Source organism: Rhizobium oryzihabitans (genome assembly GCF_010669145.1).
GTDB lineage: Bacteria > Pseudomonadota > Alphaproteobacteria > Rhizobiales > Rhizobiaceae > Agrobacterium > Agrobacterium oryzihabitans.
This window is the reverse complement of sequence record NZ_CP048632.1, coordinates 2,352,129-2,409,799: the sequence shown is the minus strand read 5'-3', so window position 1 is coordinate 2,409,799 and position 57,671 is coordinate 2,352,129. Positions and strand designations below refer to the sequence as shown.

Annotated in this window: 39 protein-coding genes, 5 pseudogenes and 2 riboswitches (2 of these 46 cut by a window edge); of the genes and pseudogenes, 19 read left to right on the top strand and 25 right to left on the bottom strand. The window is 59.5% G+C overall.

Annotated elements, in window-relative coordinates:
- Positions 1-2,407, bottom strand: partial view of an aconitate hydratase AcnA gene (gene acnA, locus G3A56_RS12345; protein ID WP_035241209.1) — the 5' portion only. 287 nt of this gene lie to the left of the window's left edge; only the first 2,407 of its 2,694 coding nucleotides appear in the window; the start codon lies at positions 2,405-2,407; its stop codon lies beyond the left edge, outside the window.
- A 270-nt stretch (positions 2,408-2,677) separates the two neighbouring features.
- Here acnA and ccmA point away from each other — a divergent pair, with 270 nt between their 5' ends.
- From ccmA to G3A56_RS12320, 5 genes are all read left to right on the top strand, one after another.
- Positions 2,678-3,319: a heme ABC exporter ATP-binding protein CcmA gene (gene ccmA, locus G3A56_RS12340; protein WP_082183115.1), complete on the top strand. Its 642-nt coding sequence runs from the start codon at positions 2,678-2,680 to the stop codon at positions 3,317-3,319.
- Between the two features lie 200 nt (positions 3,320-3,519).
- Positions 3,520-4,179: a heme exporter protein CcmB gene (gene ccmB, locus G3A56_RS12335; RefSeq protein WP_003492473.1), complete on the top strand. Its 660-nt coding sequence runs from the start codon at positions 3,520-3,522 to the stop codon at positions 4,177-4,179.
- Between the two features lie 73 nt (positions 4,180-4,252).
- Entirely contained in the window at positions 4,253-5,014 is a 762-nt protein-coding gene (locus G3A56_RS12330) for a heme ABC transporter permease (RefSeq protein WP_082183119.1), read from the top strand.
- A gap of 4 nt (positions 5,015-5,018) precedes the next feature.
- Positions 5,019-5,192 carry a heme exporter protein CcmD gene (gene ccmD, locus G3A56_RS12325; protein WP_082183122.1) on the top strand — a complete coding sequence of 58 codons (174 nt, stop codon included), beginning with the start codon at positions 5,019-5,021 and terminating at the stop codon, positions 5,190-5,192.
- Positions 5,189-5,794, top strand: coding sequence for a DsbE family thiol:disulfide interchange protein (locus G3A56_RS12320; protein ID WP_137067560.1), 606 nt, complete (start codon positions 5,189-5,191; stop codon positions 5,792-5,794). Before ccmD ends, G3A56_RS12320 begins: the two co-directional genes overlap by 4 nt.
- An 18-nt stretch (positions 5,795-5,812) precedes the next feature.
- Here G3A56_RS12320 and G3A56_RS12315 read toward each other — a convergent pair whose 3' ends face one another.
- The 7 genes from G3A56_RS12315 to G3A56_RS12285 all read right to left on the bottom strand — a co-directional run bounded on the left by G3A56_RS12315 (position 5,813) and on the right by G3A56_RS12285 (position 13,237).
- The gene (locus tag G3A56_RS12315) at positions 5,813-7,000 is read right to left on the bottom strand and encodes a GGDEF domain-containing protein (protein ID WP_164056399.1); all 1,188 of its coding nucleotides are present in this window, start codon (positions 6,998-7,000) and stop codon (positions 5,813-5,815) included.
- A gap of 121 nt (positions 7,001-7,121) precedes the next feature.
- Positions 7,122-7,718, bottom strand: coding sequence for a DUF2585 domain-containing protein (locus G3A56_RS12310; RefSeq protein ID WP_082183124.1), 597 nt, complete (start codon positions 7,716-7,718; stop codon positions 7,122-7,124).
- Complete coding sequence (locus tag G3A56_RS12305) at positions 7,715-8,365, bottom strand: septation protein A (protein ID WP_082183127.1); 651 nt, start codon at positions 8,363-8,365, stop codon at positions 7,715-7,717. Before G3A56_RS12305 ends, G3A56_RS12310 begins: the two co-directional genes overlap by 4 nt.
- Before the next feature lie 2 nt (positions 8,366-8,367).
- Entirely contained in the window at positions 8,368-9,795 is a 1,428-nt protein-coding gene (gene ftsY / locus G3A56_RS12300; protein WP_082183129.1) for a signal recognition particle-docking protein FtsY, read from the bottom strand.
- 31 nt (positions 9,796-9,826) lie between these two features.
- Positions 9,827-11,101: a tRNA (N(6)-L-threonylcarbamoyladenosine(37)-C(2))-methylthiotransferase MtaB gene (gene mtaB, locus G3A56_RS12295; RefSeq protein ID WP_082183131.1), complete on the bottom strand. Its 1,275-nt coding sequence runs from the start codon at positions 11,099-11,101 to the stop codon at positions 9,827-9,829.
- A complete protein-coding gene (gene dapF, locus G3A56_RS12290) occupies positions 11,098-12,000 on the bottom strand; it encodes a diaminopimelate epimerase (protein WP_003492490.1) in 903 nt (300 codons plus the stop codon). The genes mtaB and dapF overlap by 4 nt, the downstream gene beginning before the upstream one ends.
- 121 nt (positions 12,001-12,121) lie before the next feature.
- The gene (locus tag G3A56_RS12285) at positions 12,122-13,237 is read right to left on the bottom strand and encodes an MBL fold metallo-hydrolase (RefSeq protein WP_035241219.1); all 1,116 of its coding nucleotides are present in this window, start codon (positions 13,235-13,237) and stop codon (positions 12,122-12,124) included.
- A 282-nt stretch (positions 13,238-13,519) separates the two neighbouring features.
- Here G3A56_RS12285 and ffh point away from each other — a divergent pair, with 282 nt between their 5' ends.
- The 5 genes from ffh (at position 13,520) to trmD (ending at position 17,218) form a co-directional block, all read left to right on the top strand.
- Positions 13,520-15,088, top strand: a complete 1,569-nt coding sequence (gene ffh / locus G3A56_RS12280) for a signal recognition particle protein (protein WP_003492495.1) — start codon at positions 13,520-13,522, stop codon at positions 15,086-15,088.
- Between the two features lie 11 nt (positions 15,089-15,099).
- Positions 15,100-15,417, top strand: coding sequence for a chorismate mutase (locus G3A56_RS12275; protein WP_082183136.1), 318 nt, complete (start codon positions 15,100-15,102; stop codon positions 15,415-15,417).
- Positions 15,418-15,450: 33 nt separating this feature from the next.
- Positions 15,451-15,828, top strand: a complete 378-nt coding sequence (gene rpsP, locus G3A56_RS12270) for a 30S ribosomal protein S16 (RefSeq protein ID WP_003492498.1) — start codon at positions 15,451-15,453, stop codon at positions 15,826-15,828.
- Between the two features lie 120 nt (positions 15,829-15,948).
- Positions 15,949-16,515: a ribosome maturation factor RimM gene (gene rimM / locus G3A56_RS12265; protein WP_003492500.1), complete on the top strand. Its 567-nt coding sequence runs from the start codon at positions 15,949-15,951 to the stop codon at positions 16,513-16,515.
- Between the two features lie 4 nt (positions 16,516-16,519).
- Positions 16,520-17,218 (top strand): tRNA (guanosine(37)-N1)-methyltransferase TrmD, encoded by a 699-nt coding sequence (gene trmD, locus G3A56_RS12260; protein ID WP_003492502.1) that lies wholly within the window; start codon positions 16,520-16,522, stop codon positions 17,216-17,218.
- Here trmD and G3A56_RS12255 read toward each other — a convergent pair.
- On the bottom strand, positions 17,200-17,946 hold the full coding sequence (locus G3A56_RS12255) for a sulfite exporter TauE/SafE family protein (RefSeq protein ID WP_035241222.1): 747 nt from the start codon (positions 17,944-17,946) through the stop codon (positions 17,200-17,202). The two genes, trmD and G3A56_RS12255, sit on opposite strands and share 19 nt — an antisense overlap.
- 267 nt (positions 17,947-18,213) lie before the next feature.
- On the opposite strand from G3A56_RS12255, the gene rplS reads away from it, so the two are divergent.
- From rplS to G3A56_RS12235, 4 genes and pseudogenes are all read left to right on the top strand, one after another.
- On the top strand, positions 18,214-18,753 hold the full coding sequence (gene rplS, locus G3A56_RS12250; protein ID WP_003492508.1) for a 50S ribosomal protein L19: 540 nt from the start codon (positions 18,214-18,216) through the stop codon (positions 18,751-18,753).
- A 234-nt stretch (positions 18,754-18,987) separates the two neighbouring features.
- Positions 18,988-20,724, top strand: a complete 1,737-nt coding sequence (locus tag G3A56_RS12245) for a type I secretion system permease/ATPase (RefSeq protein ID WP_082183139.1) — start codon at positions 18,988-18,990, stop codon at positions 20,722-20,724.
- A pseudogene (locus tag G3A56_RS12240) lies at positions 20,717-22,029 on the top strand (HlyD family type I secretion periplasmic adaptor subunit). The gene G3A56_RS12245 and the pseudogene G3A56_RS12240 overlap by 8 nt, the downstream one beginning before the upstream one ends.
- A 191-nt stretch (positions 22,030-22,220) precedes the next feature.
- Positions 22,221-23,183: a rhizobiocin gene (locus G3A56_RS12235; RefSeq protein ID WP_082183144.1), complete on the top strand. Its 963-nt coding sequence runs from the start codon at positions 22,221-22,223 to the stop codon at positions 23,181-23,183.
- Positions 23,184-23,337: 154 nt separating this feature from the next.
- On the opposite strand, the pseudogene G3A56_RS12230 reads toward G3A56_RS12235, so the two are convergent.
- Positions 23,338-24,614, bottom strand: a pseudogene (locus G3A56_RS12230) (MFS transporter).
- 430 nt (positions 24,615-25,044) lie between these two features.
- Between G3A56_RS12230 and leuC the strand changes: the two are divergent.
- Positions 25,045-26,466 carry a 3-isopropylmalate dehydratase large subunit gene (gene leuC / locus G3A56_RS12225; RefSeq protein WP_003492521.1) on the top strand — a complete coding sequence of 474 codons (1,422 nt, stop codon included), beginning with the start codon at positions 25,045-25,047 and terminating at the stop codon, positions 26,464-26,466.
- A gap of 58 nt (positions 26,467-26,524) precedes the next feature.
- Here leuC and G3A56_RS12220 read toward each other — a convergent pair whose 3' ends face one another.
- The 7 genes and pseudogenes from G3A56_RS12220 to G3A56_RS12190 form a co-directional block, all read right to left on the bottom strand.
- Positions 26,525-27,985, bottom strand: coding sequence for a M48 family metalloprotease (locus tag G3A56_RS12220; RefSeq protein WP_003492523.1), 1,461 nt, complete (start codon positions 27,983-27,985; stop codon positions 26,525-26,527).
- Positions 27,986-28,292: 307 nt separating this feature from the next.
- Positions 28,293-29,009, bottom strand: coding sequence for a thiamine ABC transporter ATP-binding protein (locus G3A56_RS12215; RefSeq protein ID WP_082183149.1), 717 nt, complete (start codon positions 29,007-29,009; stop codon positions 28,293-28,295).
- Positions 29,006-30,629, bottom strand: a pseudogene (thiP, locus tag G3A56_RS12210) (thiamine/thiamine pyrophosphate ABC transporter permease ThiP). The gene G3A56_RS12215 and the pseudogene thiP overlap by 4 nt, the downstream one beginning before the upstream one ends.
- A 19-nt stretch (positions 30,630-30,648) precedes the next feature.
- Positions 30,649-31,661, bottom strand: a pseudogene (thiB, locus tag G3A56_RS12205) (thiamine ABC transporter substrate binding subunit).
- Between the two features lie 37 nt (positions 31,662-31,698).
- A riboswitch (TPP riboswitch) is annotated at positions 31,699-31,809 on the bottom strand.
- 45 nt (positions 31,810-31,854) lie between these two features.
- Complete coding sequence (locus tag G3A56_RS12200) at positions 31,855-32,247, bottom strand: VOC family protein (protein WP_035221756.1); 393 nt, start codon at positions 32,245-32,247, stop codon at positions 31,855-31,857.
- 92 nt (positions 32,248-32,339) lie between these two features.
- A complete protein-coding gene (locus tag G3A56_RS12195; protein WP_082183155.1) occupies positions 32,340-34,166 on the bottom strand; it encodes an ABC-F family ATP-binding cassette domain-containing protein in 1,827 nt (608 codons plus the stop codon).
- 4 nt (positions 34,167-34,170) lie between these two features.
- The gene (locus G3A56_RS12190) at positions 34,171-34,824 is read right to left on the bottom strand and encodes a thiamine diphosphokinase (protein ID WP_082183158.1); all 654 of its coding nucleotides are present in this window, start codon (positions 34,822-34,824) and stop codon (positions 34,171-34,173) included.
- A 90-nt stretch (positions 34,825-34,914) separates the two neighbouring features.
- Positions 34,915-34,991, top strand: a riboswitch (SAM riboswitch).
- A gap of 81 nt (positions 34,992-35,072) precedes the next feature.
- On the opposite strand from G3A56_RS12190, the gene metA reads away from it, so the two are divergent.
- Together metA and G3A56_RS12180 are read left to right on the top strand one after the other, a co-directional pair.
- The gene (metA, locus tag G3A56_RS12185) at positions 35,073-35,999 is read left to right on the top strand and encodes a homoserine O-acetyltransferase MetA (protein ID WP_082183160.1); all 927 of its coding nucleotides are present in this window, start codon (positions 35,073-35,075) and stop codon (positions 35,997-35,999) included.
- Positions 36,000-36,073: 74 nt separating this feature from the next.
- A complete protein-coding gene (locus tag G3A56_RS12180) occupies positions 36,074-37,093 on the top strand; it encodes an aldose epimerase family protein (RefSeq protein WP_082183163.1) in 1,020 nt (339 codons plus the stop codon).
- Between the two features lie 15 nt (positions 37,094-37,108).
- On the opposite strand, the gene mtgA is transcribed toward G3A56_RS12180, so the two are convergent.
- Positions 37,109-37,819: a monofunctional biosynthetic peptidoglycan transglycosylase gene (gene mtgA, locus G3A56_RS12175; protein WP_003492542.1), complete on the bottom strand. Its 711-nt coding sequence runs from the start codon at positions 37,817-37,819 to the stop codon at positions 37,109-37,111.
- Positions 37,820-37,990: 171 nt separating this feature from the next.
- On the opposite strand from mtgA, the gene G3A56_RS12170 reads away from it, so the two are divergent.
- Positions 37,991-38,905, top strand: coding sequence for a polyprenyl synthetase family protein (locus tag G3A56_RS12170; RefSeq protein ID WP_082183165.1), 915 nt, complete (start codon positions 37,991-37,993; stop codon positions 38,903-38,905).
- Positions 38,906-39,059: 154 nt separating this feature from the next.
- Here G3A56_RS12170 and G3A56_RS12165 read toward each other — a convergent pair whose 3' ends face one another.
- The 6 genes and pseudogenes from G3A56_RS12165 to G3A56_RS12140 form a co-directional block, all read right to left on the bottom strand.
- Positions 39,060-39,722, bottom strand: a complete 663-nt coding sequence (locus tag G3A56_RS12165; RefSeq protein WP_003492547.1) for a YiaD family glycine zipper/OmpA-like lipoprotein — start codon at positions 39,720-39,722, stop codon at positions 39,060-39,062.
- A 63-nt stretch (positions 39,723-39,785) separates the two neighbouring features.
- A pseudogene (ispG, locus tag G3A56_RS12160) lies at positions 39,786-41,035 on the bottom strand (flavodoxin-dependent (E)-4-hydroxy-3-methylbut-2-enyl-diphosphate synthase).
- A gap of 120 nt (positions 41,036-41,155) precedes the next feature.
- Positions 41,156-42,346: an MFS transporter gene (locus tag G3A56_RS12155; RefSeq protein ID WP_082183167.1), complete on the bottom strand. Its 1,191-nt coding sequence runs from the start codon at positions 42,344-42,346 to the stop codon at positions 41,156-41,158.
- A gap of 12 nt (positions 42,347-42,358) precedes the next feature.
- The gene (locus G3A56_RS12150) at positions 42,359-43,159 is read right to left on the bottom strand and encodes a DeoR/GlpR family DNA-binding transcription regulator (RefSeq protein ID WP_082183170.1); all 801 of its coding nucleotides are present in this window, start codon (positions 43,157-43,159) and stop codon (positions 42,359-42,361) included.
- A 132-nt stretch (positions 43,160-43,291) separates the two neighbouring features.
- A complete protein-coding gene (pyc, locus tag G3A56_RS12145; RefSeq protein WP_137067561.1) occupies positions 43,292-46,753 on the bottom strand; it encodes a pyruvate carboxylase in 3,462 nt (1,153 codons plus the stop codon).
- Between the two features lie 106 nt (positions 46,754-46,859).
- Positions 46,860-47,414: a helix-turn-helix transcriptional regulator gene (locus G3A56_RS12140; RefSeq protein ID WP_246231315.1), complete on the bottom strand. Its 555-nt coding sequence runs from the start codon at positions 47,412-47,414 to the stop codon at positions 46,860-46,862.
- Positions 47,415-47,934: 520 nt separating this feature from the next.
- On the opposite strand from G3A56_RS12140, the gene G3A56_RS12135 reads away from it, so the two are divergent.
- Positions 47,935-49,698 (top strand): glucan ABC transporter ATP-binding protein/ permease, encoded by a 1,764-nt coding sequence (locus tag G3A56_RS12135; protein WP_082183174.1) that lies wholly within the window; start codon positions 47,935-47,937, stop codon positions 49,696-49,698.
- Positions 49,699-50,135: 437 nt separating this feature from the next.
- Here G3A56_RS12135 and G3A56_RS12130 read toward each other — a convergent pair whose 3' ends face one another.
- A protein-coding gene (locus tag G3A56_RS12130) for a glycoside hydrolase family 94 protein (protein ID WP_082183176.1) crosses the window boundary here: on the bottom strand, positions 50,136-57,671 show its 3' portion. Its footprint extends 948 nt past the window's final position; the window shows 7,536 of its 8,484 coding nt (coding positions 949-8,484); its start codon lies off the right edge, out of view — the gene reads right to left on this strand; the stop codon is at positions 50,136-50,138.

The window sequence follows — 57,671 nt, the reverse complement described above, 5'->3', positions numbered from 1 at the left end:
AGGACTGTGCGATCACGGCCTTGACGCCGAGCAGGTTGGTGCCCTTCGCCGCCCAGTCGCGGGAAGAACCGTTGCCATATTCGACACCGGCGAAGATGACGAGCGGAACGCCCTCCGCCTTGTACTTCATGGCAGCGTCGTAGATCGACATCTCTTCCTTGGACGGATAGTGGATGGTGTAGCCACCTTCCTTGCCGTTCGGGCCGAGCATGTGGTTGCGGATGCGGATATTGGCGAAGGTGCCGCGCATCATCACTTCATGGTTGCCACGACGTGTGCCGTACTGGTTGAAGTCGGCAACGGCCACGCCATTCTCCGTCAGATAGGCGCCGGCGGGCGATGCGGCCTTGATCGAACCGGCCGGAGAAATGTGGTCGGTGGTGATCTTGTCGCCAAAGAGACCAAGAACGCGCGCGCCCTTGATATTCTTGAGGCCGGAACCGGTCTTGCCCATGCCCACGAAATAAGGCGGGTTCTGAACATAGGTCGACTTGTCGTCCCAGGCATAGGTCTGGCCCGGGGGAACCTGAACGGCCTGCCAGTTCGCGTCACCCTTGAAGACATCAGCGTACTTCGATTCGTAAAGTTCGCGGGTGACGTACTTCAGGATGAATTCCTGGATTTCCTGCGAGGTCGGCCAGATATCCTTGAGATAGACCGGATTGCCGTTCTGATCGTCGCCGATTGGCTCCTTCGTCAGGTCCTTCTGGACCGTGCCGGCAAGCGCATAGGCCACGACGAGCGGGGGAGAGGCCAGATAGTTCGCCTGAACGTCCGGCGAAATACGGCCCTCGAAGTTGCGGTTGCCCGAAAGGACGCCAGCCGTGATCAGGCCCTTGTCGTTGATCGTCTTGGAGATCGGCGCCGGCAACGGGCCGGAGTTGCCGATGCAGGTCGTGCAGCCGAAACCGACGAGGTTGAAGCCGATGGTGTCGAGGTCCTTCTGCAGACCGGACTTGTCGAGATATTCGGCAACCACTTGGCTTCCCGGCGCCAGCGAGGTTTTCACCCACGGCTTGGACTTCAGCCCCTTGGCAACGGCGTTGCGGGCGAGAAGGCCGGCAGCGATAAGAACGGAGGGGTTGGAAGTGTTGGTGCAGGAGGTGATGGCGGCAATCGCCACATCGCCATGGCCGAGATCGAACTCCTCGCCCTCAACCGCATAGCGGCTGTGGAGCTGGCCGGGCTTCTTGTAGTCGTTTTCGAGAGCCGTCGCGAAATTCGGCGCAATGGTTTCGAGCGGCAGGCGGCCTTCCGGACGCTTCGGGCCGGCCATGGAGGGCACGACATCGCCGAGGTCGAGTTCCAGCGTATCAGTGAAAACGAGGTCGGAACCGTCGCCGGTGCGCCACATGTCCTGCGCCTTCGAATAGGCTTCGACGAGCGCAATACGGTCCTTGGTGCGACCGGACATGGTCAGATAGTTGATGGTCTCGCCGTCAACCGGGAAGAAGCCGCAGGTCGCGCCATATTCCGGACCCATGTTGCCGATGGTGGCGCGGTCGGCCAGCGTCATCGAATCAAGGCCGGGGCCGAAGAATTCGACGAATTTGGAAACCACGCCCTTCTTGCGCAGCATCTGCACGACGGTCAGCACGAGGTCGGTCGCGGTCACGCCTTCCTTCACCTTGCCGGTCAGCTTGAAGCCGATAACCTCAGGCAGAAGCATGGAGACCGGCTGACCGAGCATCGCAGCTTCAGCCTCGATACCGCCAACGCCCCAGCCGAGAACGCCGAGACCATTGATCATCGTGGTATGCGAATCCGTGCCGACGCAGGTATCCGGGTAAGCAATCGTTTCGCCATCCTCTTCCTTCGTCCAGACGGTCTGGCCGAGATATTCGAGGTTGACCTGGTGACAGATGCCAGTGCCGGGCGGTACTACGCGAAAATTCTTGAATGCCTGCTGGCCCCACTTCAGGAAGCGGTAACGTTCGCCATTGCGTTCATATTCGAGCTCTACGTTGCGGGCAAACGCAGTCGGTGTGCCGAATTCGTCAACGATGACCGAGTGGTCGATGACCAGATCGACGGGAACGAGCGGATTGATCTTTTCCGGGTCGCCGCCAAGCGACACCATGGCGTCGCGCATGGCTGCAAGATCGACTACGGCTGGAACACCGGTGAAGTCCTGCATCAGAACGCGGGCGGGGCGATAAGCGATTTCGGTTTCGGTCAGGCCCTTGTTGTTGAGCCATTCGGCAACGGCCAGAATATGCTGCTTGGTGACGGACTGGCCGTCCTCGAAACGAAGCAGATTTTCGAGCAGCACCTTCATGGAATAGGGCAGCCTGGATACGCCCTTGAGGCCGTTTGCCTCAGCCTTGGGAAGGCTGAAATAGACGTATTCCTTACCATCCACGGTAAGGACGGAACGACAATTGAAACTGTCGAGTGATTTGGGCATGGATAAAACCCCGCTTACTCTGATAGCCAACACGTGCGTGCGGACACCTATGCACTCATGCACATCAGGATGCGGGTACGACCATTTCCGCTGTCCGCACGTGAAAGTTACTCCTCGTAACATTCAGGTCCGGCGCAAGATGATGTTCACGCCGGCCGCTGGCGTGGTTGACACCCATATAGATAATTTCGGAGAAACGTGCCAGACCATTCAGGAAATCAAATCGATTTTTTTGTGCGACACGATGAAAATCTTACACGGAAACGCGGCATGGATTTGACGGCGGAAAATCTTGGCGTGCGGCGCGGTGAAGATTTCATATTCATGAATGTTTCCTTCAAGTTAAGCGACGGCGACGCATTGGTCCTGACGGGCCGAAACGGCTCGGGAAAATCGACGCTTCTGCGTACCGTGGCCGGTCTTTTGCGCCCCGAACAGGGATGCATAAAGATAGCCGGCAAATGGATAGAAATGGACATGCGGCCATCGGAGGCCTGTCACTATCTCGGCCATCGCAATGCGATGAAAACGGAGCTGACCGTTTGGGAAAATCTCAGATTCTGGAAAGACTTCCTTGGCGATTTTTCTGGCGGCACGGGTATGGAGATCGATGAGGCGGCGGAAATCGTCGGCCTTGCCGGCATCACCCATCTGCCCTTCGGTTATCTTTCCGCCGGCCAGCAACGGCGTTTTGCCATGGCGAAGCTTTTGATTGCATGGCGGCCGGTGTGGATTCTCGACGAGCCGACCGCGGCGCTCGACAAGGCGGCTGACGGGATGTTTACCGGTCTGGTCCAGAGCCACTTGGGGAGAGGCGGCATCGTCCTGGCTGCTACCCATCAGCCTTTGGGACTGGAGAATGCTCGTGAATTGCAGATGACGGGGTTTGCGGGTGTGGAGGCTTGGGCATGATGGGCAGGCGCGCGGGACATACCCCCTCTGCCCTGCCGGGCATCTCCCCCTCAAGGGGGGAGATCGATCTGCGGCGAGGTTTCGCCCATCTCGAAGTTTGCGGATGGAGTGGCGAAAGTGCCTCCTGCCGATCTCCCCCTTGAGGGGGAAATGCCCGGCAGGGCAGAGGGGGGTAACGCCGCGAACACGAGGGCACCCCGATGACCGCCCTTTTCCTCCGTGACATCAAACTCTCCATCCGTGCCGGCGGTGGCGCGCTGATCGGCGTATTGTTCTTCATGACCGTGGTTGCCGTCATCCCCTTCGGCGTCGGACCCGATCTCAATCTGCTTGCCCGCATCGGCCCTGCCATCGTCTGGATAGGCGCACTTCTGTCCGCCCTTCTCGGCCTCGACCGGCTGTTTCAGGCGGAACGGGATGACGGCTCCCTCGACCTCATTCTCATGCAGGAAAACCCGCTGGTCCTGACCGTACTCGTCAAATGCCTGGCGCATTGGGTCGCAACCGGCCTGCCGCTGGTGCTTGCTTCGCCGTTGCTCGGCCTTTTCATGAATATGGATGAAGTGGCGATCGGCGCGGTGATGCTGACCCTTCTCGTCGGCTCGCCCGCCATTACCTTCATCGGGGCTGTGGGCGCCGCCGTCGCCGTGGCACTGCCACGCGGAGGACTTTTGGTATCCATCCTCGTCCTGCCGCTTGCCATTCCGGTACTGATCTTCGGCGTCAGCGCCTCCTATGCGGCGGTGCAGGACCCGGCGCCCTTTATGCCGCCATTCCTCATTCTCTGCGCGATCACATTATTTTCAGCCGTAACCGGTCCTTTCTTTGCCGCTTTGGCGTTGCGCAATGTTATGGATTGATGAAACCGGCCAGACGATCCCCGATTGACAGGGATCAATTGCGGGATGGCCATTCTCGGGTTACACAAACGGCATGAACGAGCAGACTTTCGCCATCACCAAATTCAGCGATCTCGCCAATCCCACGCGGTTTCTGGCGCTGGCAGCACGCATTCTGCCCTGGCTCGCTGTTCTGACAGCGCTGGTGCTGGCCATAGGCCTCTATCTGTCCTTTACGACCGAGGGCGATTATCAGCAGGGTTACACCGTGCGCATCATGTATGTGCACGTCCCCTCGGCGTGGCTGGCCATGATGTGTTATACGGTCATGGCCGTCTCGGCCATTGGCACCCTCGTCTGGCGTCATCCGCTGGCGGATGTCAGCCACAAGGCCGCCGCCCCCATCGGGGCCGCCTTCACGCTGATTGCGCTGGTCACAGGCTCCCTCTGGGGCAAACCTATGTGGGGAACCTGGTGGGTGTGGGATGCGCGGCTGACCTCCGTTTTCGTCCTCTTCCTGATGTATCTGGGGCTGATCGCGCTCAATCGCGCCATGGACGATCCGTCCAGAGCCGCCCGCGTCAGCGCCGTGCTGATCCTTGTCGGTTTTGTGAATATTCCCATCATCAAGTTTTCGGTCGAGTGGTGGAACACGCTGCACCAGCCGGCAAGCGTCATCCGCATGGGCGGTTCTGCCATTGATGCGGAATTTCTCTGGCCGCTTCTGACCATGGCGATCGGCTTCACGCTGCTGTTCTTCACATTGCACATCGCTGCCATGCGCAATGAAATCTGGCGCCGGCGCGTGGCTGCGCAACGGCGCCTTGCCGCCCGCATGGCAAACCGGGAGGGCTGAGGTGATGACGCACGCCTTTTATATCGGCATGTCCTATGCGGCGACCGGCCTTGTCGTCCTCTGTCTCATTGCCTGGGTCGTTTTCGACGGTCAGGCGCGTAAAAGGGAACTGAAGGCATTGGAAGCATCCGGCGTGCGCCGCAGGACGAAAGCCGGTTCTGCAGGTGACGCGCCATGACGCAGGCCGGCCACGACCAGAATACAAAGGCCAAAACCACCGGCCGCGCACGATATGCGCTGGCGCTGCTGCCGCTTCTGCTTTTCGGCGGCTTTGCCCTCGTCGCCGGCAAGATGCTCTATGATCAGGACGTGAACGGGCTGGATATCAGCGCCATTCCCTCGGCTCTCATCGGCACCAAAGCGCCGAGTTTGTCGCTGCCGCCGCTGGAGGGCTCCAACCTGCCGGCGCTCACCGATGCCGCCATCAAGGGCAAGCTGACTCTGGTCAACGTCTTTGCTTCCTGGTGCATTCCCTGCCGTCAGGAGCACCCGCTGCTTCAGGAACTGGCCAAAGACAGCCGCATCACCGTTGTCGGCATCAATTACAAGGACAAGCAGGACAACGCGCTGCGCTTCCTCGGCGAACTCGGCAATCCCTTCGCTGCGATAGGCGTCGATCCAAACGGCAAGGCCGCGATCGACTGGGGTGTCTATGGCATTCCCGAAAGCTATCTGGTCGGCGCGGACGGCACGATCCTTTACAAAAAGGTCGGCCCATTCGATGCCCGCAGCGTCGAACGCGACCTGCTGCCGGCCATTACTGCCGCCGCCGGAAAATAACACCCGGGTCGAAAAACCTCACACTTTGGAAACTACCCTGAGCGACGGGACCTCAGCGGTCGCGGGAAGACGTATGCCCTCCAGCACGACCTGATCGCGACCGCCACGTTTTGCGGCATAGAGACTGTCATCGGCACGCTTGATGGCATCGTGAATGGAATGATCTCCTCTCGCGACGGCCGAGACGCCGAAGCTTGCGGTGATCTGTGTCGCCACGCCGCGGTTGCGCCAATCGAGCGACGAGAGGCCAAGTCGCATGCCATTGGCGAGCTGTCCGGCCAAGGCAGCGGTCTGGCCGGGCAGGAAGACCACGAATTCCTCGCCGCCGAAACGGGCCACCAGCGCATCTTCAGGCGCATTTCGCCTGAGAAGATCGGCAAGGCCGATGAGAACGATATCTCCCGCAGCATGACCGTAGACATCGTTGATGCGCTTGAAATGGTCTATGTCACAGGCAATGACCGCACCATCTGGCGTATCATTGCGAAAATCGGGCACACGCCGGTCGAAGCCGCGGCGGTTCAGCACATCCGTCAGCGGATCGTGCTCCGCCGCATGCAGGTGCCGGTCAACGGTAACGGAAATCTGGCTCGCAAGCACGGAAAGCGCAAGAAGGAAGCCGAATATGCTCGCGGCAAGCTGCATGTAGAAAGCATAATCGGATTCGAAGAATTCGCCGAGCTCGACCATCGAGCCGTTCGGCGTCATCACCAGCAGCATCCCGATGCGCACCAGGGTTTCCAGCACCACGAGCGACGCAATCGCCACCATCAGCCTGTCGGCAAGCGCCAGAGGCCGCCTCCGCACGATCCAGACCGGGATGGCGAGCAGCAGGGCGCAGACAAGATCGCCGATGACCAGCTCACGTTTCAGATCCGGTGTGACGAAGACATGGAACGAGACCAACAGAACCGCCGCAGCTACGATGGACAGTCGCGCCGTCGTATAAAGCGGCCGTCCGAAATGGGTGAGCAGCGCGTGGCCGTAGAGAAAAAACGCAGAAAAGAACAACAGGTTCGAGACGATCGCCTGAACTTCGAACGGCAAACCGCCAAGCACCAGGGGTGCGGCAAAACCAAAGGCCGCCGAAAGATATCCCAAACCCCAATATCGCGCCGAAGCGTGGCCGATCCTCTGCAGGAACAGGAACACCACACCAAACGTCAGCATGATGAAAGGGAGAAGATAGGCGAAATTATCTTGCACAGTGTTCTGCCGGACGGAAAGACGAGCCTTTGAGCCCGGACACTACCCCAATGCCATTAAGAAAACTTGCATATAGCGCGGGGTTTTCGTGCCTCTCCGGCGAAAATCCCGGCAGATATGTTCACATTTGCGGGAGCGCGTTCTGCCATTCCTTGATCGCCTCGACGGGCCAGACGAGCATGACCACGTTCAGCGTCAGATTATCGCGGATCAGCCATCCGGTGAAGATTTCGAAGAAGATGGCGATCACCACCGTCAGCCACACCGGCACGCGCGCAGCGAAAAGGAAACCCAGCGCCATGAAAACCGTATCCATCGCCGAGTTCAATATGCTGTCGCCGGTGTAGCCGAGCGCCATGGTCGCGGTGCGGTAACGATCAATGATGATAGGCGAGTTTTCGAGAATTTCCCACGCTGCCTCGACCAGGACCGCAAGCGAAAGCCGCATGGAAAGCGGCTTGTTTCGAAACAGCAGCCAGGCGAACCAGTAGAACAGGAAGCCATGGATGATATGCGACGGCGTATACCAGTCAGCCAGATGCTGGGAATTGCCCGGCGTGTTCACGCCCGGTTCGAACAGCTTCACGTAACCGCATTCGCAAATGGGAATGCGGCCCATGAAATAAAGGATGATGATCTGCAGGAGAAGTAGCCCGGCGGCCACGCCGAACCATTTGAGCGAACGCGAACGGGAAGCCGGCATCTCCGCAACTGTCATTTTTCGTCCTTGCGAAGAGGCTCGACAGAATGGCGCATGACGAGCGGCATCTGCGCCATGGTGAAGATGATGGTGATCGGCATCGTGCCCCACACCTTGAAGGCGACCCAGGTGTCGGTGGAGAACATGCGCCAGACCACCTCGTTCAACACCGCGAGGAAGAGGAAAAACACACCCCATCGCAGGGTCAGCTTGCGCCAGCCCTCATCGTTCAGCTTGAAGGCCGAATTGAATACATAACCCAGCAGCGACTGGCCGAAGAACAGGCCGCCAAGCAGGATGACACCGAACAGGGCGTTGACGATGGTCGGCTTCATCTTGATGAAAGTATCGTTCTGCAACCAGAGCGTCAGCGCACCGAACACGAAAACCACAATGCCTGATATCAGCGGCATGATCGGCAGTTTCCGCGTCAGCACCCATGAAACCGAAAGCGCGAGCGCCGTTGCGATCATGAACAGGCCGGTGGCGATGAAGATCGGCCCACCGAACTCCGTCAGCACGGGGAAAGTCGACGCCAACCACTCGCCGCGGGAGTTGGCGAAAAAGAACACCATAAGCGGGCCAAGCTCGAGCACGAATTTCAGGAGCGGGCTGATTTCCGCCACCATCTTTTCGCTTTCCTTGGAATTGCTTTCGATATCCATACTCAAACTCCCGCAATGGCCTTGGCGAAATCTTCCGCCTCGAAGGGCTCCAGATCGTCCACACCTTCACCCACACCGATGAAATAAACCGGCAGCTTGTGTTTGGCGGCAATGGCAACGAGGATACCGCCCCGCGCCGTGCCATCCAATTTTGTCATAATCAGGCCCGAAACACCCGCGACATTGCGGAATATTTCCACCTGGTTCAGGGCGTTCTGGCCGGTCGTCGCATCCAGCGTCTGAAGCACGGTGTGCGGCGCATCCGGATCGAGCTTGCCGAGTACGCGTACGATCTTTTCCAGCTCCGCCATCAGTTCCGTCTTGTTCTGCAGGCGACCGGCCGTGTCGATGATGAGTACATCGCTTTTCTGCGCCCGCGCCTGCTCATAGGCGTCGTAAGCCAGACCCGAGGCATCCGCACCCAGCTTGGTGCCGATGAACTGCGAGCCGGTACGGTCGGCCCAGATCTTGAGCTGCTCGATTGCAGCAGCTCGAAACGTGTCGCCAGCCGCGAGCATGACCTTGAGGCCGGAGCCGGAAAGCTTGGCGGCAAGCTTGCCGATCGTCGTCGTCTTGCCCGTGCCGTTCACGCCGACGACAAGAATGACATGCGGCTTGTGCGAAAGATCAAGTTCCAGCGGTTTGGCAACGGGCTTCAGGACCTTGGTGATCTCGCCGGCCATGATGCGCGCCACATCCTCGCCGCTCACATCCTTGCCGTAACGTTCGGACGACAGGGCGCCGGTGATGCGCATGGCGGTCTCGACACCCAGATCCGACTGGATCAGAAGGTCTTCCAGTTCATCAAGCGTATCCTCGTCCAGCTTGCGCTTGGTGAACAGCGCCGAAATCTGCGTGGTCAGTTGCGATGATGTGCGGGCAAGCCCGGCCCTCAGACGCTGAAACCAGCTAAGCTTCGGCTCCGGCGCAGCGATAACAGGCTCTTCACGCTCACTTGCCGATGAAAAGCCCTTCGGTAAAGCCTGCGGCACGGCAGATGGTTCGACGGCATCTGTGGACTCGGCCTCATCCAGCAGCGCATCCATCGCATCCGCATCAAGCACGGCATCGGCAGCGTCCGGCGAAGGTTCTACCTGTTCTTCGGCCGCGGCTTCCGCCTGCAACAGCGACAACGGCACGATACCCATATCTCCGGAAAGCTCGGCGCCGGGCAGCAGCGGCGCATCCTCCTCATCCTCTTCGGAAAGGACAACATCCGCCGTCTCGTCCGGAGCCGGTCCGCCGGCCGTCTCCATCTCCAGTTCGGAAACCGGATCCACATCGACAGGGTTATGCGCTTCGGCCTCGCTCAACGCTTCTTCGAAAGAGGCGTTTTCCTTGCCGTGTTCGGGCGCGGAATCCTCGTGCGGCCTGTCGTCGGCCTTATCCTTGCCGAACGAGAAGACTTTTTTGATGAAGCCGAGGGCCATGGTTGTTCCCGTGTCTTTATCTCGTGCCGCTTCAGGCCGCGTCAGCCGCCAGAAGCTTCATGTTCAGATGTTTGCCGTTGTGGCCGGTAATCGCAACCTGCGCAAGAGTGCGCGGGGCAAGATCAGGCGCCACGACCAGCGTGAAATTGACGGTATGAGCAAAACCGTTGTTTTCAACGAGGATCGTCTGCACCGAGCCAACCATGTTTTGCAGATGCGCGAGCCTCAGCGTCTCGCCGCGTTCGCGAAGCCTCGCCGCCCGCTCCTTCACCAAGGCGCGGTCAAGCTGCGGCATGCGTGCAGCAGGCGTGCCGGCGCGCGGGCTATAGGGAAACACATGCAGGCTGGAAATGCCGCATTCTTCCGCAAGCGTCGCAGAATTTTCGAACATCTCTTCCGTCTCGGTTGGAAAACCGGCGATCATATCAGCACCGAAGGCGATATCCGGCCGGAGCGACCGCACCTCGTGACAGAACCGAATGGCATCGGCCCTGGAATGACGGCGTTTCATGCGTTTCAGGATCATGTCGTCGCCATGCTGGAGGGACAGGTGCAGATGCGGCATGAGACGCGGCTCATCGGCAATAAGATCCATCAGATGGCTGTCCGCCTCTATGCTGTCGATGGAGGAAAGCCGAAGTCTCGAGATTTCCGGCACCTGCTTCAGCAATGTCTTGGCAAGATATCCAAGAGACGGTTCGCCCGGCAGGTCAGCGCCATAGCTGGTCGCATCCACCCCCGTCAGAACGATCTCGCAATAGCCGCTTTCCGTCAGCCTGCGCGCCTGATCCACCACGGCACCCATCGGCACGGAGCGCGAATTGCCGCGCCCATAAGGAATGATGCAGAAGGTGCAGCGATGGTCACAGCCGTTCTGCACCTGAATGAAGGCGCGCACATGCCCGTCTATGTGCTTGACCATCTGCGGCGCGGTCGCCTTGATGCTCATGATATCGTTGACGCGCAGCTTTTCTTCCGCCGAAACACCGAAATCCGGCAGCGCGCGATAGGAAGCACTTTTCAGCTTTTCCTCATTGCCCAGCACCGCATCCACCTCGGGCATCTCGGCAAAGGTCTGTTTTTCCGTCTGCGCGGCACAGCCGGTGACGATGATACGGGCATGCGGATTGTCGCGCCGCGCCCGGCGAATGGCCTGGCGGGCCTGTCGCACCGCCTCACCCGTCACCGCACAGGTATTGACCAGCACGGCATTGTTGAGCCCGGCCTTTTCGGCCTCCGCCCGCATCACTTCCGATTCATAGGTGTTGAGACGGCAGCCGAAGGTTATGACCTCGACGCCGCTCATATGGCCCCCTGTTCGGCCGCGACATCCCGCGACCAGACGCCGGTGACGGGATCGACAACGCCGGACCATTCCCATTCGGCCGGGCCGGTCATGATGACGTGGTTGTCCTCGCGCCAGTCGATGGTCAGCGGCACGCGCACGGGGCTGGAGGCGACATCGATGGTGACCTTCTTAGCTGTGCGGCCGGTGCGCGCGGCGGAAACGGCAGCGGCGCAGGCTGCGGAACCGCAGGCAAGCGTCAGCCCCGCGCCGCGCTCCCAGGTGCGCGTGCGAAGCGCGCTGTCGGAAATCACCTGCGCCAGCGTGATATTGGCCTTTTCCGGGAACATCGGGTGGTTTTCGAGAAGCGGTCCGAACCGTTCCAGATCAAAACTCATCGGGTCGCGATCCACCCAGAAAATCGCATGCGGGTTGCCCATCGACATGACGGCGGGCGAATGCAGGACAGGCGCATCGATCGGCCCGATCTGCAACTCGATGCGGCTCGTATCGTGGAATTCTTCGGAAAGCGGAATGTCGCTCCAGCGGAAACGCGGCAGGCCCATGTCGACGGAAATCATGCCGTCCTCATGCTCGACGGCGTTGAGGATGCCCGCCACCGTCTGGAAGGTAAAGCTGGTCTTGCCGGTTTCCGAGGAAAGCGCCTGCACCACGCAGCGCGTGCCGTTGCCGCAGGCCTGCGCCTTCGTGCCATCGCAATTGAGGATATCGATGAAGGCATCGGTGCCGCCGATACGGGGATCGTGGATTGCCATGATCTGGTCGAACTGGGTGGTGGGATCGGCGTTGAGCGCAATGGCTGCGGCGGGCGTCACCATGTCCTTGCGGCCGCGCATGTCGACAACGAGGATCTTGTTGCCAAGCCCGTTCATCTTCGCAAATTCGACCGTATCCGCCATCGCCTTGAACCTGAATTATCTGAAAACCGGATTATACACGGGCTTTGCCTCCCGCTTTCGCCCTATATGGCGGAAAGGACGGCAAATTACCAGACTGTTGCGGCGCAAACCGGTGAGCCGCTCAGGCGGCAGGCACGTCGAAAACCTCGCCGGGGCGCATCGGCCGGAAACGGCTCTCCTCTACCTCCTGCCCGACAAGTGCTGTCTTGAGCGCCGCAAGCGGTGCATCCACCGCTTCATCGGTAAGCTGCACCGTGCCCCAATGGTGGCCGCAGACATGTGCAGCACCGCAGATCTTCATGCCTTCCACGGCTTCCGCCGGGTTCTGGTGCTGGCCCTTCATGAACCAGCGCGGCTCATAGGCGCCGAAAGGCAGGTTGGCGAGACGGAATTCGCCGTGCTTCTTGCGCGCGGCGTGATAATTGAGGCCCTCGTGAAAACCCGTATCGCCGATATGGTAGATCTTGCCGCCAGGCGTTTCGATGACGAAGGCCGCCCAGAGCGCCATGCGCCGGTCGTTGAGACCCCGCGCGGACCAATGGTGGCAGGGTTCGAAATGAATTTTGACCGAACCGGTCTCCACGACATCGCCCCAGTCCCCCACCTTGATACGCGCCGCCTCGACGCCCGTACGGATGATTGCGTCATTGCCGAGCGGCGTGACGAAAAGCGGTTTGTGCGCCACATGCAGCCGCTTCAGCGTTTCCATATCCAGATGGTCGTAGTGATTATGCGTCACCAGCACCAGATCAATGGGCGGCAAATCCTCGAAGCGGATACCGGGCGCATTGACGCGTTTGGGACCGACAAAACTGAACGGGCTGGTACGCTGCGACCATACCGGATCGATGAGGATATTCAGCCCCGCCGTCTGGATGAGAAAGGAGGCGTGACCGACGAAGGTGACGCGGATATCTTTTCCGTCGATCCGCGGTTCCGGCTTCGCGAACGGAAAGGGGCTCGGATAATCTTCCGGCCATGTGGCGCGCTCGCCGTTGAAGCGCCATTTGAGCAGGCCCATGAAATTGCCGGGCGGCGAACCGCCGGGGTTGAAGAAGCGCACCCCGTCGAAATGATCGGAGATCGGGCCACTATAATAGGCGCTGGCGTTCGAACGGCGGGCAAACAGCGCACCGCCCGCCACAGCGAGCAATCCAAGAGTTGAAAAACGAAAGAAGTTTCGACGGTTCATGCTAAAGGTATAGGGAGCGGAATGGTGCCGTTCAAGCGGCGCCATTCGCGGCTTGCAGCCGATCACGCAAAGATGAAATGCGTAGCCGCGCGGCTGAAAACCGGCACCGCCTTGACTTTTCCCGCACTTTCCTGTTTATCCCCGCCAATCAGCTGGCAGTTTCACGACTCCAAGCCGCCGACCGGGACCCGCAAAGGTATAAAGAGATCCCGGAGGTCAACACCCGACAGCGCGATGCGCCCTCGGGTGCTTTTTGGCTTTGCGTCTTGTTTTTGCCAGCGAAAGCACCGACGTTTCGGAGACCCCGGAACGAAGAAGGAAGAAACGATGTTTGAAAACCTCCAGGACCGCCTTGGTTCCATTCTGAATGGACTGACCGGCCGTGGCGCGCTGACGGAAGCCGACGTTGCCGCCGCCCTGCGCGAGGTTCGCCGTGCGCTTCTGGAAGCGGACGTTGCGCTGGAAGTCGTGCGTTCCTTCACCGACAGAGTGCGTGAAAAGGCTGTTGGTGCCGCCGTCCTGAAGTCCATCAAGCCTGGCCAGATGGTCGTCAAGATCGTGCATGACGAACTTGTCGAGATGCTCGGCACCGAAGGCGTCTCGATCGACCTGCATGCGGCCGCCCCGGTCGTCATCATGATGGTCGGTCTGCAGGGTTCGGGCAAGACCACCACCACCGGCAAGATCGCCAAGCGCCTGACGGACCGCGAGAAGAAGAAGGTGCTGATGGCATCTCTCGACACGCGCCGTCCCGCAGCCCAGGAACAGCTTCGCCAGCTCGGCGTGCAGACCGGCGTCGACACGCTGCCCATTATCGCCGGCCAGTCGCCGACCGATATCGCCGCGCGTGCCGTGCAGGCTGCAAAACTCGGCGGCCATGACGTCGTCATTCTCGACACCGCCGGCCGCACCCATATCGACGAACCCTTGATGCTGGAAATGGCCGACATCAAGAAGAAGTCCAACCCGCATGAAATCCTGCTGGTCGCGGATTCGCTGACCGGTCAGGACGCCGTCAATCTCGCGCGCAATTTCGATGAGCGCGTCGGCATCACCGGCCTCGTGCTCACCCGTATGGATGGCGATGGACGCGGCGGCGCGGCCCTCTCCATGCGCGCCGTTACCGGCAAGCCGATCAAGCTGATCGGTATCGGCGAGCGCATGAACGAACTCGACGAGTTCCATCCGCGCCGTATCGCCGACCGTATTCTCGGCATGGGTGACATCGTCTCGCTGGTCGAGAAGGCCGCCGAAAACATCGATGCGGAAAAAGCCCGCTCCATGGCCGAGAAAATGGCCAAGGGCAAGTTCGACCTCAACGATCTCGCCGACCAGCTTGGCCAGATGAAGAAGATGGGCGGCATGGGCGGCATCATGGGGCTGATGCCCGGCATGGCCGGCATGAAGGATAAGATGGCTTCGGCCGGCATGAACGACAAGATGTTCGACCGCCAGATCGCCATCATCTCCTCCATGACCAAGGCGGAACGCGCCAATCCCGATATTCTGAAGCACAGCCGCAAGAAGCGCATCGCCGCCGGTTCCGGCACGGATGCCGCTGAAATCAACAAGCTTCTGAAGATGCATCGCGGCATGGCCGACATGATGAAGGCCATGGGCGGCAAGGGCAAAGGCGGCATCATGAAGCAGATGATGGGCGGCCTTGCCGGCAAGATGGGCCTCGGTGGCCTTGGCGGCGGCATGCCTGATCTGTCGAATATCGATCCGAAGCAGCTTGAAGCGCTCCAGAAGCAGGCTGAAGCCGCCGGTCTCGGCAAGCCGGGCGCAATGCCCGGTCTTGGTGGTCTGCCGGGCGGATTGCCGGGTCTGGGTGGCGCCAAGCTGCCCGGTCTTGGCGGCATGCCGGGCCTGCCCGGCTTTCCGAAAAAGAAGTGAGGGGGACACCGGTGAACAATACAGAAGTGAAAACCCAGCTTTCCGAATACCGCCAGTCGATCGACAATATCGATGCCGCACTGGTCCATATTCTTGCCGAACGTTTCCGCTGTACCAAGGCGGTGGGCGTGCTGAAGGCAAAGTACAATTTGCCGCCGGCCGACCCGGCGCGCGAGGAATACCAGATCGAACGCCTTCGCCATCTGGCGAAGGATGCCAATCTGGACCCGGATTTCGCCGAGAAGTTCTTGAACTTCATCATCAAGGAAGTCATCCGGCATCATGAAGCAATCGCCGCCGAACATGGCGGCACCGAAAAGACCGCCTGAACGGCGGACAAGCCATCCTAAGGAGTAAATAAAATGGCACTTAAAATTCGTCTCGCACGCGGTGGTTCCAAGAAGCGCCCGTATTACCAGATCGTCGTTGCTGACGCCCGTTCGCCCCGCGACGGCCGTTTCCTCGAGAAGGTCGGTTCCTGGAACCCGATGCTCGCCAAGGACAACCCGCAGCGCGTTGAGCTGAAGGCTGACCTCATCAAGGAATGGATCGCCAAGGGCGCACAGCCGACCGACCGCGTTCTGCGCTTCCTCGCAGAGGCCGGCCTTGCCGAGCGCGCCGCTCGCAGCAACCCGGAAAAGGCACTGCCGGGCAAGCGCGCCCTGGAACGCGTCGCAGAAAAGAAGCAGAAGGCTGAAGATGCAGCCGCTGCTGCTGCGGAAGCCTCTGCCGCAGAATAATCTGCGCGGAATCTTTTGAAGAACGGGTGGCGTGGTTTTCCATGCCGCCCGTTTTTTGTTTATTTTGGCGTCAACAAACCTTAAAGCTGACGCAACCAACACCAGAAGACGGACGGCCCGATGGCAAAGCTGGAAAACCCGGTACTCATGGCAAAGATCGGCGGCGCGCAGGGTCTGCGCGGCGAAGTCCGTGTCAGCACCTATACGGCCGATCCGATGGCGCTCGGCGATTATGGCAATCTGGTCACCGCCGATGGCCGTATCTTCGAAATTCTGGAGGTTCGCGAGGGCAAGAATGTGGTCGTCGTCCGTTTCAGGGGCGTCAACGATCGCAATGCGGCGGAAAGCCTGAACGGTCTGGAACTGTTCATCGACCGCGACAATCTTCCTGACGACGAACTTGATGACGACGAGTTTTATTATGCCGATCTCGAAGGGTTGGAAGCCGTCGATGCCGAAGGCAAAAGTTATGGCGCCGTCAGCGCCGTTTACGATTTCGGCGCGGGTGACCTGCTGGAACTCAAAGGCGCTGGCCGCCGACCCGCGCTCATTCCGTTTTCCGAATCTGCCGTGCTTGAAATCGATCTGGAAGGCGGCCGTATTCTCATCGATCCCATGGCTGCCGGCCTGATCGACAATCCGGACGACAAAGACGAAACCGGCGGATCGCCGTTCGGCAAGAAATAAAACCATGACGTTCAAGGCTACCGTTCTGACGCTCTACCCGGAAATGTTTCCGGGGCACCTGGGATATTCGCTGGCGGGCAAGGCGCTGGAGCGCGAGCAATGGTCGCTTGAGGCCGTGCAGATCCGCGAATTCGCCACCGACAGGCACAGAAGCGTCGATGACACGCCGGCAGGCGGTGGCGCCGGCATGGTGCTGAAACCCGACATTCTCGCAGCCGCCATCGACCATGTTTCCAATGGCGATACGCGACCGCGCCTGCTGATGAGCCCGCGCGGCAAGCCACTGTCGCAGGATCGTGTGCGCGAACTGGCGGCGGGCGACGGCGCGATCATCGTGTGCGGACGCTTCGAAGGTGTCGACCAGCGGGTCATAGAGGCACGCGGGCTGGAGGAAGTGTCGATCGGCGACTACATCCTCTCCGGCGGTGAACCTGCGGCGTTGACGCTTCTGGACGCCATCGTCCGCATTCTGCCGGGCGTGATGGGCAACGATCTGTCCGGCGTTCATGAAAGCTTCGAAGGCGGGCTTCTGGAGCACCCGCATTATACCCGGCCACAGGTCTGGGAAGGCCGTGACATTCCTGCCGTTCTCACCTCCGGCAACCATGCCGTCATCGACAAGTGGCGGCACGAGCAGGCGCTGGCGCTGACGAAGGAAAGACGGCCAGATCTTCTCAAAAAAGCTCAGGTCGAAACGAAGTAATAGGCCGTCAATATCAGCCCGACCGCAATCACCAGCCAGCGGATGATCCATTGCGGCACCCGCCTTGCCGTGTGCACGCCCGCATATCCGCCAAGTGCAGCCGCCGGGAACATGATGAGAGCCGCCCACCAGGAAACGACGCCGCCACTGACGAAGATCGTAATCGCGATGACGGCGATCACCACCGACAGGAGGTTCTTCAGCGCGTTCAGATGATGGTAGCTGCCGCCCGAGGTCATTCCGAGGATGGCCAGCATCATGATGCCCATTCCTGCCCCGAAAAAACCGCCATAGATGGAGGCGAGCCCCTGAAAGACGAGGCTCGGCAGATTACCAGGTGACCGTTCCGCACTGGCCTTGGGCCGCAGCCATGGGCCGGCAGCGAAAACGACGGTCGCCGCCAGAAGCAGCCAAGGCACCAGCTGGCGGAAGGAGGGATTGTCAAGCGAGAGCAGAAGCAGCGACCCTGCCAGCCCGCCGACGACGGAAACCGCAGACAGGAGGATCGCTTCACGCCAATGCGCACGGATTTCCGGACCGTAGGCGATCACCGACGTGATGTAGCCCGGAAACTGCACGATCGCCGACGTGGCGTTGGCGACGATGGGCGGCAGGCCGGCAAGCGTCATCGCTCCGAAGGTCAGGAAAGTGCCGCCACCGGCAATCGCATTGACGACGCCCGACAGGAAACCGGTCGCAAACAGCATGAGAACGATGAAAACTGACATGGCCCCTCCCAAGGTATTCATGCCATAGCCGGAGGAATGCGCCTTCGCAACCACCCGAGCGCGACGCAGAATTGATAAAATATTGTCATGAAAGGGATGACAAATGGCGCTGCCTCGTGTATGTGCCCGCGTGGAATTGGGGTTTTCCCCTTTAACCGTAATCAAAGAATGGCGAACCCGCTCCTGCCGCAAGGCATGGTCCGAAGGCATTGACCAACGGACGAACGTTGAGCGCTCTGGCTGTTTCAGAAGAAATCAGAGGTTAACATGACCAATATCATTCAGCAGCTGGAAGCCGAACAGGCTGCCAAGATCGAAGCAAAGCGCACCCTGCCTGAGTTTTCTCCGGGCGATACGCTGCGCGTGAACGTGCGCGTTACCGAAGGTAACCGTACCCGCGTTCAGGCCTACGAAGGCGTTTGCATTGCCCGTTCCGGCGGTGGCCTTTCCGAAAGCTTCACCGTTCGCAAGATCTCCTACGGCGAAGGCGTCGAGCGCGTATTCCCGATCTACTCCCCGCTGGTCGAAGGCGTTGAGATCGTTCGCCGCGGTAAGGTTCGCCGCGCGAAGCTCTACTACCTGCGCGACCGTCGCGGCAAGGCTGCCCGTATCGTTGAAAACACCGGTACCCGCGCCCGCAAGCTGAACGAGTCCGAGCGTCAGGCCGTTGCCGAAGAAAAGGCACGTCTGGAAGCTGAAAAGGTAGCAGCAGCACAGGCTCTCGCCGCCGAGAAGGCAGCAGCCGAAGCAGCAGAAGCCAAGGCAGCGGAAGAAGCAGCGAAGGCTGCGGAAACTGCAGCGGAATAAGATTTCCATTTAGATGGATTGACGAAAAGGCGGTCTTCGGGCCGCCTTTTTTGTTGCGCAAAAATATCAGGGAGATCCGAAACGCGGCGCAGCGGGACCGGCCTTTTTCGCGCCCACGCCCTTCAAAATACATCGACCGGCCGAGTTCAAAAAGCATATTGCTTTAGGTCTTACTCGAACAGCATTGCCTAATTTCACTTATTGTGCAATTTTCATGCAGTTTTAGGTGTTGATATGCTTTTTTTTAATTCTTTTTTAACAAAAAATGAGAGCGCTTTTTTTGCTGTTGGCCTTGCCAGCGCATTGATGAATATACTTCATCTTTCAGGCTCTCTCTTCATGCTGGAGGTCTACGACCGCATTCTGCCAAGCAAGAGTATTCCATCTCTTGTGGCGCTGGTCGTTCTCCTCGTGGTCCTCTATGCGTTTCTGATGGGCTTTGATGTTTTGCGAGGCCGGATATTGGCACGCATCTCGGACAATATGGATGACGCGCTCAATCAGAAGCTTTTCAGGGCATCGATCAGTGCGCCGCTGGTTGCCTCCGCTAAAGTCGACGCGCTGCAGATCGTTGGCGATCTCGATCAGATGCGTCAGTTTCTTTCCGGCCCCGGCCCCGGCGCGTTTTTCGATATTCCGTGGCTGCCGATCTATCTGCTGATCTGTTTTGCCCTGCATCCCTGGATCGGTTTTGCCGTGCTTGGCGGCGCGGTCGTCCTGGTTATACTGACGCTTCTGACCAACTGGCTGACGGAAAGGGCAACCAAGCAGGCTTATGCCGTGCGTGGGCAGAGAAACGTCCTCGTCGGCAGCAGCCAGCGCAACATCGAATCCATCAAAACCATGGGCATGATGGGGGCGGTGACATCGATGTGGGACGGTCTGCATAACCAGTACCGCGCCGTCACCCTGTCGACGTCAGATACGGCAGGCATGCTCGGAGCAATTTCCAGAACATTCCGCCTGCTGCTGCAGTCCGGCGTCATGGCCATTGGCGCCGTGCTTGTTATTGACGGGAATGCCTCAGCGGGCAGCATCATCGCGGGCTCGATCCTTTCGGCAAAGGCGCTTGGCCCTGTTGAACATGCGATTGCAAACTGGCGCGGCTTCATGACCGCGCGGCAGGGCTGGAAGCGCGTCAACGAATTTCTCGAACTGGTGCCGGAACCCGTTCCGCCGCTTTCCCTGCCGCGTCCGCAATTTACCGTGGCCGTTGATCGCGTAACCGGTGGCCCACCCAATGGCGCGCGCGACACCGTTGCCGATATCTCGTTCACATTGAATGCGGGCGATGGTCTTGGGATCATTGGCCCCAGTGCCTCCGGCAAATCCACGCTGGCGCGTCTCATAACCGGTATCTGGCCTTATGAGCGCGGCTCCGTGCGCTTCGATGGGGCGGCATTGAACCAGTGGGATTTCGAAGTTCTCGGCAAATCCATCGGTTATATGCCCCAGCAGGTGGAACTGATGCCGGGGACTGTGGCGCAGAACATCGCCCGCTTCGACCGTGATGCGACGGCGGAATCCATTGTATCCGCCGCCAAGGCCGCACAGGTGCACGAGCTCATCCTCAACCTGCCCAATGGTTACGATACCTATATTGGCGACCGCGGAGAGGCATTGTCAGGCGGGCAGAAACAGCGCATCGGCCTTGCACGCGCACTTTTCGGCGAGCCCTTCTTCGTGCTTCTCGACGAACCGAACTCCAATCTGGACAGCGAAGGCGAGGCCGCTTTGCGCAACGCCATCGGTGACATCAGGGCGCGGGGCGGCATCGTCGTCGTCATTGCCCATCGCCCCAGCGCCATCGAAAGCATCAATCTCGTAATGGTAATGAGCAATGGCCGGATGTTCCGCTTCGGCACCAAGGAAGAGGTGCTTGCGCAGATCCTGCGGCAGAATATCCATCAGGTACCGGCAGCAGAGGAAGAAACACGCAAGATCGAAAACCGGGTGAGCGAAAATGGCTGAGACAAAGAAAGCCGGTTTGACGCATGCGTCTATCGCCAAACACTCGGCTGCGGTGATCGTTCTGGCTATCGGTCTTCTGGTTGGATTGGGAGGCTGGGCGGCTCTGGCAAAACTTGCCGGCGCGGTCGTCGCCACCGGTCGGGTTGTTGTGGAAGGCAATTCCAAGAAGATCCAGCATCTCTCCGGCGGTATCGTCAGCGAAATCGATGTTGCCGAAGGTGACAGGGTCGACGCCGGCCAGGTTTTGCTGCGCCTGAGCGATACGATCGTCCAGGCCAACCTGTCCATTGTCGAGAACACGCTGGCACAACTCTATTCGCGCCGGGCGCGTCTGGGGCTGAGCTTGCCGAGGCATCTTCCTTTTCCGTTCCAGAGGATCTGGAGGCCCTGACGAATTCCAAGGCTGCAAAGACGTTTATCGATAGCGAACAGAGCCTTTTCAGCAGCCGCCGCAACGCGCTGAGCGGCATGAAAAAGCAGTTGGCGACGCGTAAGGACCAGCTTGCCGATGAGGCCCGGGGCCTCGGTGTTCAGGTGGGAGCGACCGACAACGAGCTTGTCATCGTCAAGGAAGATGTTTCCAAGACGCAGGAGCTCTACAGCAAGGGGCTCGTGACGCTTCAGCGCCTTAATCTCCTGAAGCGCCAGCTTTCCAATCTCGAAGGCCAGCAGGGCCAGTACATGGCGGCCAGGGCCCAGACGGTGGGCAAGCTGAGCGAACTGGACCTGCAGTTGCTGCAGCTTGACGAAGACCGCAAGTCCGAGGTGACCAAAGATCTGACGTCGATCGAAGCGACGGTGGCGGAATATGAAGAACGGCTTGCGGCAACACGCGACCAGCTGGATCGCCTCGATATTCGCTCGCCCATTGCAGGACGCATCTATCAGCTCTCGGTGCACAACATAAATGGCGTGATCCAGCCGGGTGAAGTGCTGATGCTCGTGGTGCCGGAAAAGGAAGAGCTTGCAATCGAGGCCAACATAGTTCCGCGAGACATCGACCAGATTTACGTGGGACAGCCGGTAACCATTCGTTTCACGGCATTCAATCAAAGTACTACGCCGGATATCAGCGCGGAGGTCGCCGTCGTTGCTCCCGATCTGCAAACGGATTCCCGAACTGGAACATCCTATTATTCGCTGCGCATCAAACCAAGCAAAGCTGGAATGGAACATCTTCCCGGAGGAAAACTATATCCCGGCATGCCCGCAGAAGTATTCATACAGACAAGCGAAAGAAGCGTTCTTTCTTATTTTGTAAAACCATTCCAGGATAGACTGAGAGAAACGTTCATACAGGAATAAACTACTTTAAAAATTCCGTTTCATAGTAAAATCTTCACGAAAGGACACGAGAGAATCAAAAATCAATTTTTCTAAAAAAACAATTTAATATATATTGTACTGTCAATTTTTATGGATTAGATATCACAAGCATATTTATCCAAAAGTAAATTTCACATCATTTCATTCTCAAAAATTTATGGGAGAGTAACATGGCATTAACAGTAACCTTCGGTAATGGCGGTGCCTCCACGGTTTCATCGCTCACCAATCTGGTCGATCAGGAAGCTTATAAGCTCCTCACGGAATCCACGACGCAGACCAAGAACGGCTCCTCGCTCGATTCCGGCGTAGTCAACGTCGCGGCCGTCGCGGTTCCCGGCAGTGGTGCAGGCGGAAATGTCGATGTCGGATACGATGCCAGCAAGAACGGCTTCACCTTTGACGTAACGTCGGCATGGAACTCGGTGAAAAACGTTCTCGCCAAGTCCGAGACCTCTGAAAATCTTTCGTTCAAGGATTTCGTTCACGTTGACGTTTACCTTGGCGGCACAGGTTCTTCCAATGTCGAAGTTCTGAACGCCAAACGCGGCAATATCACCACCGGCGCTGGCAACGACACGGTCACCGTCTCCGTCGTTTCGAATGACAGTGGTTGGGTAAATGCCTTCAACATCGACACCGGTGCAGGCAACGACACCATCACCGTCAAGGCTGGCACGGCGTTCAACAGCGCCTCTGCTGCGGGCACGGGCGGTATTGCTGCCGGCACCAATGTTGTGAACGGTGGCGCTGGCGTCACCGACGGCAGCTTCACCTCCGTCACCATCAACGCTGGCGCCGGTAACGATACGATCGATCTCAGCGGCGTAAAGCTTGCTTCTTCGCTGGTAACGGGCGGCACGGGTATCGACCACATCATTGCAAGCGCTGGCGCCGATACCTTCGTCTTCAATCTCGGCGACATGGCCAAGAGCATTGTTACCGACACCATCACCGGCTTCAATGCGTCGATGGACAAGCTGAAGCTGGTCGGCACGACAATCAGCAACTGGACAGTGTCGACCTATGAGGCAGACACCATTGTAAGCTACAACGTCGATGGCGCGCACAAGGGCGAGAAAATCGTTCTTGAGGGTGTTCACCTGACAGGCAGCGACTGGTTCACTGCATAATTCTCTAAAAGAGAATTTCTGCACAATACCCCTTAAATAGTAGTGGCCCGGACACATGTCCGGGCCACAATTTTTTATGTTGATGCGGCAAGGGACGGCTTTGATCGAGAAGCCTCAACAGCTGGCGAGGTGCCCCCATTGTCGCCTTCCGAAATCAGGCCGCCTCCGCCTGATTGCCCATTTTGCGCGCCGCGATGATGACGAGCACACCTGCTAGCGCAAGGCAGAAGGCAAGGAAGAACATTGGCGCAATCGTGCTGCCGGTTTGATCCTTGATCCATGGCACCACGTTCTGCGCCACGAAACCACCCAGATTGCCGACGGAGTTGATGGCGGCGATGCCGGCAGCGGCACCTGCTCCCTCAGGAAGCGGCCGGGCAGGCTCCAGAACACCGGCTGGCCGGCGAAAATGCCCGCAGCGGCGATGCAGAGGAAGGCGAACTGCAGGACCGGGTCGCTGAGCAGCGCCGACATCAGCAGGCAAAACGCGCCGACGAAGGCAGGGCCGACGATATAAGGCGTCTTGTTCTTCGCCTTGTCGGCTGCCAGAGGCACGACGAAGAGGGCGACGGCCACGATCACCCAGGGGATGATGTTGATGAAGCCGTTGGCGGTGTTGGAAACGCCGAAGCTCTTCACGATCGTCGGCAGCCAGTAGCTGAGACCATAGGCCGCCAGCGGAAAGCCGACATAGCAAAGCGCCATGAACAGCACACGCGGATTGATCAGGGCCTTGAAGCCATCCTCCGCATGCTCTTCCATGCCCTTGTTTTCTTCGGCCAAGCGGTTCTTCAACCAGTCCTTCTCAGCCTGGGTCAGGAACTTCGCCTTTTCCGGTGTATCATCCAGATAGAAGAAGGTGGCTATACCGGCGATGACGGCGGGAATACCCGTTGCCAGGAACACCCACTCCCAGCCGGCATAACCAAGGAAACCATCGAGATCGAGCAGCATGCCGCCGAGCGGTGCGCCGATCGCATTGGCAAGCGCACTGAAGATCATGAACAGGCCGATCATGCGGCCGCGATAATCGCGCGGGAACCACAGCGTCATCAGGAACAGCACGCCCGGGAAGAAACCGGCCTCGCAAAGCCCCAGCAGGAAGCGCAGGATGTAGAACATCGTGGCATTCTGCGTATAGGCAAGCGCGATGGTGACGGCACCCCAGGAAACCAGAATGCGGGCGAACCATTTGCTGGCGCCAAAACGGTTGAGGAACAGATTGCTGGGCACTTCGAAAATGAAATACCCGATGAAGAACAGCGAAGCGCCAAGTCCATAGGCATATTCGCTGAGGCTCAGCGCATCGACCATCTGCAGCTTGGCATAGCTGACGTTTTGCCGGTCGATATAGGCGATGAGATAGAGAAGGCCAAGAAACGGCATCAGCCGCCAGGTGATCTTCGAGATAAGGGATTTTTCCGATACCATATGCTTTTCCCTCCCTTCGATTGCTCGTCGAAATGCAAATGATAAGGGGACCCATCTATATGTGCGGCGCAAAATACGCAAGTTGCATTGCATCATAACCAATGGTGAAAGGGCTGCAAAAAAGGCACTTCAAGGTCGCAAGCAGATGGTGCGGCGCACATTTAAGTCGCCGCGTCAGCGTTTTACGGTCGGCATGCATTCATATTGCCGCGAAACCGGCAATCTGCTATGAAGACCGCCATGGGATCTAAATTCGGATGTCTCGCGCAGAATGTATATGTGCTGCAGGACCACAAGCGTCTGCCGGCACGATTTTTCGCGCGCATTTCCGGGGCGCTCAACAGCCGACTTAGGCTCGCCTGACAGCACCACGCTGTCCACCGCCGTACTGAACCCTGATTTACCTTTTCCATGACAAGGCAATTGAGCCATGAGCGCATCCAGCACCCTGCCCCGCACCCTCTATGACAAGATCTGGGACGACCACGTCGTCAATCGTGATCCGGACGGTACCTGTCTTCTCTACATCGACCGTCACCTCGTCCATGAGGTGACGAGCCCGCAGGCCTTCGAAGGCCTGCGCATCGCCGGTCGACCGGTCCATTCGCCCACCCGCACACTCGCTGTCGTTGATCATAACGTGCCCACCACAGCCGACCGGCTGGAAGGCATCAAGAATGAGGAAAGCCGCATCCAGGTGGAAGCGCTTGCGCAGAACGCCAGGGATTTCGGTGTCGAATATTATTCCGAGCGTGACAAGCGCCAGGGCATCGTCCACATCGTCGGCCCTGAACAGGGCTTTACCCTGCCGGGCATGACGATCGTCTGCGGCGACAGCCACACCTCCACCCACGGCGCTTTCGGCGCGCTGGCGCATGGTATCGGCACGTCTGAAGTGGAGCATGTTCTGGCGACCCAGACACTGATCCAGAAGAAGGCCAAGAACATGCTGGTGCGTGTCGATGGCAAGGTTCCGGATGGCGTTACCGCCAAGGACATCATCCTCGCTATCATCGGTGAGATCGGCACGGCGGGTGGAACCGGCCATGTGATCGAATTTGCAGGCGAGGCGATCCGGTCACTCTCCATGGAAGGCCGCATGACGGTTTGCAACATGACCATCGAGGGCGGAGCCCGCGCCGGTCTGATCGCACCGGATGAGACCACCTTCGATTACATCAAGGGCAAGCCGCGCGCACCGCAGGGCGAAACGCTGGAACAGGCCATCGCCTATTGGAAAACGCTGAAATCCGACGAAGGCGCCCACTATGACAAGGTCGTGGTGCTCGACGCGGCCAACCTGCCGCCGATCGTCTCCTGGGGTTCTTCGCCTGAGGACGTGACTTCCGTAGAGGGCATCGTTCCCAATCCGGATGATATCGAGGAAGAAAACAAGCGTACTTCCAAGTGGCGTGCGCTGGATTATATGGGCCTGAAACCCGGCACACGCATCACCGATATTGCCATCGATCGCGTCTTCATCGGTTCCTGCACCAATGGTCGTATCGAGGATTTGCGTGCAGCCGCGAAGATCGTCGATGGCCGCAAGGTGGCTCCCACCGTTTCGGCCATGATTGTGCCCGGCTCCGGTCTCGTGAAGGAACAGGCGGAGAAGGAAGGTCTGGACAAGATCTTCCTCGAAGCCGGTTTTGAATGGCGCGAACCGGGATGCTCCATGTGCCTTGCCATGAATGACGACCGCCTGAAGCCCGGCGAACGCTGTGCCTCCACCTCGAACCGCAACTTCGAAGGCCGTCAGGGTTACAAGAGCCGCACCCACCTCGTCTCTCCCGCCATGGCGGCGGCAGCAGCCATCGCAGGTCATTTTGTCGATGTGCGTGAGTGGCAATAATTGCCGGACGACGGCTTGAACAGCAAACCCGGAGCGATCCGGGGTTTTTCTTTGAGCTTTATTCCGAAATGATCTTCACCCGCTGGCCGGGCTGAAGCGTAGCGGTGGCGCTCATCGCATTGATCATGCGGAACATGTCGAGCTTCCGGTCGGTCCCCATCATCCGCGCGGCGATCGTTGCCACGGTTTCACCGGACTTCACCGTCACCACCCGCACCCGCAGCGGCTTCAGTGAAGCGATCTCCGACGGAGTCATCTTGCGGAAGCTTGTGCGCAGCACGTTGGCGATGGAATCAAGCTGCGCATTGCCCTTCGGCACCGCCGTCAGGAAACGGAATATCTGTTGCCCGACACGAATGACGGTCACGTCGAAATCCCATTTGTCGGCGGTCGCCCGGGCTGTGGCGGCTTCCAGGCCGTTGATCTGCGTTTCCTTCACGGTTTCCGGTATCAGGCCGGCAACCCAGCCGCTGGTCAGATAATTGGCAAGGGTGGTCTGCTTCGGGTCGGCCACGCCGTCGAAACGGATCGCCATATCGCCCGGCCCCGTTGCAAGCACCGCCTCCACCTTGTTATCGATGACGAAACCTTCCGGCACGTCGAAGCGGATTCCGAGCGTTCCGTGGAGGAACGTCTGGCCCCTGACGTAACCTTCCTGCGGGCTGTCGCCATAAAGCAGGCCGTCTATGCCATCCAGAAACCAGTCGCGCCCACGGTCCCCGACCTGCCCCTCCTGGCCAAAGGCACGGGCGTGCCGGCGCGCAAGCTCGATGCGCTGCGGCGTGTTGGGGTGGCTCGAAAGGAAGTCGAGGCTCTGGTCGTTTTCCGGATCGGCCGAGGAAAAACGCGCATAGGCGGCCATGGAATCCAGAAAACGCGGCGATGCAAAGGGGTCATAACCGGCCTCACCCAACATGCGCACGCCAATCACATCCGCCTGCAATTCCTGCTGGCGCGAAAAGGCCGCGAGCCGCAGCTTGCCACGTGCAAGCGCCTGCTTGCCGGCAAGATCGCTCGACAGAACCTCGGCAACCACGCGGCTCGCAATCACCTCCGCCTCTTCCCGGCGCTGGCGCTCGATACCGTGGTTTGCGGTGACATGGCCCATCTCATGCGACAGCACGGCTGCGACTTCCGAGGCATCGTTGGCGAGCGCGAGAAGCCCGCGCGTCACGTAGAGATAACCGCCCGGCAGCGCAAAGGCGTTGATGGCAGGCGAATTGAGGATGGTGATGCGGTAGGACTGCTGCGGGTTTTCCGAAACGGCTGTCAGAGCACCGGCGATGCGCGCGACGAGCCGCTCCGTCTTCGCGTCACGATATTCGCCGCCATAACTCGCCACGATACGCGGATGTTCACGCGCGCCCATCTGGGCACGGGGATCGTTCTTCTGCACCTCTTCCACGGTCTGCGGATTGTCCGAGGGGCGCAAGGTGGACTGGTAGGCCGGGCTGAAGAGAGACTGGCACGACGACAGGAGCACAGCGGACGCCGTCAGCAAAGACCACGCGGCAGCCATCCTGCCCGAACGGCTAAGGCCTGAACGGGAGAAGAGCCTCCCCTGTGCAGTCATGCTATTTCTCATTCTCTATGCCTGCCCCTAACGTTCCTGATCATCCGTTAATTGCAGACCAGAATAACAGATTCGCCCCAACGAGCCATGAATGTCGAAACGGTAAAAACGATCCATCAAGTCCGGAATATTCCTGAAGAACGCAATAATTCTCGTCTTTTCTCGGGCAACAACTTGAAACTGGCAAGTGCAAATTAGCGCCATTGAAGTCATCTAAAGCGATTGCCAGCGAGGCGCGTCGAAAATAAGGCGATCAGCCGTTCAGAAAACTCTCCACCGCCTTCACATTTTGTGTGGCGAAGAAATCTGCGGTCGCGCCAGTGTAGACGACCCGGCCACGATCAAGAAAAACCACCCGCTGCGCCAGCTTTTTTATGTCTTCGGGATGGTGGGTGACAATAATCACCGTGTTTTTTGTTTCAGCATGCAAGTCCAGAAGCAGGGAGGCCATGCCCGCCCGCAACCCCGGATCGAGGGCCGCGAAAGGTTCGTCGAGCAGCATGACAGGTCTTTTCCGGACCAGCGCACGCGCCAGCGCCGCCCTCTGCCTTTCCCCGCCGGAAAGCGTTCCGGGCAAACGTTTGTCAAAACCGGCAAGTCCCACGCGTGTAAGCGCCACGTCGATCCTCTGCCGGTCTTCCGCCCGCAGTTTCAGCCCGGGGCTGATGCCGAGCGCGACATTGGTGAAGATATCGAGATGGGCGAAAAGATTATTGTCCTGGAAGATCGATGAAACCGGCCTTTCGGAAGGATCGAGCGCCTTCATGTCCTGCCCGCCGATCAGGACGCGCCCGGAATCGGGAACCTCGAAACCAGCGATGAGATTGAGGAGCGTCGACTTTCCCGAACCGGAGGCCCCGACCACGGCCGTCGTCTGGCCTTGCGGGAAGGTGCAATCAAGATCGAAATCCTGCGTTCCAAGCCTCAGCGTGACCTTGTCCAGCCCCACGGCAAATTCATCGCCCGTCATATGTTCGCCCTTGCTGATTGGGATTGCCGTGAAACACCGCCGGCGGCAAGCAGCAGGCAGACGATGCCAAGAATGAATGCGTATCCGGCGGCATCATTGGTGCGGTAGCTGCCCATATTGCTATAGACCAGCCATGGCAAGGTCACGAAACTTTCCGAACCGAACAGGGCAACCGCCCGAGATCGCCGAGCGAGAGGGCCATGGCAAAGGAAAACGCCATGAGTAAAGGCCGCCGCAGAACCGGCAGATCGGCAAACCGCAGCCGCGTCAGTCCCTGAAGCCCAAGGCTGGCGGAGAGCCGAGACGTGCGTAAAAAATGGCTGGTGAAGGCTGGCTCCAGCACCCGCATGGCAAGCGGCAGCGCCATCAGCATGTTGATCAGCGCCACAAGAACGGGAGCATAAACGCTGACATCTCCAAAGGGCCGCAACAGCAGGAACCACCCGCTTCCCAGCACGACGGGCGGCACCAGGAGCACAAGCGAAGACCCCGCCCGAGCGTGGTGGACAGAAATCGCAGCGGTCGGGCGGCATGCCGTCCGGAAGCCACAGCCTGGCGCGCACGGATGATCGCGAAGCAGCAGAGCACGACAAGGGCTGCGGATAGCAGGGCGATGGCAAGGCTGGTCGCAGCAGCGCGTAGGAAGATCGGCGCCGACAGCAGGCGCAGCAGGTCGGCATTCAGACCTGAGACTGTTATGGCGACAAGCGGAAGACCAATCAGCAGAACAGCAAAAGCGATGGCCATCCCGTCCCAAAGACGGGCACCAGAGCCCTTGCCGTCGAAACGGCGAATGGGACGGCCAAGCGAGGCAATTTCCGCCTCGGGCGATGGCAAAAAGGCGAGAAGGCCAAGCAGTATCGCCGTGAGGGCGATCTGCAGAACCGAAAGTGCAATCGCCCGCTGCGGATCGAAATCGAACCGGAGCGCCTGATAGATCGCCACTTCCAGTGTCGTTGCCGCCGGCCCGCCGCCCAGCAGAAGCACGAGCGTGAAGCTTGTGGCGCACAGCATGAAGACAAGCCCGGCAATGCCGGGAACCAGTCGCGAGACCGTCGGCCATTCGATGAAACGGAAAACCGCAACCGGCCCCATGCCGAGGCTCGCGGCCATGCGCCAATATTCGCCCGGAATGCGCTCCAGCCCGGCCAGCATCAGCCTCACCGCGACCGGCAGATTAAAAAACACATGCGCGATGAGGATGCCGGAAAGGCCATAAATACTGAAGGGCTCATCCGCACCTGCAAAAACAAGGGCCGTATTCAAAACACCCTGCCTGCCCCAGATGGCGATGATGCCGAAGGCGCCGACAATGACCGGCAGCCCCATCGGCACCGCCATTAGCCGGATGATCCATATCCGCCCCGGAAAATCTTGTCGGCGGGAGAGCGCCAGTGCCACCGGCAGGCCTAGAAGGATCGATAGGACGGTCGACAGCGTTGCCTGATAAAGCGTGAAACGCAGGATGCGCAGCGTATAGGCATCCATGATGCCGGCGGCGGGTGCACCGGCATCGAAAGACAGAAGGGCCGCGACAGCGAGCGCCATGAACAGGAAAACGGCGGCAAAGGCCGCCGTTCCGGCAATGATCGACCACCTGTAGTCGCGACGCAGCATCATGCGCGGGCGTGCCTCTTCCTCAATTCATGCTCATGGCTGCAAGCCATTCGTCGATCCAGGCCTTGCGGTTCTTCGCCACCTCTTCCGGGTCCATCAGGAATGTCTTCTGCGGCACGACGAGTTTGGAGAACGCCTCGGGCAGGGGCTTGGACGTTTCAGCGACCGGCATCATCCAGTTGTTTTCCGGAATGGCATCCTGAAATCCTGATGTCAGCGTGAAAGCGAGGAACTGCTTCGCCAGTTCCTTATGCGGCGCGTTTTTGAGAAGGCCGGAAACCTCGATCTGGATGTAGTGCCCCTCGGAAAAAGCCGCGGCCTGATAGCGATCCGTCTTTTCCGAGACCATGTGATAGGCAGGCGACGTGGTGTAGGAGAGCACCATCGGAACCTCACCCTTGGTGAAGAGGCCATAGGATTCCGACCAGCCCGGCGTGACGGTGAGGATGCGCTTTCTGAGCTTCGCCCAGGCTTCCGGGCCTTGTCGCCATAAACCGACTTTACCCAGAGCAGCAGGCCAAGCCCCGGCGTGGAAGTGCGCGGGTCCTGAATGGCGATCTTCTGCGAGGGGTCGCCTTCCACGAGGTCCTTGAGACTCGTCGGCGGGTTTTTCACCGTCTGCGTGTCATAGATGACGGCGAAATGCCCGTAGTCGTAGGGCACGAAAACATCGTCCTTGTAACCGCCCGGCACCTTGGCCGCCGATGCATCGATGCCGCTGACATCAAAGAGACCGGTCTGTTTCGCTTCCGCGACCAGATTGGTGTCGAGACCAACGACGACGTCCGCCTTGGACCCTGCGCCTTCAAGCTTCAGACGGTTGAGAAGCGCAACACCATCCGCCACGCCAACGAAATTGAGCGTGCATCCGCAGACCTTCTCGAAGGCTTCCTTCACCTTGGGGCCGGGACCCCATTCGGAAACGAAGCTTTCATAGGTGTAGACGGTCAGTTCCTGTTTATCTTGCGCAGCGGCAAGACCGGGCAGAAACAGCGAAGCGGCAACGAGAAAACTCGGGAAAAGACGACGGCGCACGGGTACCTCCTCATAACAAAAAGGGAAATAGCCGCTTGCCTTGAAGCCGTCTAATCCCTCCGCCGGTATGAACCGGATCAGGTTCTTCGGGTTGGCAAGCCTCTCAGCCTTTTGCACGCAAGCACAAAAGACACCCCGTTAGATCATGATGATGATGTAGTCCCGCCGTCTCTGATTGGCAAGATGGCTGCCGTCAGCCCTGCGCCGTCATATGGACCAGTTCCCAGACGTGACCGTCCGGATCCTGAAAGCTGCCGGCATACATGAAGCCATGGTCCTGAACAGGTTTCCAGCCGCTTCCGCCGGAAGCAAGCGCCGTTTCGATCATCCGGTCGATTTCTTCGCGGCTTCCCGCCGTAAGACAGGTCAACACCTCTGTGCTGCGCGTCGCATCGGCGATATCGCCATTGATGAAATCGCGAAAACGCTCTTCCTGGAGAAGCATCACGAAGATGTTCTCCTCAACGATCATGCAGAGCGTGCGGTCATCCGAATATTCCGGATTGAAGCTGAAACCGAGAGCCGTGAAGAAGCTTCTGGATGTCTCGATATTCTTGACCGGCAGATTGACGAAGATCATGCGCATTTTCTGAACTCCTCCGAACCCGCACAGGAAACGGCAATTCCGCCTCCCTGTCAAAGGCGGATGAGGCCTCAGTCAAGAAATCGCGACCGCAGTCACCCCTCAATTTCCTCGCGCAGCATCTCCAGCTCCAGCCATTCCTCTTCCATGGCTTCAAGCTTTTCGCGCAGCTTTGTCATTTCCTGCGCCAGCGTGTTGAAGGCAGCGGGATCCTTGGTGAAGAGATTGGGATCGGCCATGCGCTGCTCGCGCTTTGCGATTTCGCCCTGCGCCTTTTCCATCTCCTTGGGAAGATTTTCGAGCGCGAACTTCTGCTTGAAGGAAAGCTTGGCCTTGGCCTTTGAAGGGTCCTGCGACGCGGAAGCGGAAGGTGCGGCCTTCGCCCTTTCCTGCTTCTCCGCCTTGCGTTTTTCTTCCGCCGCACCCTTTCGCTGCGCCATCATGTCCGAATAGCCACCGGCATATTCGATCCAGCGTCCATCCGGCTGGTCCGGATTGGCGGGCGCAATGGTGGAAGTAACGGTGCGGTCGAGGAAATCGCGGTCGTGGCTGACGAGGATGACCGTGCCGGAAAAACCCGCAACGATTTCCTGCAACAGATCGAGCGTTTCAATATCGAGATCGTTGGTCGGCTCGTCGAGGATGAGCAGATTGGTCGGCTTTGCCAGAATGCGCGCCAGAATAAGACGGGCGCGCTCACCACCGGAGAGGTTGCGGATCGGCGTGCGGGCCTGTTCCGGCTGGAACAGGAAGTCCTTCATGTAACCCGTCACATGTTTCAGTTCGCCGTTGACCAGCAGATTATCGCCTCGCCCGTCGGTGAGGTAATGGGCAAGCGTATCGTTCGGATTGAGATCTTCGCGCTTCTGGTCGAGCGTCGCTATCTCGAGATTGGTGCCGAGCTTCACCGTGCCGCTGTCCGGCTCAAGCTGTCCGGTCAGCATCTTCAGAAGCGTGGTCTTGCCCGCACCATTCGGGCCGACGAGACCGATGCAATCGCCACGATGCACCCGCAGCGAAAACGGTGCGATTATCACGCGCTCGCCATAAGACTTGGTGATGGCCTCGGCCTCGATGACCAGCTTGCCGGATTCCCGCACGTCAGCGGCCGTCGCCTGCACCGCGCCCTGCGGTCCCTTGTGACCGCGATATTCCGCGCGCATGGCCTGAAGCTCGCCCACGCGGCGCATGTTGCGCTTGCGTCTGGCAGTCACGCCATAACGCATCCAGTGTTCTTCGCGCTCGATGGCCTTGCCGAGCTTGTGCTGCTCCAGTTCTTCCTCTTCCAGCACCTTGTCACGCCATTCCTCGAAATGCGCAAAGCCGCGATTGAGACGGCGCGACTGGCCGCGATCGAGCCACACGGTCGAGGTGGAGACCTTCTCCAGAAAACGCCTATCGTGCGAAATCAGCACCAACGCGCTGCGCGTCTGCTGCAATTCGCCTTCAAGCCATTCGATGGTGGGCAGGTCCAGATGGTTGGTCGGCTCGTCCAGCATCAGAATATCGGGCTCGGGCGCCATGACGCGGGCAAGGGCCGCGCGCCGCGCTTCGCCGCCGGAAAGGCTTTCCGGATGTTCCTGTCCCGTCAGCCCGAGATGCTCGAGAAGATAAGTGACACGATAGGCATCGTCTCCCGGCCCGAGCCCCGCCTCGGCATAGGCCTGCACGGTGTCGTAACCTGCAAAATCCGGCGCTTGTTCCAGATAACGGATGGTGGCGGAGGGGTGGCGGAAAACCTCGCCCGACTGCGCTTCGACCAGACCTGCGGCGATCTTCATCAGGGTCGACTTGCCGGAACCGTTGCGCCCGACAAGGCAGATGCGATCGCCCGGCTCCACCTGAAGATTGGCGCCATCGAGCAGCGGGGTCACGCCGAAAGTCAGCTTGATGTCATCGAGTTTCAAAATTGGGGGTGCCAAGGCGTCAGGCTCCGGTCAGATCATAAGGGCGGGCGAGCACGATGGCTTTGCCGCTTTTCAGCGAGAAATGCACGAGCCCGCCATTCGCGACATTGGAAATAGTGCGGGAGGAGCCGAAAGCAAGCGAGAAATCCTTGAGCGGATAACGCACATTGCCGATATCAAGCCCCGTAAGAGCGGTGAGCCCGGCAACGGAAAACAGCGAAGCGGGTGGCAGATCGATATCCAGGGAACCGGCAAGAAGCGGGCGAGCCTCCTCTTCGCCGGAGGTCAGCGTAACGTCGAGACCACGCTCAGCAAGCGCCACCGCGTAAAGAAGATGCTGAAGCGCATGGTCGCTTCTCGCCCCACCCAGTGCACCAACGAGCACCAGCGAACCCGCGCCGCGGGCAAGAGCCTCCGAGACTGCGATCTCGCCATCGGTCACGGCCTTTGCGGCCGGGTAAGGTTGGCGCTCCACATCGGGCCAGGAGCTGATCAGCTCCGCGCTGGCGGAATCGAAATCTCCCACCCAGAGCTCTGGTGTAAGATCAAGCGGTGCAGCATGGCGCATGCCGCCATCGGCCGCGATCACACGGCTGTTCGCAACCGCCAGCTTCAGGCGGTCGGTAACCGTCACATCGCCGCCAAGCAGAATGGTGAAGCGTTCTCTATCCATGCCCTGCCTTATCGCACCTCAGGCAAAAATGGAAAGGCAGAAACCCGACGAAATCAGCCGATATTGATTTTCGTCGGCTTCGGGATTATGAAACGCCTCAGTGGTGATTTGCCGACCGGCTTGCAGCCACTTTAAAGAAGTCGCTAAAGGGTCGAGGAAAAGGCAATTTCCTGGGACCGGCTGCGATTTCGCTGCCGGTTTTTTTGTTTTCGCAACGTTCTTTACGTCATCCGAAAAGAGAGTTCGACATGCCGATCAAGATTCCCGATACGCTTCCCGCCTTCGACACCCTCGTTCATGAGGGTGTGCGGGTCATGACTGAAACGGCGGCCATCCGGCAGGATATCCGCCCGCTCCAAATCGGGCTTCTCAATCTCATGCCGAACAAGATCAAGACGGAAGTGCAGATGGCGCGCCTCGTCGGTGCTTCGCCGCTGCAGGTGGAGTTTTCTCTGATACGCATCGGCGGCCACCGCGCCAAGAATACGCCGGAAGAGCACCTTCTGTCCTTCTACGAGACCTGGGAGGAAGTGCGCCACCGCAAGTTCGACGGCTTCATCATCACCGGCGCGCCCATCGAAATGCTGGACTATGAAGATGTGACCTACTGGGACGAGATGCAAAAGATTTTCGACTGGACGCAAACCAATGTCCATTCGACGCTGAACGTCTGCTGGGGCGCGATGGCCGCCATCTACCATTTCCACGGTGTGCCGAAATACGAACTGAAGGAAAAGGCTTTCGGTGTTTATCGTCACCGCAATCTCTGCCCTTCATCGATCTATCTGAACGGCTTTTCGGACGATTTCCAGGTTCCGGTCTCACGCTGGACGGAAGTGCGCCGCACTGACATCGAAAAACATCCCGAGCTCGAAATCCTGATGGAGTCAGAGGAAATGGGCGTGTGTCTGGTGCATGAGAAAGCCGGCAACCGCCTCTACATGTTCAACCACGTCGAATATGATTCCACCTCGCTTTCGGATGAATATTTCCGCGATGCGAATGCCGGCGTGCCTATCAAGCTGCCGCATGATTATTTTCCGCACAATGATCCGGAACTAGCCCCGCTCAACCGCTGGCGCAGCCACGCCCATCTATTTTTCGGCAACTGGATCAACGAGATATACCAGACGACGCCCTACGATCTCGAATCCATCGGGGAAATCGCCGCGTAAATTGCGGGATTGCGAATTGCCGGAAAATGACGCAACGTCCGCCGGCAATTCAAAGATATCGGGAGAAGGACGCCATGAGCGACGCGGCGGCACGGGAGAATTTCGGTTTCACGGCAACCGGCGAAAAGGTCGAGCGCGTCACCATCTCGAAGGGCGGCTTGACGGCCAAGGTTATCACCTGGGGAGCGGTCATTCAGGATCTGCGCCTTGAGGGCCACCAGCCGCCGCTCGTCCTCGGCTTCGATACATTCGAGGACTACAAATATTCGTCCTATTTCGGCGCCACCCCCGGCCGGAATGCCAACCGTATCGGTGATGGCAAATTCTCGATCGACGGGCATGAATACCAGCTGGAACTGAACGAAAAAGGCGTCAGCCACCTGCATGGCGGCAGCGACGGCATGGGCAAACGCAACTGGATGCTGATGGAACATGGCGAAAGCCATGCGGTTCTGCAGATCATCGATCCCGATGGCCGCGCCGGTTATCCCGGCAATTGCACTGTTACCGCCACCTATACGATCCGCGACGGCGGCGTGCTTTCGGTGGTCTATGAAACGGTGACTGACAAGCCGACCATCGCCAATGTCTGCCAGCACTCCTATTTCAATCTCGATGGCGCAGATACCGCATTGGGGCATGAGATCAGCATCGCCGCCGACTTTTACCTGCCGACCAACGACAAGCAGATACCGACCGGCGAAATCCGCTCCGTCGAGGGCACCGTCTTCGACCTGCGACACCCGACGCCGATGCGGCGCAAGGAGAATGGCGAGCAGGTTCTCTACGACCACAATTTTTGCCTTTCACCAGAGCGTCGCGCCAAGCGCAAGGTTGCCCGCGCCTATTCGCCCGCCTCCGATATCGCGCTTGAGGTTCACACCACCGAACCCGGCGTGCAATTCTATTCGGCCTTCAAGCTGAACGTTCCCGTTGCGGGTCTCGATGGCCGCCACTACGGCCCCTTTGCCGGTTTTTGTCTGGAAACGCAGATATGGCCGGACGCCGTTAATCACCCCGATTTTCCGCACGCGATCCTTCGGCCGGGCGAAACGCTGCGTCAGGAAACCGATTATATTTTCAAGAAGGGCTGAGGTGGCGGGCTGGCGTCAGTCCAGCACGCAGCCGACATAAGCCCCGGAGGCCCGGGCGCGTCGTTCTATAAGGCCGGCAAGTCTTTGCAGGCCACGACCCGGCTTGCCGGCGACACGGTCGATGGGATTGGGCAGGGAAACGGCGAGCAGCGCTGCCTGACGGGAACTGAGCTTTGCAGCCGGCACCTTGAAATGATGTTGCGCCGCCGCCTCAATGCCGTAAATGCCAGGCCCCCATTCGGCAACGTTGAGATAAATTTCCATCATCCGCTTTTTCGACCAGACGAAATCGGCCGCAATCGCCAGCGGCAGTTCCAGCCCCTTACGCAGGAAAGAACGGCCGTTCCATAAAAACAGGTTCTTGGCTGTCTGCATCGGAATAGTGCTGGCACCGCGGGTGGAGGCGCCGTCGAGCGCATTGCTGACGACGGACTGCATCTGGTTCCAGTCAACGCCGCCATGGAAACAGAATTGCCCGTCCTCGGACATCATCACGGATTGAACGAGGCGCGGTGAGATATCCTCAAGCGGCACCCAGCGCCGGTCATAACCCTGCAAGGTCACCAGATCGGCAAGCATCAGCGTCGAGACCGGCCGGATGAAAGGCAGCGCATAAACCGGGATCAGCAGATAGGGCAGGATCAGCAATGCCAGCAAGGTCAAGAAGATACGCTTTGCCAACGTGCGAAAATCCACCTTCGGACTGCTCCGGTCTTCCGCCAGCACGGCGTAATCTGCGTCGCTTTCAGGCGTACTGCTCAATATTCGTCAAAGCCCCGCACCAATCGAAGCCTTTCATATTCCATTGCCGGCTTCAAGGCGAGTCCGGTCAAACAGTTGACCTCAGGAATCACGAAAAGGTTGCCTGACCCCGCGCGGCATGCCAAAGAGCGCGACATGGACGCTCAGATGACGAATTTCGAAACACGGCTGCGCGATAACGCGGCAAAGACCGAATCCCTGCTTGGTCGCCTGCTGTCCGCAGAGGCGCGCGCGGATGAGATTACGCGCCCGCAAAACCTGCTCGACGCCATGCGTCATGGTGTGCTGAACGGCGGCAAACGTCTGCGGCCTTTCCTCGTCATTGAAAGCGCTGCCCTTTTGGGCGGAGATGCCGATGCTGCCCTTTATGTCGGCGCTGCACTTGAATGCCTCCATTGTTATTCGCTGGTGCATGACGATCTTCCAGCCATGGACGATGACGATCTGCGTCGCGGCCAGCCGACCGTGCATCGCAAATTCGATGAGGCGACTGCCATTCTCGCCGGCGACAGCCTGCTGACGCTCGCCTTCGACATCATCGCGTCGGACGAAAATCCGCTCTCGGCAGATCGCAAGGCCGCTCTCGTGCTGTCACTCGCCCGCGCAGCGGGTATCGGCGGGATGGCCGGCGGTCAGGCGCTCGATCTCGCTGCGGAAAAGAAGGCTCCGGACGAAGCAGGCATTGTTACATTGCAGGCTATGAAAACCGGTGCGCTGCTGCGTTTCGCCTGCGAAGCCGGCGCGATCATCGCCGGCAGCGATATTTCCGAAAGGCAAAGACTGCGCCTCTTCGGTGAAAAGATCGGCCTCGCCTTCCAGCTTGCCGACGATCTCCTCGACCTGACGGCCGATGCCGCCACCATGGGCAAGGCAACCGGCAAGGACGCCGCACGCGGCAAGGGAACGCTGGTGGCGCTGCGCGGTGAGGACTGGGCGCGCGGCAAACTTCAGGAACTGGTGGCGGAAGCCGGTGAACTCCTGGCCCCCTATGGCGAAAAGGCCGCGATTCTCATCGCGGCCGCAAGATTCATCGCCGAGCGAAAAAGCTGACAAGGTTCTCGTAGCGTCTTCCGTCATGCCGGACTAGATCCGGCATCCAGTCACGGCGCGTCTGCGTCGTGACGGGAGTCTTTCGCGATCAAGGACTTGATCGCGCTGGACCCCGGATCTAGTCCGGGGTGACGGTAGGAAAGCTACGTGCGCTTTAGCCCTTGAGCGGCGAAATCAGCACTTCGACGCGACGGTTCTGGGCGCGACCATCCGGCGTTGCATTCGAAGCGATCGGCTGCGACGGACCGAAGCCGAGCGTCGAAATACGGCGCTGATCGACGCCGCGTGCGCCAAGATAATTGGCAACCGAGGCGGCACGACGCTCCGAGAGGCCCTGATTGTAGCCGGGGCTGCCGGTGGAATCGGTATGGCCGTTGATGTCGATCAGCGTGCGGTTGAACTTGTTCAGCACGATGCCAACGGAATCGAGCGTCTGATAGAACGGCGGAATGACCTGATCCTGATCCGTCGCGAAGGTGATGTTCGACGGCATGTTGAGAACGATGCTGTCGCCACGGCGGCTAACAGAAACGCCCGTGCCCTGAAGCTGGGCGCGCAATTCGGCTTCCTGACCATCCATGTAATTGCCGATGGCGCCACCGGCAAGCGCACCGATACCGGCACCGATGAGGGCTGCGTTACGGCGACCCGTCGGCGAACCGCCGACAGCCAGACCACCGAGAGCACCGACGACAGCGCCGATGCCGGCGCCGCCCGCCGTGTTCGACATCTTCTGCTCGCCGGTATAGGGGTCGGTGGTGGTGCAGGAGGAAAGATAGGTCGCGCAAAGGGCAACGATCGCAATTTTCTTGATCATGTAGTTTGATGCTCCGAAGGGTTCAGGAGGTATGACAGTGGAATTCCGGTTTCACGGTACTCTTTACTCCGCCGCATCTTTCCGGCCAAAACGCTTTTCGATGTAATCGATCACAAGCGCTTCAAAATCGGCGGCGATATTGGGCCCACGCAGGGTAAGAGCCTTTTCGCCGTCGATGAAGACTGGAGCGGCGGGGCTCTCGCCGGTTCCGGGCAGCGAAATGCCGATATCGGCATGTTTGCTTTCGCCGGGGCCATTCACGATGCAGCCCATGACGGCAACATTGAGCGCCTCGACGCCGGGATATTTCTCACGCCAGAGCGGCATATTCTTGCGAATGTCGTTCTGAATGTTCTGGGCAAGTTCCTGGAAGACGGTGGACGTGGTGCGCCCGCAGCCGGGACATGCCGCAACGACCGGAATGAACTGGCGAAAACCCATGACCTGCAGCAATTCCTGCGCCACCTGCACCTCGCGGGTGCGGTCACCATTCGGCTCCGGTGTCAGCGAGACGCGGATCGTGTCGCCAATGCCGTGCTGCAGCACGTAACCCATGGCGGCAGAAGAGGCGACAATACCCTTGGAACCCATGCCCGCTTCGGTAAGACCGAGATGCAGGGCGTGGTTGGATCGCTCCGACAGCATCGAATAAACCGCGATCAGATCCTGCACCTGGCTGACCTTGGCAGAAAGGATGATGCGGTTGCGCGGCAGGCCGATCTCTTCGGCAAGCTCGGCGGAGATCAGCGCCGACTGGACGATGGCCTCACGGGTGACCTGACGGGCGGAGAGCGGAAAACCCTCCTCCTTGTTCTTGTCCATCAGCGTCGTCAGCAATTCCTGGTCAAGCGATCCCCAGTTCACACCGATGCGAACCGGCTTGTCGTAGCGGATGGCCATTTCGACGATTTCGCCGAACTGCTTGTCCTTCTTGTCCTTGAAGCCGACATTGCCGGGATTGATGCGGTATTTCGCCAGAGCTTCCGCACAGGCCGGATGATCCGCCAGAAGCTTGTGGCCGATATAGTGGAAATCACCGATCAACGGCACATCCATGCCAAGACGCAGCAGCCGCTCGCGGATTTTCGGCACGGCTGCGGCGCTCTCGTCCCGGTCAACGGTGATGCGCACCATTTCCGAACCAGCCTGGAAAAGCGCCGCCACCTGCTGCACAGTGGCGTCAATATCCGCGGTGTCGGTATTGGTCATGGATTGCACGACAACGGGCGCGCCGCCCCGACGATGACGCCGCCCACGTCGACGGCGACGGATGCGCGGCGGGGCTTTGGATCGTAATCGGCGTGTGACGTCATGGCGGTCTCTGGAGCTTGCGGCAAGGTCTGGCAATTGAGGTGAAACAAGGGGGCCTCCTTGTCAACACCCAACGCGTAAGAGCTTCTACTTTACCGCAATCATGGCAAAATTCGAGACGCCTATTCCTTGCCAGCGCCATCCGCATGCCGGGCAAGCCGCGAAAGCAGCAAAACCACCACATGCAGCAACGGCAGAGCGAGAAAGACGCTGGCAAGGCCGGTATGTTCGGCAATGAAGCCGATGGCCGAGGGCGCTACCAGAATGCCGGAATAACCCATGGTGGTGACGACCGACAGGCCGATGCCGGGTGCCAGCCCGGGCATGTTGCCCGCAGCCGAAAAGGCGATCGGAACCATGTTGGAAATACCAATACCGGCAATGGCGAAACCGATAATCACGAAAGTGGAATTTCCCGCAAGACCGGCAATCAGAAGACCGGTGATCGACATGACCGAGCAGAAACGCAGGGTCCGGACGGCCCCGAACCTGTCGCGCACCAGATCGCCGGCAAAACGCATGATCGCCATGGTCATGGAAAATGCAGCGAAGGCGAAACCGGACTGCGAGACGGAAGCACCGAGTTCGTTGCGCAGATAAAGAGCACCCCAATCGAGGATCGCACCTTCCGGGATCATCGAAAACAACGCCATCAGGCCGATGATCCACGGCAAGGGTGTCAGCGGCAAGCCGCCCTTCGGGCGCTCTTCCTCGGCGTGCGGACGATCCGCAAGAACACGCGGCCATGCAATGACCAGCAGGACAAGGGCGATAATTGTCAGTGCAATCGCGTGACCCTGAACGCCGATTGCCGTGATGAGGTAACCGCCAAGACCGGCACCGATCAGGCCGCCGAGGCTCCAGAAGGCATGGCACGACGACATGATGGCGCGGCGCATGTCACGCTCGACCGCCACGGCATTGGCGTTCATGGCGACATCCATCGCCCCCGTCAAACCGCCGAACAGGAAAACCGCGATCACTCCCGCCCAGATCGTGCCTGCCCAGGAGATGAAAAGCAGTGTCGGCAGGAAGATCGCTGCTGTCACGAGACTGACCGTGCGCGATCCGAAACGGGCGATCTGGGAACCGGCGATCGGCATGAAAACCAGCGAACCGATGCCAAAAACCAGAATGATCAGGCCGAGCGCACTTTCGCTTAGGGATAAACGCGCCGCAAACTCCGGAATCTTCGGGGCCCAGGACCCCATCATGAAACCGTTCATCAAAAACAGCAGGGACACACCAAGCCTGTGGCGCGTCAGATAGGATGAGCGCTTCACCGTTGGCGAAAATGTCGTGGGGCCGTTCATCGGCAATATCCTTCAGACTTGACCATGGGAAAATCGAACGGCGTCATCATCGCCGCAGTGAAGCTGTACACCTCTTGCCGACAGCGCCTCGATCAGTGCCGGGTCGGCATCATGTTCGAGCACCAGGGAAAGGGGCGGGGAAAAATCATGCACGTGAAAAGCCGCTCTGTGGCCAAGCTTTTCCGTGGTAACGGCGGCGACAATCCGCTGGCTGGCGCTGCAGGCGAGCCGCTTGAACACGGCATCCTCGAAAACATCCGCCGAAAGGCCGGTCTCGTCCGCGACGCCGCAAACGCCGAGAATACAGAGATCGGGCCGCATCAATTCAAGTTGCCGCAAAGCCATGGCGTCGATCGCAGCGCCAACGGCCGGATCGACCTTGCCGCCGATCAGCACCAGATCGATATCGGCTCGCCCCGTCAGTTCGGCGGCGATGGCCGGCGTATTCGTCACCACGGTCAAGTTAAGACCGGCGGGGATCGCTCTGGCGATGGCCAGATTGGTGGAGCCGGCATCGATGAAAACGACCATGCCCGGCTCGAGAAGTGGAATGGCTGCGCGCGCCAGCGAAGCCTTGCGGTCGGCATCCTCGGCAATACGCGTCTTCAGCGGCACGGTCGTGCTATCGGAAAGCAAAGCCCCGCCATAAACCCGCAGGCATTCGCCACGCGCCGCCATCTCGCGCAGATCCCGGCGGACCGTGTCTTCGGAGACACCGAAGTTCTGCGCAAGATCCTGCGCGAGCACACGGCCGCTTTGCCGCAACTGCGCAAGGATGAGCGCCTGGCGCTCGCTGACAAAATGATCGTTCATAGGGACTCATGCATAAACAGGAATAAACGTGCACGAACATGCATAATTGAGTTTTAGCAAAGGCGCAACAGCAAAACGCCCGCCAAAGGGCGGGCGTCTATACCGACAGGTAAAATGTCACGCGTCAGCGCATCATTCGGCGTAGGAGATCAGCAGGTCCTTCGCGTCGATCTGGTCACCGGGGCGCACCAGAACCTCGGCGATTTTGCCGTCACGTTCGGCGTGAAGCGCTGTTTCCATCTTCATGGCCTCGATGGACAGGAGCACGTCACCGGCCTTGACCTCCTGACCCTGATTGATGAAGACGCGGCTGATCACGCCCGGCATCGGCGCGCCGATATGCGACGCATTGCCGGGTTCAGCCTTGCGGCGGACCGCAGAACCCGATGCGCCATGGGCGCGGTCCGGCACCTTGATGCGGCGCGGCTGGCCGTTGATCTCGAAGAACACCGTCACCATGCCCTTGTCATCCGTGCCGGATGAGGCCTGATTGACGATGACCAGCGTCTTGCCGCGTTCGATATCGGCAAACAGCTCCTCCCCATCCTCCATGCCGTAGAAATAGGCATGAGTGGGCAGGACCGAGACCGGACCATAGGTCTCGGCAGTGAGCGCAAAATCGGTGAACACTTTCGGGTACATCAGATAGGACGCGAATTCGAAGTCGTTCACGGAGCGCTCGAGCTTGGTTTCGATCGCCTTTCTTTCCGCATCGAGGTCGGCATCCGGCAGCAGCGAACCGGGACGCACGGTGTAGGGCGCCTCACCTTTCAGCGCCTTTTTCTGCAGGGCTTCCGGCCAGCCGCCCGGCGACTGTCCAAGATCGCCCTTCAGCATCGAAACCACCGAGTCCGGGAACGACACTTCACGATCAGGGTTCTCGACATCGGCAACCGTCAGATCCTGGCTCACCATCATCAGCGCCATATCGCCGACGACCTTGGAAGACGGCGTTACCTTGACGATATCGCCGAACATGCGGTTGGCATCGGCATAGGCCTGCGCCACCTCGTGCCAGCGGCTCTCCAGGCCAAGCGAGCGCGCCTGTTCCTTGAGATTGGTGAACTGGCCGCCCGGCATTTCATGCAGATAGACTTCCGAGGCCGGTCCTTTGAGGTCGCTTTCGAAAGCCGCATACTGGTTGCGCGCCGCCTCCCAGTAGAAGGAGATGCGACGGATCCATTCGGGATCAAGACCGGTATCCCGCTCCGACCCGGCCAGCGCCTCGACGATGGAGCCAAGGCAGGGCTGGGATGTATTGCCAGAAAGCGCGTCCATGGCGGCATCCACCGCATCCACGCCCGCATCGACGGCGGCAAGCACGGTCGCAGCCGCAATGCCGGATGTGTCATGGGTGTGGAAATGGATCGGCAGGCTGGTCGCCTCCCGCAGCGCCTTGAACAGCACCCTGGCAGCGGCAGGCTTCAGAAGCCCCGCCATATCCTTGACGGCGATGATATTGGCGCCCGCACGTTCCAGCTCAGCGGCGAGATTGGTGTAATATTTCAGGTCGTATTTCGGGCGCGCCGAATTGAGGATATCGCCGGTATAGCAGATGGCCGCTTCGCAGAGCTTGTTCTCCTCGGCGATTGCGTCCATCGAGACGCGCATATTCTCCACCCAGTTGAGGCAGTCGAACACACGGAACAGGTCGATACCGCCCCTTGCGGCCTGGCGGACGAAATATTTCACGACATTGTCGGGATAGTTCTTGTATCCGACGCCGTTCGCACCGCGCAGCAGCATTTGCAGAAGCAGGTTCGGCGCACCCTCGCGGACCAGCGCCAGGCGCTCCCACGGGTCTTCGGTCAGGAAGCGCATGGAAACGTCGAAGGTTGCACCACCCCAGCATTCCAGCGACAGAAGCTGCGGCAACGCCTTGGCGTAAACGCTCGCCACACCGGCAATGTCGTGCGTGCGCATGCGCGTGGCCAGCAGCGACTGATGGCCGTCGCGCATCGTCGTATCGGTCACCAGCACCCGCTTTTCATTGCGCATCCAGTCGGAAAAACCCTTCGGTCCCAGCCGGTCGAGCAACTGCTTCGTACCATCCGGCGTCGGCGCGTCGATATAGGGCACGACTGGCTGCGCCGCATTCGACGGCGGCCTGACGCGGCCCTTGGTTTCCGGATGGCCGTTCACCGTAACATCCGCAAGATAGGTCAGCAGCTTGGTAGCGCGGTCCTGACGCTTGACCTGCGCGAACAGTTCCGGCGTCGAATCGATGAAGCGGGTCGTATAGGTGTTGTTGAGGAAACTCGGATGGCCGATGATGGCTTCGAGGAAGGTCAGGTTGGTCGCTACGCCGCGGATACGGAATTCGCGCAGCGCGCGGTCCATGCGGCTGATCGCTTCGTCCGGCTGCGGCGCCCAGGCCGTTACCTTGACCAGCAGCGGATCGTAATAGCGGGTGATGATCGCTCCCGAATAGGACGTGCCGCCATCCAGACGAATGCCGAAGCCGGACGCCGAGCGATAAGCGGTGATACGGCCATAATCCGGAATGAAGTTGTGTTCCGGATCTTCCGTGGTGATGCGGCACTGCAGCGCATGCCCGTTGAGGCGAATATCTTCCTGCTTCGGCACGCCCGATTCCGGCGTGCCGATTGCGGCACCTTCCAGAATATGGATCTGCGCCTTGACGATATCGATACCGGTCACGACTTCGGTGACGGTATGTTCCACCTGAATGCGTGGATTGACCTCGATGAAGTAGAATTTGCCGGTATCGGCATCCATCAGATATTCGACCGTGCCGGCGCCGATATAATTTGTCGCGGCTGCGATCTTCAGCGAATAGGCTGCCAGTTCCTGGCGCTGCGCTTCGCTGAGGTAAGGTGCGGGTGCACGCTCAACCACTTTTTGATTGCGGCGCTGAATAGAACAATCGCGCTCGAACAGATGCACGACATTGCCGTGTGTATCGCCGAGAACCTGGCTCTCGACGTGGCGGGCGCGCTCCACCAGCTTTTCGAGATAGACCTCGTCCTTGCCGAAGGCGGCCTTCGCCTCGCGCTTGGCCTCTGTCACCTCACGCGCCAGGTCTTCCTTTTTGCGGATGGCGCGCATGCCGCGGCCGCCGCCGCCCCAGGAGGCCTTCAGCATGACGGGATAACCGATTTCTTCGGCCATGCGCTCGACTTGCGCAATATCGTCCGGCAGCGGATCGGTGGCGGGAACAACGGGTACATCAACCGAAATGGCAAGATTGCGGGCAGCCACCTTGTTGCCGAGCTGGCGCATCGTATCCGCCGTCGGTCCTATGAAGGTGATACCCGCCTTGTTGCAGGCCTCTACGAATTCAGGACTTTCGGACAGAAGGCCATAGCCGGGATGGATCGCGTCGGCTCCCGAAAGCTTGGCGACGCGGATAACCTCCTCGATCGAAAGATAACTTTCGATCGGTCCCATATCCTTGGCAAGATGAGGGCCTCTGCCGACCTGATAACTTTCATCCGCCTTGAAGCGGTGCAAAGACAGCTTGTCCTCTTCCGCCCAGATCGCGACGGTTTTTATCCCCAGCTCATTCGCTGCCCGGAAAACGCGGATCGCAATTTCGGATCGGTTGGCAACAAGTATTTTCGATATTTTCAAGACGGTCTCCCCACACGCCAAAACAAAATTTCTGCTGCACTGCGGAATTAAGCAGCAAAACCCGGTCTTGGAAAGGGCAATTCGGGAGAGAACCGTCCTGTCGCCGCTAGCTCAGCAGGCCGTGGCGAAAAGCGAGCGCGACTGTATGCTGCCGGTTCTTGGCGCTGAACCGGCGCTGGATTCCGTTGATATACCAGTCGACCGTATGGTTGGAGATCGATAGCTGGCGTCCGATTTCGGTCGAGGTCATGCCATCAGCCATCAGCGTCAGCACCTCCATTTCCCGTTTCGTCAACTCGAGAGCGGAAACATCCGGGGAATTGTTGAGGCCGTGAGCCTGACCGGAAAGATCGAGCAGGCGCCAGAATACCGCACGCGTGGCCGCATCCAGCAGTTCGACCTGGAGCGAGGGCAATTGCCTGTCCTGACCACCAATGAACACCGCGCCGATAAATCCGGCGCGCCCATGCACGGGAAAGGCATAACCGCCCTGCAGGCCATAGCGGCCGGCATCGTTAAAAAACACGCTTGCCCTTTTCCGATGCATGGCGCGGGGCAGGCCTTCGAGAGCCTCTTTCCATTGAAACGGCTTATGCACCATGCCGATCACCTTGCGGACGGGATCGACGAGATTGTATTTCTTGGCCCTGTAGACCTCGATCCAGCCTTCGGGAGATGTTGCGCGAGAATCTGGCCGGTGGAGGCAAGCTCCCCGGTCATTCGCCTGCTGACGAGGAAATATTCGAAACCATATTCGCGAATAAGCGTTGCGAATTCAGAGCGAACGCGCTCGGCGCTTCCCGCCTGGTAACACGCAGAGATGAAGTGAAGGATATCGTGCATTAAAGACACATGGCCCGGAGCTTGACTTGAAAGGAATGACCGAAGGACATGGTCCCGCGATGACGTCATGTTACTCGGGCGCCGGTCGGATGAGATTGATCATGTCATCGTTAGCAATCCCTGAAACGAACATGCAAAATCTTGTGACGACGCCTCTGGAAATGTCGGGTTCGGTTTTTTTTCGGTTCGCACGCGCGGTCAGTTTGTTAAGCCGCCATTCAGACAGAAAGAGCGATAATTACACAAATTTCGCCGTCTCATGCAACCTTGCTAAAAAAGGATTGCCTTGAGACCGAACAATCAACCGCTCGAAAAAGACGCCGGACTGGATTGAAAATTTGACTTTGTTTCAGGTTTACACACGCGCTCTGCGCTATCTGACCGTACATAAATGGCGTGTCACGGTCGTCGTCATCGCCAACGTCATTCTTGCAGCGATAACCATTGCCGAACCCGTGCTGTTCGGACGGATCATCGACGCCATCTCTTCCGGCAGCGGTGTCACGTCCATCCTCATTCTGTGGGCGGGCTTTGGCGTCTTCAACACCGTTGCCTATGTCGCCGTTGCCCGCGAGGCCGACCGGCTGGCGCATGGCCGCCGTGCGACGCTACTGACGGAAGCCTTCGGGCGCATCATCTCGATGCCGCTGTCCTGGCACCATCAGCGCGGCACCTCCAATGCGCTGCACACACTGCTGCGCGCCAGCGAAACGCTGTTCGGCCTCTGGCTTGAATTCATGCGCACGCATCTGGCAACCTTCGTGGCGCTCGTGCTGCTTATTCCGACAGCCATGGCCATGGATCTGCGCCTCAGCTTCGTCCTGATCGGCCTCGGTATCGTCTACTGGTTCATCGGCAAGTGGGTGATGGGCCGGACCAAGGACGGCCAGGCTTCGGTCGAGGAGCACTATCACAGCGTTTTTGCCCATGTCAGCGATTCCATCAGCAACGTGTCGGTGCTTCACAGCTACAACCGCATCGAGGCCGAAACGAAAGCGCTGAAATCCTTCACCGAAAAACTGCTGAGCGCGCAATATCCGGTGCTTGACTGGTGGGCTTTCGCCAGTGCGCTGAACCGCACGGCCTCGACGGTTTCGATGATGATCATCCTCGTCATCGGCACCGTGCTGGTGAAAAACGGCGAATTGCGCGTCGGCGACGTCATCGCCTTCATCGGTTTTGCCAATCTTCTCATCGGCAGGCTCGATCAGATGCGCCAATTCGTGACGCAGATTTTCGAGGCGCGCGCCAAGCTCGAGGATTTCTTCGTGCTGGAGGATTCCGTCAAGGAACGGGAAGAGCCGGGTGATGCCCGCGAATTGTCGAACGTCTCCGGCACCGTGGAATTCCGTAACATCAATTTCGGTTTCGCCAACACCAAGCAGGGTGTTCACGACATCTCGTTCACGGCCAAGGCCGGACAGACGATCGCTATCGTCGGACCGACGGGTGCCGGCAAGACGACGCTCATCAACCTGCTGCAGCGTGTCTACGATCCGGATTCCGGCCAGATTCTGATCGATGGAACCGATATTTCGACCGTGACGAAGAACTCGCTTCGCAACTCCATCGCCACCGTTTTCCAGGACGCCGGCCTCTTGAACCGCTCCATCCGCGAAAACATCCGCCTTGGCCGCGAATCGGCCACGGATGCGGAAGTGGTTGAGGCGGCAGCAGCAGCGGCGGCGACGGATTTCATCGACAGCCGTATCAATGGCTACCTGACGCAGGTGGGCGAGCGCGGCAACCGCCTGTCCGGCGGCGAACGCCAGCGCATCGCCATTGCCCGCGCCATCCTGAAGAATGCCCCCATCCTGGTTCTCGACGAGGCAACCAGTGCGCTGGACGTGGAAACGGAAGCGCGCGTTAAAGCCGCCGTGGATGCGCTCAGAATGAACCGCACAACCTTCATCATCGCCCACCGCCTTTCCACGGTGCGTGATGCCGATCAGGTGCTGTTCCTCGATCAGGGCCGGATCATCGAAAAGGGCACTTTCGACGAACTCAGCCAGCGCGGCGGACGCTTCACCTCGCTGCTGCGCACCAGCGGCCTGCTGACGGAAGACGAAGGCCAGCCCCGGCCAAAGGCGATAGCTTCCTAAGGCTTTATAGCGCAAGGAATACAGAAACGGCGGACACAATGTTCCGCCCTTTTTCTTTGTTCGCTTCGTGCGTTCCGCGACGCAACGAGTACGATCTCAAATCGGGCGAATAACCGCCTAAATCTTCGGACCGGTTTCACGCACACTCACACAACATGTATGAAACCCCTGTTGCGAAAGCCGTTAGAAGATTACTGACCCGATTATCGGTGCCGCTGCAGACCCACCTCCGTCATTCCGGCCCTGAGCCGGAATCCAACCAGCCCAAGTCCTTGAGCTGAAAGGATTCTTCCCGTCGCGCAGACGCGCGTCGGCTGGATTCCGGCTCAGGGCCGGAATGACGGAGGTGGGTCTGCAGCGGACAGATTACATAAAAATTCAGGCCCCTGCGTCACCGCAGGAGCCTGGCCTTAAAAGCGAATGGAGAACCTTTCGTCTCAGTCGAACGGGATCACCCGATCACCTGCCGAGAGCGGCTTGCCGTCGACGGATACGGAGACTTCCGCCGCACCGGCCTTGCGGCTGACGACAATGTCCTTTGCCTTCCCGTCGAGCGTGATCTTCACCGAGAAACCGCTCCAGTCCTCCGGCAGCGAAGGCGCAATATGAAGCTTGCCGTTGGTTCGGGTGATGCCGAGAATACCCTCGATCGCAGCCCGATAGAGCCAGCCGGCCGAACCCGTATACCAGCTCCAGCCACCACGACCCGCATAGGCACCCTCACCATAAACATCCGCTGTCACCACATAGGGTTCGACCCGATAGGTTTCAGACGATGCCGCATCAAGGGCATGATTAACCGGGTTGAGCAGCTTGAAGCAGTTCCAGGCCTCCTGGGCGCGGCCCTGTCGTGCAAGGGCAAGCACCACCCAGGTCGCCGCATGGGTATATTGTCCGCCGTTTTCACGTACACCCGGCGGATACCCCTTGATGTAACCCGGATCATGCGGCGCACGCGAGAAGGGCGGCGTGAACAGGCGGATGATGCCCGTCTGCTCATCGACCAGATGCTCCATGACGGCATCCATCGCCTGCCGCGAGCGGCCTTCCTCGCCCTCGCCGGAGAGAACGCTCCAGCTCTGACCGAGTGAATCGATCCGGCACTCCTCGCTTTCGGCGGAACCGAGCGGCGTGCCGTCATCGAAGTAGCCGCGACGGTAATAGCTGCCGTCCCAACCCGCCGTTTCCAGCGCCTTGCGCAGCTTTTCCCGGTGCGACGCCCATCTGCCGACGCGGTCAGTATCACCGCGCTTTTCGGCGATCTCGATGAAATCGCGCAAGGCCCCGGCCAGGAACCAGCCGAGCCAGACACTAGTGCCCTTTCCGCCAACGCCGACGCGGTTCATGCCGTCGTTCCAGTCACCGCCGAGGATCAACGGCAGGCCATTTTCTCCGGTGCGATGGATGGCAAGATCGAGAGCCAGCGCCGCATGTTCGTAAAGGCTTGCGGATCTGTCGCTCGTCTCCGGCTGGAAGAAGGCATCGTGCTGACCCGGCATCAATGCCGGCCCCTTAATGAAGGGGATGCTTTCGTCGAGAATGGCACTATCGCCCGTAGCGGAAACATACTGGTTGATCGCATAAGCGAGCCAGACAACGTCGTCCGAGATGGTCGTGCGCACGCCGGCACCGGTCAAAGGCAGCCACCAATGCTGCACGTCACCTTCTGCAAACTGACGGCCTGCCGCACGCAGAATCTGCTTGCGGGCGAGATCCGGCTGATAAAGCAGGAAGGCGAGCGTATCCTGAAGCTGGTCACGGAAACCGAAGGCACCGCTCGACTGGTAAAAGGCGGTACGCGCCAGGATACGGCATGCCAGTGCCTGATAGGGCAGCCAGCTGTTGACCATATGGTTGAAGCCGGCATCCGGCGTGGAAACCTGCAACTGGCCGGTAAAGCCCGTCCAGAACGCCTTGCTTTCGTCCAGCACCGACTGGAAATCCGCCTGGCGAACGTCCTTCACCAGCGCTTCGGCCTCCTCCGCATTGTCGGCATCGCCGAGAATGAAGGTCATGTGCCGTTCTTCGCCCGGCTTCAGGTGGATTTCCTGCATCAAGGCGGCGCAGGGATCACCATCCACCTCGGTGCTGCCACTGAGTGCGGCACCGGACACGATGCCCTGCGGGGCCTGCGGCGTACCGAAGCGGCCGATGAATTCCCGGCGGCTGGTGGTGAAACCGCTTGCCTCGCTATCGAGCGTGAGGAACGAGGTGCGGGCGCTGTAATCGATGCTGTAGGGATTCGAAGCAAAGATCGCATTGCTGCCCGCATCATGTCTGCTCAGGATGAACGGCGCGGACTTCTGGCCGTTATTGCCGAGTACCCATTCCACATAGGCGTAGACCTTCAGGCGGCGGCTCTTCGAGCCCTTGTTGCGAACGATGACCTGCGAGAACTTGACCGGTTTTTCGCGGTCAACGGTCTGTGTCACCTCAACTTCGAGCGTATCCGCAACGCCTGTCAGCACGGAGTAGCCGAGACCATGGCGGGTTTCGAACATGGCTTCCGGATCGCGCGACAGCGCGGCACAGGGCGTATAGAGCTTCCCTGTTTCCACATCGGCGACATAGAAGGCCTCACCCGGCCGGTTGATGACCGGATCGTTGCTCCAGGGCGTCAGCTGATAGTCGCGCGAATTGCGGCTCCAGCTGAAACCGGCGCCTTCGGCCGAAATATGGAAGCCGAAATTCTCGTTCGAGATGACGTTGATCCACGGGTGCGGTGTGGACTGCCCGCCATGCAGGCGCACGACATATTCCTGGCCGCTTTTGGCGAAACCGCCGAAACCGTTCCAGAAATCGAGATCGCCCGCATCCTCGACCGGTTCCGCAATGGGGAAAGCCGGCACAGGCAGACGCGCTTGCGCGGCGTCGGGGCCACGGTGGGCCGCAAACAGCGATACTGCGCGGTTGATCTGGTCAACGATCTTGCCGTTACGCACGTGCAGAACGACGCGGGAAGCCGCCAGAAGCGCGGTCCAGGTCTCTTCATCCATCAGGTCACGGCGCACCGAGAAGACGTGCGGACGACCGCCATCGGCGGGATTGATGCGGCGCTGCGCCTCGGAAATGTGATCGAGCGCATGCTGCATGTCCTGTGCGTAGGACGCAGCCCGTTCGTTGACGATGACAAGATCGAAGATCACGCCGCGCGAACGAAGATATTCATGCGCGCTCAGCGCTTCGCGGGCGATATCCATATCCATATCGTCGTTGATGCGCAGGCTGAAGATCGGGAAATCGCCCGAAATGGCAAGCGGCCAAAGCGCCCGCTGCGAAGCGAGGCCCGTTTTCAGCGTTTCCGAATCGGCACGCAGATGCATGTCGGGATAGGTCAGATAACGGCCGAGATGCTGGAAGGCTGCCGCCTGCTGAGAGGTCACGCCCACATGGCGCATCTGCACCTGCGTACGCGTCCAGGCATGCACGAGTTCATGCGCAAAAGCGTCCGGATGGCGGTAACGGTCGATCGCCTTGTCGACTTCCTCGCGGCTCGGCGCGGCAATCGTCCAGAAGATCACGCTCACTTTCTTGCCGGCCGGTACGCGCACGGTGCGGCGCAGCGACAGTATGGGATCGAGCGTGAAGCCATCGGTGCTTGACAGCGTGGCACCGGCATCGAAAGCCGCCGCCTCGCCAAGCGACCGGCCACGGCCGATGAACTTGGCGCGATCCGTCTCGAATTCCGTCGGGCGCGACGGGCCGGCATTGTCGGCGGCAAGATGCGCGATGACGGTGCCGGGCTCGTTCGGGCTGCGGCGGTTGCGCCAGGCGCGGATGACATCGCCGCGCCGGCCGATCTCCGTCTGCACGAACATGCGCGAGAACAGCGGATGGGCGTTGTCATCGTCCTCCGACGCAATGACCGGCTCCATATAGGAGGTCACTTCGATGTAGCGATCCTCGGAACCGACATTGAGCAGGGTGACGCGGCGGCCTTCGGCATCATGCTCGGTGGCAACGATGCATTCGACCACGCTCTGCAGATCGCCTGTGGTCTTGTGGAACTCGGCCTTGTCGTCGGTGAAGATCGTCTTGGTCTTTTCACCTTCGATGACGCGCGGCTCGGCCGTCGCACTCCACCACTGTCCGTTGGTGGTGTCGCGCAGGAAGATGAAGGTGCCCCAGCGGTCCTCGGTCGGATCGGCTTTCCAGCGGGAAATCGCCTGGCCGTTCCACTTCGAATAACCCGCACCCGTCGAGGTGAGCATCGTCGAATAGTGGCCATTCGAGAGGAACACCACTTCGCGGTCGCGGACGGCCGGATCGGCAATGGAGCGCACTTCCGCGCGCAGCAGGTCGGCCTGCTCCTTGCCGGGGGTCTCCGGCTCGTATTTGGCGCTCATGACAGGCACTTCGCGCGGTGCCTTTTCCTGAAGCAGGAGTTCGGCGGCCTCGATCACCGGGTCTGAATGGAAGAGTTCGCGCAGCACGCCGTCAAAGGCGACGTTGGCGACGGCCGCAATCGACATGCCATGGTGGTGGGCATAATAATTGTAGACCACCGCGCAGACCTTGCCGTCAGGTACGCGTGTCGGCGTGAAATCCACCGCATCGTGGAAACCGTACTGGCCGAGTGCGCCAAGCTTGCGCAGCTTGTCGAGGTTTTCCAACGCACCGTCAGGATCGTACTGGCTGGCGAGGATCGACGCGTAAGGCGCGATCACCGCATTCTGGCCAAGGCCGCGTTTCAGACCGAGCGTCGGTACGCCGAAGTTGGTGTACTGGTAATTCATATTGTGATCGCGGGCGTTGAACGCCGCTTCGGAAATGCCCCACGGCGTGCCAAGACGGCGACCGTGATTCATCTGTTCCTTGACGATCAGATTGTTGGTCTGGTTGAGAATGCCACCCTGACGCTCCTGCATGACGAGCGGCGGCATCAGATATTCGAACATCGAGCCGGACCAGGAGACCAGCGCGCCCTGCGCGCCGATCGGCACGACCTGACGGCCGAGACGGTACCAGTGCTCGGTCGGCAGATCGCCCTTGGCGATGGCGAAGAGGCTGGTCAGGCGGCATTCGGAGGCGAGAAGGTCGTAGCACGCCTCGTCCAGCTCCTTGCTTTCGACGCGATAGCCGATCGACAGAAGACGGCGATCCTTGCGGTAAAGGAACGTGAAATCCATCGAGAAGGCGAGGTTGCGGCTGCGGTCGCGCAGCGATGCGAGACGCTGGCGCAGCGGCTCCATATTGGTGAGGTCGATGGCGCTGTCGGAAATATGCGCCTCGCAGGATTCCACGAGCAACTGCGCCCAGCGGGTCACTTCCGCGCTCTGCGTGGACTTCACCTCATGGTCGACATTGGTTGCAAGCTTCTGGATGTCGCGTGCCAGCACCGCAAGATTGATGACGCGGATGGATGCGAATTCATGCTCGCGCTTGACGGAGGCCAGAGCATTCGAGAAACCGATGATGCGCTCTTCGAGGCGGCGATGCAGCGGACGCAGGTTCTTGCGGTCGTCGGGCAACGCCTTCAGCGTTTCGCGCAGAATGCCGGCGACATCACCAATGCCGTCCAGATTGCCCTGAAGATGGGCAGAGGGTGCTTCCGCCCAATCGCGGCAGGCGGACGAAACCGCAATCAGGTGGCCGGCGAGATTGCCGCTGTCCACCGCCGAAACATAGCGGGGTCCAAGCGTCTGCAAGGTGTCGGTATGATACCAGTTGTAGAGATGGCCGCGATGTTTCTCCATCTTTTCAACGGTCTGGATCGTATTCTCGATCCGCTCCAGAGTATCGGCAAAGCTGATCCAGCCGAACTGGCGCGCCGAAATGACGGACAGGAGATAGACGCCGATATTGGTGGGCGAGGTACGCGAAGCGACGATCGGCTCCGGCGTTTCCTGGAAGTTGTCAGGCGGCAGGTGATTTTCCTGCGGCGTCACGAAAGCCTCGTAATAACGCCACGTGCGACGTGCGATTTTGCGAAGCTCGAAGGAGACATGTTCCGAAACGAACAGCCGGTCCTCGGTTTCGGCCGACTGGCTGACATACCAGGCAACGGCAGGCGACAGGACCCAGAGCAGCGTGAAGGGAATGCCGATCAGGAAGGCGTTGTCGCCGGGCAGCGCCGCAAACAAAAGGCCAAGCATGGCAACGACGGGCGCATGCCACATCTGACGGAAATAATAGGTGATGCCGCCCTGCGCGCTGGACTGCATGCTGGCGGCGGTACGCCATTCCAGCATCAGCTTGTGGCTGACGAGCAGACGGTAAAGCGAACGGGCAATCGCATCGGTCATCATGCAGGCGGAATCGGCGATGAAGACGATGCGCAACGCGACTTGCGCATTGGTGGCGCGGATTTCCGACCAGATGGTGTGGAAATGCGCCTGCGGTACGATGTCGGTGGAACGCGGCACGAGGCCGGAAAGCAGGGAAAGCGTGGGCGCGACGAACAGCGAGAAGATCAGCAGGATCTGCCAGATCAAGGCGCCGAGCGGATCCATGAAATACCAGCCGAGGATCGACGCGAAGAACCAGGCGATCGGCGTCAGCGAACGACGCAGATTGTCGACCATTTTCCAGCGGCCGATGGCGGTGACGCCACGGGCACGGTCGAGAATATAGGGCAGCAGCTGCCAGTCGCCACGGGCCCAGCGATGTTGGCGCGAGACTTCCACCTCGTAGCGGGTCGGGAAATCCTCGACCAGCTCCACATCGGTCACCAGCGCGCAACGCGCAAACGATCCTTCGAGCAGATCGTGGCTGAGAACGGAGTTTTCCTCGATACGGCCCTTCAGGGCCGCCTCGAATGCATCAACGTCATAAAGGCCCTTGCCGGTGAAAGTGCCCTCGGACGTCAGGTCCTGATAAACGTCGGAAACCGTAAAGACGTAAGGATCGATACCGCGGTTGATCGAGAAGACGCGCTGGAAGACGGATGCATCCTTGCCGGTCGTGAGCGAGGGCGTTACGCGCGGCTGCAACAGGCCGTAACCTTCGACGACACGGCCGGATTGCGGATCGATAACCGGACGGTTGATCGGGTGATGCATCTTGCCGACGAGCTTGGTCACCGCATCGCGCATCAGGCGCGTATCGGCATCCAGAGTCATGACGTATTTGACGTCCGCCGGTACGATGTTCGCGCCGCTGAGGAACGTCGTGTCCTTGTCCCCGCGCAGCAGCATGTTCAACTCATGCAGCTTGCCACGCTTGCGCTCCCAACCCATCCAGCAGCCTTCAGCCGGATTGTAGATGCGGCGGCGGTGCAGCAGGTAAAAACGCGTCTTGCCGTCAAAAGCGTAACGGCTGTTCAGCGCCGCAAGCTCGCGCTTGGCATAGTCGAGAATCTCGAGATCGTCGTCGGACTGTTCGTATTGCGCATCGCGCCAGTCGCTCACCAGCGAGAAATAGATCTCGCCATGCGGATTGGCGAGATAATGCACCTCGATATTCCGCATCATCTCGTCGACGCTGTCGCGGCTGGTCAGCATGCAGGGCACGGCGACCAATGTGCGGGCATCCTGCGGAATACCGTTCTTGAACTCGTATCCGACCAGGCGGAACGGTTTCACGAAGAATGTGACGAGCGTGTTGAAGAGGCCGGTCGCGCCTTCCGAGGCAGGCAGTGCGAACATCAGCAGGAAAGCGGTCACCACATACCACGGCATGCCCGCTTCCGCCAGGAACCAGCCCACCGCCAGCATGACCAGCGCAGTGATCATAAGCACCGGTGCCGCGATCGCGAGCCAGTTGAACTTGCGCATTGAGCGGACGATATGCTGCGACACCAGCGGCCGGTAACCCAGCGCCTTTTCAAGCTCAAACCGGCGCTGGCCGACAAGCACGGAGCCGACATTGACGCGCTGGTTTTCAGCCGCCTCCGCAGGCATATCGGATCGCGCCATTTCAACGGCGGCGCGCGCAACTTCCACTTCGGTCTTGGGGGAACGGCGCGCCAGGAGCTCGATGGTGTTGCGATAGGTGTTGCGGGAACCGAAGTCGAGAACCTCGTAGTCGGTTTC

Coding starts and splice junctions, on each gene's coding strand:
- ccmA (WP_082183115.1), top strand. CDS start 2,678: ATGGATTTGACGGCGGAAAATCTTGGCGTGCGGCGCGGTGAAGATTTC.
- ccmB (WP_003492473.1), top strand. CDS start 3,520: ATGACCGCCCTTTTCCTCCGTGACATCAAACTCTCCATCCGTGCCGGC.
- G3A56_RS12330 (WP_082183119.1), top strand. CDS start 4,253: ATGAACGAGCAGACTTTCGCCATCACCAAATTCAGCGATCTCGCCAAT.
- ccmD (WP_082183122.1), top strand. CDS start 5,019: ATGACGCACGCCTTTTATATCGGCATGTCCTATGCGGCGACCGGCCTT.
- G3A56_RS12320 (WP_137067560.1), top strand. CDS start 5,189: ATGACGCAGGCCGGCCACGACCAGAATACAAAGGCCAAAACCACCGGC.
- G3A56_RS12310 (WP_082183124.1), bottom strand. CDS start 7,718: ATGACAGTTGCGGAGATGCCGGCTTCCCGTTCGCGTTCGCTCAAATGG.
- G3A56_RS12305 (WP_082183127.1), bottom strand. CDS start 8,365: ATGGATATCGAAAGCAATTCCAAGGAAAGCGAAAAGATGGTGGCGGAA.
- ftsY (WP_082183129.1), bottom strand. CDS start 9,795: ATGGCCCTCGGCTTCATCAAAAAAGTCTTCTCGTTCGGCAAGGATAAG.
- mtaB (WP_082183131.1), bottom strand. CDS start 11,101: ATGAGCGGCGTCGAGGTCATAACCTTCGGCTGCCGTCTCAACACCTAT.
- dapF (WP_003492490.1), bottom strand. CDS start 12,000: ATGGCGGATACGGTCGAATTTGCGAAGATGAACGGGCTTGGCAACAAG.
- G3A56_RS12285 (WP_035241219.1), bottom strand. CDS start 13,237: ATGGCGCCGCTTGAACGGCACCATTCCGCTCCCTATACCTTTAGCATG.
- ffh (WP_003492495.1), top strand. CDS start 13,520: ATGTTTGAAAACCTCCAGGACCGCCTTGGTTCCATTCTGAATGGACTG.
- rpsP (WP_003492498.1), top strand. CDS start 15,451: ATGGCACTTAAAATTCGTCTCGCACGCGGTGGTTCCAAGAAGCGCCCG.
- rimM (WP_003492500.1), top strand. CDS start 15,949: ATGGCAAAGCTGGAAAACCCGGTACTCATGGCAAAGATCGGCGGCGCG.
- trmD (WP_003492502.1), top strand. CDS start 16,520: ATGACGTTCAAGGCTACCGTTCTGACGCTCTACCCGGAAATGTTTCCG.
- G3A56_RS12255 (WP_035241222.1), bottom strand. CDS start 17,946: ATGTCAGTTTTCATCGTTCTCATGCTGTTTGCGACCGGTTTCCTGTCG.
- rplS (WP_003492508.1), top strand. CDS start 18,214: ATGACCAATATCATTCAGCAGCTGGAAGCCGAACAGGCTGCCAAGATC.
- G3A56_RS12245 (WP_082183139.1), top strand. CDS start 18,988: ATGCTTTTTTTTAATTCTTTTTTAACAAAAAATGAGAGCGCTTTTTTT.
- G3A56_RS12235 (WP_082183144.1), top strand. CDS start 22,221: ATGGCATTAACAGTAACCTTCGGTAATGGCGGTGCCTCCACGGTTTCA.
- leuC (WP_003492521.1), top strand. CDS start 25,045: ATGAGCGCATCCAGCACCCTGCCCCGCACCCTCTATGACAAGATCTGG.
- G3A56_RS12220 (WP_003492523.1), bottom strand. CDS start 27,985: ATGGCTGCCGCGTGGTCTTTGCTGACGGCGTCCGCTGTGCTCCTGTCG.
- G3A56_RS12215 (WP_082183149.1), bottom strand. CDS start 29,009: ATGACGGGCGATGAATTTGCCGTGGGGCTGGACAAGGTCACGCTGAGG.
- G3A56_RS12200 (WP_035221756.1), bottom strand. CDS start 32,247: ATGCGCATGATCTTCGTCAATCTGCCGGTCAAGAATATCGAGACATCC.
- G3A56_RS12190 (WP_082183158.1), bottom strand. CDS start 34,824: ATGGATAGAGAACGCTTCACCATTCTGCTTGGCGGCGATGTGACGGTT.
- metA (WP_082183160.1), top strand. CDS start 35,073: ATGCCGATCAAGATTCCCGATACGCTTCCCGCCTTCGACACCCTCGTT.
- G3A56_RS12180 (WP_082183163.1), top strand. CDS start 36,074: ATGAGCGACGCGGCGGCACGGGAGAATTTCGGTTTCACGGCAACCGGC.
- G3A56_RS12170 (WP_082183165.1), top strand. CDS start 37,991: ATGGACGCTCAGATGACGAATTTCGAAACACGGCTGCGCGATAACGCG.
- G3A56_RS12165 (WP_003492547.1), bottom strand. CDS start 39,722: ATGATCAAGAAAATTGCGATCGTTGCCCTTTGCGCGACCTATCTTTCC.
- G3A56_RS12155 (WP_082183167.1), bottom strand. CDS start 42,346: ATGAACGGCCCCACGACATTTTCGCCAACGGTGAAGCGCTCATCCTAT.
- G3A56_RS12150 (WP_082183170.1), bottom strand. CDS start 43,159: ATGAACGATCATTTTGTCAGCGAGCGCCAGGCGCTCATCCTTGCGCAG.